Consider the following 55428-nt stretch of genomic DNA (forward strand, 5'->3'; position numbering starts at 1 on the left):
CGGTCGATGCCGGCATCGACGCCACGGCTCATCGCCTTTTTCAGAAACATCCGCACGACCATGTTGATCAGTTGATTGGCGTTCATCGCCCGCTCTCCCGTATGATGTGCCCATGGAATAACAGCAAATCGTGCCAGAATATGGGCGTTCCCGCGGTCAGTCTTCGAAAAGCTCGCTTTGTCCCGCTTCCGCCTCGGGTTCGTCCTCGCCTTCGCCGAATTGCGGCGTGCCGGGCAGCGGCCGGCTCTCCAGCAGGCCCGCCTGGCGCAGTTCCTTGAGCCCCGGCAGGTCGCGCGCGCTTTCCAGCCCGAAATGATCGAGGAATTCCGGCGTGACAACGAAGGTCACCGGCCGCCCCGGCGTCATCTTGCGGCGGCCAAAGCGGATCCACTCCATTTCCAAAAGCTGATCCACCGTACCGCGCGACACGCTCACACCACGAATTTCCTCGATCTCGGCGCGGGTGACCGGCTGGTGATACGCAATGATCGCCAGCGTCTCGATGGCGGCGCGTGACAGCTTGCGGGTCTCGACCGTTTCCTTCTGCATCAGAAAGGCCAGATCGGCGGCGGTGCGCATCGCCCAGGCCTCGCCGACCTTGATGACCTGCACGCCGCGCCCCTCGTACCGCCGGCGCAGATGCACCAGCGCCTCGGCGGCATCGCAGCCATGCGGCATTCGGGCCTCGAGATCCCTGACCGTCACCGGCTCGGCGCTCGCAAAGAGCACGGCTTCGACCATCCGCTCCTGTTCCGCCATGGGCGGGGCTGCGAAGAGGCTTTTCTCTTCGGTGTCAGTCGATTGCACGTCGTCGCTCATCTATTTATCCGTGATCCGGCGAAGCTCGATCGCCTCGAATGTGCCTTGCTGGCGCAATTCCGCCTTGCCCTCCTTGACCAGTTGCAACGAGGCCGCAAAGGTCGCCGCGGTGGCCGAACGGAGCCGCACCGGGTCTGCCGCCCAACCTTCTGGAAGATATAGGGAAATATCGGTCCAGGTGCCGGCGAACCCGATCATGCCCCGCATCCGCTCCAGCGCCTCTTCCATGGTAAAGACCGAGTCGCGGTCCATCACGAAGGGACGGAATTCGTCGCGCGTGCGGATGCGGGCATAGCCCTGCATCAAGTCCAGCAAGGTCGCCGTGTAAGTCACTGACTTCACGCGCTCAACCGTCTCCGGCACCCCGCGCGCGAAAACATCGCGCCCAAGCCGGTTGCGGGCCATGAGCTGGGCGGCGGCGGTGCGCATCGCCTGCAAACGTTCGAGCTGGAACGCCAGATGCGCCGCCAGGTCCTCGCCCGACGGACCTTCTTCCTCGGGATCGGGCGGCAACAGCAGCCGCGATTTGAGAAAGGCCAGCCAGGCCGCCATGACCAGGTAATCCGCCGCCAGCTCGATCCTGAGCGCCTTGGCCTTTTCGACAAAGGCCAGGTATTGCCGCGCCAGTTCCAGCACCGAGATCTTGCGCAGATCGACCTTTTGCGTGCGCGACAGCATCAGAAGCAGGTCGAGCGGACCTTCGAAACCGTCGACATCGACGATCAGCGCCTCGGCCGCCAGCCGGTCAGCAACGCTTTGCGGCTCTTGCGGTGTCTCGTCGAATTCGATTTCGTCCATAGCCTAGCGCCTTGCCAGAAGCGCCTCAAACTGCGCATCCAGAGCCTCGGTGTCAACCTCTCCTGCCGGCTGGCGCAGCGCCAGCGCGGCGCGTCCACGCAGCATCGCGCCCTCACTCATCGGCCCGGCGTTGTCGGCAACGTCGCGCATCTCGTCGAGATAGCCGTTGCAATGCAGCACCAGGTCACAGCCGGCGGCGATCGCCGCTTTGGCGCGGTCGCCCGGCGTGCCGCTCAGCGCCTGCATCGAGATGTCGTCGGTCATCAGCAAACCGGCAAAGCCGATCTCTTCACGGATCAGGTTGATCATCGCACCGGATTGCGTGGCCGGGAAATGTGGATCGACCGCCTCGAAGATCATATGCGCGGTCATGCCCATCGGCACATCGCTCAGCGCGGCAAAGGGCACCCAATCGACCGCCCGCAGCTCATGCACAGAGGCCCGCGTATGCGGCAGCTCGAGATGGCTGTCGACACGGCCCCGGCCATGGCCCGGGATGTGTTTCATCACCGGCAGCACGCCACCATCGAGCAGCCCGCGCACCACCGCGCGGCCGACGTCGGTCACCTGGTCGGGGGTTTCGCCGTAGCAGCGGTTGCGCAGGAACTCATGCGTGCCTTCGCCCGCCACATCCAGCGTCGGGATGCAATTGACGTCGATGCCAAAGCCGCGCAGCTCTTCGGCCATGATCCGGGCGCGCAGGTACATGCCCTCGGGCGCTCTCGCGCCGAGCCGCGCCACATCGGTCAGCGGCGGACGCCAGCGCCGTGCCAGAGGCGGCAGGATGCGCTGCACCCGGCCGCCTTCCTGATCGATCAGGATCGCGGCGTCGCGGCCCACGGTTGCGCGCAGATCTTCGCACAGCGCGCGGAGCTGCGCCGCATCGCCAATGTTGCGGGCGAACAGGATAAAGCCCCAGGGGTCCACATCGCGAAAGAATTGCCGTTCAACGCCGGTCAGCTTCTCCCCGCGCGGGGCGAAAATCGCGGCGGTGGCGGTCATTTCACCACGACCGGAATGCAATCGGCCCGTTCCGCCACCAGCGCGGCACAGAACCGGCGGGCCTCGGCCAGATCGCCAAAGCCATGGGCGCGCAGACGATAGAAGGTGCGGCCGCCGCTCTTGGCTTTCTGGATCACCCGCGCCTTGCCGTCAAAGAAGCTGTCGAACCGGCCCGAAATCCGGCCCCATTCCTGCTCGGCGACCTCGGCGCTCTCATAGGCGCCCAGTTGCACAAGGCGGGTGCCGGTGGCCAGATCCGCGGCGGCCAGCGTCGCCACCTCGGCCACGGCGGGGGTGGCGGCCACCGGGGTGACGGCGGACACCTGGCTGGCGCGGACAAGCTCGGCGGGGCGGTTGCGCGGGCGCGGGCTGCGACGTACGCCGGGCCCGGTGACCACCGGCGCCTGTTCTTCCGCCACCGGTTTCAGCGCGGTCTTGACCGGCTGTCCCGCGGCAGGCGCGTCATCGCCCAGCGGCATGGCATCCGCGACCACCTGATCGACCAGCGCCTGGATCGTGGCATCGCCGTCCGGTTTGGGGGCGGTGCCCCCCTCGACCCGGTTGGTCATGATCGCCAGGGACGCGGGCACCGGCGCGGCCTCATCGGTGTCGGGCAAAGTGGCCAGTTCGGTCTGCGCTGCGGCCTCCTGGCTGCGCAGGCGCGGCGCTTCGCGCGGGACGTCTTCTTCTTCCAGCCCCACCGGTTGCGGCGCCAGCGCCACCCGGTCGACCGGGCCCGAGGCGGTGCCACGGCCGGCCACCTCATTGACGGCCAGGCCCTGGTGATCGGCGGCTTCGCCGCCGGGGTTTTCCGGCGCCACGCGCCAGGGCCCTGAGGTTGCCTTGACCACCGGCACGCCGGACACATCTCGCACCAGTAGCTGGTAGCCCCAGATGCCCACGCCCAGCAATAGCGCCAGCGACACCGCCGCCCCCGCCACATTGGCATAGGTGCCCATGCCGGCGCCCTTGCGACCGGGTTCAGGGGTATGTGTCTGGAATCCGCCTTGCCCACCGTATCCCACCGGGGATCCGGACATCTGGTAATCTGCCATTTTCGCCTCTCCGCTCCCCGCGATACGCGCCGCGGGGTTATGCTACTGACTGCTCTATTGACCGGCGACCAGATGTCTTAGCGCATCTCCTCCACCGGGGTCACGCCAAGGATACCAAGACCGGCGGAAATAACAACCGACACGGCCCGCGCCAATGCGATTTTCGCCAGCGATGTGTCCCGGTCACCCTCTTGCAGGAAACGCAGCTCGGGCAGATCGTTGCCCCGGTTCCAGAGCGTGTGGAATTCGCCAGCAAGTTCATAGAGATAGAAAGCAACGCGATGCGGCTCATGGGTGCGCGCCGCGATCTCGACAAGGCGCGGCCATTCGGCCAGTTTCTTGGCCACCGCCAGTTCCGCCGCATGGTCCAGCTTGGCCAGATCGGCCCGGCTCGGCGCGCCGGCCTCGGGCGCCATGCCTGCGTCGCGGGCCTTGCGCAGCACCGAATGCACCCGGGCATTGGCATATTGCACGTAGAACACCGGGTTTTCGCGGCTCTGTTCCAGCACCTTGTCGAAATCGAAATCCAGCGGCGCATCGTTCTTGCGCGTGAGCATGACAAAGCGGGTCACGTCGGGCCCGACCTGATCGACGACATCGCGCAGGGTGACGAAAGTGCCGGCGCGTTTCGACATCTTGAAAGGCGCGCCGTTCTTGTAGAGCTTGACCAGCTGCGTCAGCTTGATGTCGAGCGGCGTCTTGCCGTCCGACAGCGCCGAAACGGCCGCCTTCATGCGCTTGACATAGCCGCCGTGATCGGCGCCGAAGACATCGATAAGGCCGTCGAAGCCTCTGGATATCTTGTCATAGTGATAGGCGATGTCCGGCGCGAAATAGGTCCAGCTGCCGTCGGATTTCTTGATCGGCCGGTCCACGTCATCGCCATGGGCGGTGGATTTGAACAGGGTCTGCTCCCGCGGTTCCCAATCCTCGGGCTTTTTGCCCTTGGGCGGCTCGAGCGTGCCGCGATAGATCAGCCCCTTGGCGTCGAGGTCCTGGATCGCGGCTTCGATCCGGCCGGTGCCATAAAGCGATTTCTCGGAATAGAAATGATCCATCTGCACGCCCAGCAGGCCCAGATCGGCGCGGATCAGTTCCATCATCGCCTCGGTGGCATAGTCGCGCACCTCGGCCAGCCAGACCTCTTCGCCCTGGTCGACATAGGCGTCGCCGACCTTGTCCTTGAGCGCCTCGCCCACCGGGATCAGGTAATCGCCGGGATAGGTGCCGTCTTCGAAGGCGACTTCCTGACCATGTGCCTCGAGATACCGGAGATAGACCGAGCGGGCCAGCACATCGACCTGTGCGCCGCCGTCATTGATGTAATATTCGCGGGTCACCGTATGGCCGGAATAATCCAGCAGGCTGGCCAGCGCGTCGCCAAAGACCGCGCCCCGGGTGTGGCCCACGTGCAGCGGGCCGGTGGGGTTGGCCGAGACATATTCGACGTTGATCTTCTGGCCCTGCCCCATGTCGGAGCGGCCGAAATCCCTGCCCTGCGTCAGGACCGTGCCGACCACGCCCTGCCAGACGGCGGGCGACAGCCGCATGTTGAGAAAGCCGGGGCCGGCAACATCGGCCTCGGTGATCCGATCGTCGGCGCGCAGCTTATCGGCCAGCGCCTCGGCGATGTCGCGGGGCTTTTTCTGCGCCGGTTTGGCCAGCACCATCGCGGCATTGGTGGCCATGTCGCCGTGCAGCGGATCGCGCGGCGGTTCCACCGCCACATTGGCGAAATCGAGGCCCTCGGGCAGCAAGCCCTCGGCGGTCATCTGGTCGAGCGCGGCAATCACCGTCCCGCGCAGGTCGGAAAAGAGGTTCATCGTCTGGTCCTTCAAGCTTGCCCGGGGTTTATCATGCCGCGCGCGGGCGTCAATCGAAGCCTAGGGCCGAGGCCCGGCCCGCCGGCGGCACGCGCCGGCCTGTCAGCCGTCGCCCGTCGACCCGCCGCAGAGCTGTCGGTTCGATTGCAGGGCGAAGCGATCGGTCATGCCCGCGATGTAATCCGACACGCTGCGCGCGCGTCTGACCATGTCATCGGGCGCCTGTCGCAACTCGGCGTGCCAGGCTTCGGGCAGCAAATCGGGGCTTTTCATGTAGATCGCAAAGAGGTTTTCCACCGCCTGCCCGACCTCGCGGCGCACCTCCATCACACCCGGCGCCCGGTACATGCGCTGGAACAGGAAGCTGCGGATCGCCTGAATGTCCTGCCAGAGCGGCGTCGAAAACCGGACCACCGGGCCGGAATGCTCGCGGATGTCCTGAGCCGAGGTGGCGCCGGTCTCCTGCAAAAGCGCCGCAGACGTGTCGATCACATCTGCAACCATCACACCAAAGACGCGCCGCAAGCCTTCGTGGCGCCTGCGTTTTTCCTCCAATCCGGGATATCTCGCATCAACCTCGGCGAAACAGGCGCCGACAATCGGCAGATCGCAGATATCCGCCTCGGTAAAGAGCCCGGCGCGCAGCCCGTCGTGCAGATCGTGGTTGTTGTAAGCGACGTCATCGGCAATGGCCGCAACCTGTGCCTCGGCGCTGGCGTGGGTGTGCAATTCAAGGTCGTGCCGGGCATCATATGCGGCCAGGGCCCAGGGCAGATCGCCCACCACGGGACCGTTATGTTTGGCAATGCCTTCAAGGGTTTCCCAAGTGAGGTTCAACCCGTCGAACTCGGCGTAGTGCTGCTCGAGCCTGGTGACGATGCGCAACGCCTGGGCGTTGTGGTCAAAGCCGCCGTATGGCGTCATCAAGGCGTCGAGCACATCCTCGCCGGTGTGACCGAACGGCGTATGCCCGAGGTCATGCGCCAGGGCCACCGCCTCGGTCAGTTCCTGGTTGAGCCCCAGCGCGCCCGAGATCGTCCGCGCCACCTGGGCCACCTCGATCGAATGGGTCAGCCGGGTACGGTAATAATCGCCTTCGTGCTCGACAAAAACCTGGGTCTTGTGTTTGAGCCTGCGAAAGGCGCTGGAATGGATGATCCGGTCGCGATCGCGTTGAAAACACGAGCGAAAATGGCTCTCTTCTTCCGGTTTGAGACGTCCGCGCGAAGTTTCGGGTCGGGACGCATAAGGCGCGATCATCGCAGCCTCCTTGTTGACGGCCTGCGCCGCTTCTATATTGCACCATGGAAGACGATAAAACCGCCCGGCAGGGCGTTTGTGCAGGAAAACCGGAGATTTGTCATGCAGTTGCCGCCGAAAGTGACCGAGCGCGCCTTTGAACGCCTGGCCGAGATCGGCGCCAGTGCCGAGGGCAAGGCCCTTCGCGTGGCCGTGGAGGGCGGCGGATGCTCGGGCTTTCAGTACGATATCCGGCTCGACAACCCGTCCGACGATGACCTCGTGCTTGAAAGCAAAGGCGAAAAGGTTGTGGTAGACGCGGTGTCGCTGCCGTTTCTGACCGAGGCGGTCATCGATTTCAGCGAAGAGCTGATCGGCGCGCGTTTCGTGATCGAGAACCCCAATGCCACCAGCGCCTGCGGCTGCGGCACGTCATTTTCGATCTGAGGTTGGATCAGCCCCGTGCCAAGACGGGCTTGCGAAAGCTGACCGGCATCGCATGGTCCGGCGCGGTTTCCGCCTGGGATTGATCGAATACCAGGTAAGCGCCTGAAACCATGACGATAATCGCGCCGATCAGCGTGCTGGCCTGGGGCACTTCGTTGAACACGACCAGCCCGATCAGCACCATCCAGACGAATTGCAGATTCATCAGCGGTGTGACCGCATAGGCGGTGAGATGGCGCAGCGCGATCACCAGAAGCAGCCGCGCCGAAAACAGCACCACCGCGCAGAGCACCGCCATCATCAGATCGAACAGCGGCATCGGCTGCCAGCCCAGAGGCGCCAGAAGCAGCATCGACAGGAAGACCGCGAGCTGCGGATAGAAAACCTGGGCCAGCGGCGTGTTCTCGCGCCGCCCGATGTAGCGCGACAGCACGATCGAACCGGTGCCCGAGACCGCGCCGATGAAGGCCGCGATGTGGCCTGTGGTTATCGTCGACAGGCGAATCTCGACCATGCACAGCACCCCGAGAAAGCCGCATCCCAGCGCGACCCAGGCAGCCGGGCGCACCCGTTCCCCAAGAATCGGCCCCGACATCAGCGCCGAAAGCAGCGGCACCAGCGCGACAAAGAGAAAGACCTGCGCCAGCGCCAAAGTTGCCAGCGCATAAAAGAACATCACCGTCGCCACCACCGTCAGCGCGGCGCGCATCGCCATCACGCCGGGGAAATTGGTGCGCAGGGTCACCTTTTCGCCGCGTACCCGGCTGCTGCCGAGCGACATCAGCGCGATCAGCAGCGCAATGATGCTCAGAAGCTGCGGCGCGCCATAGGATTGCGCCAGGTATTTCGTGATCGCATCGGAAAAGGTGATCAGCAGCGTATAGATCAGCACCAGCCCGGTGCCGAAAGTCGTGATACTGATCCCTGCCGGCCCCACCCGCATCAGGCGCTAACCTTTTGTGCGCGGGCGAATTCTTCGAAAAACGCCTCGAAATGCCCGGTCGAGGCCTCGGCCTGGGCCAGTCGCGCGCGGGCGGTGTCGGTCAGGTTGGCGCCGATCTGGCTGCGCATCGCGGCCCAGGCGTCAGAGCGGTCGTCCATGCGGAACAGCTGAACCGAGATTTCGCGCAGCGCCGCCGATCCGGCGCGCGGCCGGTGAATGGCCAAGGCCCCCGACTGGCCCCTGCGGCGCAACGGCACTTCGCCAAAGGGCGTTTTTCCCTGAACGCCGGCAAGCCAGGACGAGGTCAGATATTCGTGATAGACATCGGCCACGGGCCGCTGCCCCGGCTGGCCTGCATCCAATTCTGAAATCTCAAATTCGCTCATCTTGCAATTGATCCACTCTTCCCAAATCCCCGAGGGGTTGAAACCTGCATAGCGCATTGCCACGCAAATCTCAGCAAGAAGATCCAGGTTTCCGTCAAGAAAAGCCAAAAGCCCTGCATTCTCCAGCGACCGCAGCTCATTCGGCCCCAGATCCGGGTCTTTCCGCCCATACTCCGAGAGGTAGAATACGATGTGCGTCAGCTCGAAGGCAGCCTTTTTGTTGGGCAATGCAAAGCGTTCCGGACGCGCAATGAAGTCACGCAGACGCGCTTCAGCGGCACCCTGGTCGCCAAGTGGATCCATTCCGCGCCGTTGCATCAGCCGAAAAGCCTCGGCACGTTGGATGTCAGAGGTCTCTCCGCCGACCAGATCCTGCCGCAGCGCCCAGGCGCACATCGATTCGGCATGATCACCCGGCATCCCGAGCGCCTCGAGATCGAGGGTCAGCGAGAGGATGAAGCGATAATATTGGGGAAAGAACGCCAGCTTTTCGCGGGCGTTGTCATAGAAGGCGCCATAAGGCTCCAGCAGCGTCGCCGGAACCTCCTGGCCGGTGCATTCGAGGATGTTCAGCAGCTCGGCGTTTTCCTTGAGCCAGAACACATCCTCGGGGCCGCGCCGATGCGCGGCGAATGAGCGGATGAGCGCGCCGGAACGCGCCGCTCGCCGCTCCCTGGGGCCGGGCACATTCAAATAGACAACGTTCGACATGATTGGGTCCTCCGATGAATATCAAATGCGCCCGGTCCGAGCGTGTTCAGTCCTGCGCGCCGCTCAGGACACGCACATCATCGCCTGGACCTGGTCACCGTCGAACATGTCGGTGCCGGTTTCGATCGAGACGCACATCATCGTGTCGACGTGATCGCCGGCCGAGATCTCGGTGGTCTCGATGACCAGTTCTTCGGTTTTGGTTTCGTTAAGGGTTTCTTGAACAAGTGCGAGCATCGTGTGTCTCCGTGTTGAATGTTTTCGACACGGCCAGATTTCTCCACCCTTCCGAGCATTTCAAAACATTTTTCAACTATACCTTGTGGATAAGTCTTTTATCCACACAAGATATGGTATACAGGCATTTGCCAATATTACATAAAACCTAAATCGCACAAATTTATAGCACGGCCGGAAAATCCCAGAAAATCGCGGGTTGCGGCAGTAAATTCCATCGAATCAACTATAGCTTATGCGCATTTCGTCGCTGGACCCGGCGCAATTTTGCGCTTGTCCCCTGACCCTATCGAAAGGATATTGGCCTCCGATCAAGGAGGCCGCGATGAAGATTGCCACTTTCAACATTAATGGCATCAAGGCGCGAATCAATGCGCTGACCGATTGGCTTGGCGATGCCGCGCCGGATGTCGCCGTACTTCAGGAGATCAAGTCGGTCGACGAAGGCTTTCCCCGAGAACATTTCGAGGACATGGGGTACAATGTTGAAACCCATGGTCAAAAAGGCTTCAACGGGGTCGCCCTGCTTTCGCGCCTGCCGCTCGAGGATGTGACCCGTGGCCTGCCCGGCGATGACAGTGACGAACAGGCGCGCTGGATCGAAGCCACTGTAATGGGATCGCAGCACGCAATCCGGATCTGCGGGCTTTACTTACCTAACGGCAACCCGGTCCCCGGCCCCAAGTACGATTATAAACTTGCCTGGATGGAACGGCTGAAAATCCGCGCCGAAACCTTAATGGCAGAAGAGCTCCCCACACTTATAACGGGAGATTTTAATATAATTCCTCAATCAGAAGATGCAGAAACGCCCGCGCAATGGAAAGACGACGCGCTTTTCCTTCCGGCGAGCCGCGCCGCTTTCCGTCGGATCGAGAATCTGGGCTATACCGAGGCCTTTCGCGCGCGGGTTCAGGGGCCCGGGCATTACACCTTCTGGGATTACCAGGCCGGCGCCTGGCAGCGCAACAACGGCATCCGGATCGATCACTTCCTGCTGTCGCCGGAATGCGCGGATCTAATGCAGGATTGCCAGATCGACGCCGCCGTGCGCGGCGGCGAAAAGCCTTCGGATCACGTGCCGGTCTGGGTCGATCTCGCCGCTTGAGACCGGCGGATGCGCGGTGGGTTGAGAACCCACTCTATAAAGCCGCGCATCCCCTCATCGTGCCGTATCGTTCACCCGACAACGCCGCAGTTCAGATCACCCGTTCGACAAACCAATAGGCGCCGACCAGCGCGATCACCGCCGAGGCCGGCACCGCGATGGCGGGCCGATACCAGCTCTTGCGGCCAAACCAGAGCCCGACCGCAAGAAAGGCCATGGCAATCACGGTAAGCTGGCCCAGCTCGACCCCGACGTTGAACCCCAGAAGCGCCGGGATAAATTGCCCCTGCGGAAGACCGAATTCGCTCAGCACCGAGGCAAAACCCAGCCCGTGCAGCAGCCCGAAGCCAAAGACCACAAGCGGCCGCCATGCGTGCATCCGGGGCGAAAAGATGTTCTCGACCGCGACATAGACTATCGAGGCGGCAATGATCGGCTCGACGATACTGCCGGGAATGGTGACGATGCCAAGCGCGCCAAGCGCCAGCGTCACCGTATGGGCGGCGGTGAACGCGGTGACCTGCCACAACAGCGGGCCAAGCCGCGTGCTGAGAAAGAACAGCCCCAACACAAACAGGATGTGATCCAGCCCCTTGGGCAGGATATGGTCAAAGCCGACCGGGATATATTCGGCAAAGACCGCAAACCCGGATTTCGGCGTCTGTCCGGTCGGCAGGATGCTGTCGCTCATGTCGCCGCCCTCGATTATGCCGGTATAGCCCGTCTCGAGCCCCAACTGCCGCAACACCAGGGTGCCGTAGCCGTCGGGCCAGTGCAGCACCAGCGGCGCGGTGCTGTTCGACAGATCCGCGCGCAGCGACAACGTGCTTTCGCGCGCAAACGTCGGATTGCCGATTTCGCCCGGTGCAAAGCCGGTCACCGCCAGCGGCACCGCCGTCCCGCCGCTTTCCAGCCGGATCGCCTCGGCCATGGTGTCGGCCGTCGGTGCCATGCGCTCGGCCAGGTCTTCGGGCGGCAGCGCGCGCAGGGCGTCGTAGACATCGGAGCGGTCGGTGGTGTTGGTGTCTTCGAGCCCGTCAAGATCGATCCCGGCGATGAACGCCTCGGCATTCAGCCGCAGCTCGATCTGCGCCGCACCCTCGGTCACCGTGAGATCGCCAATCGTCGGCATCACCTCATGCGCCCCGGCCGCGCCCGCCCAAAGGCCCAATACACTCAACAAAATCCGCTTCATCACAATCTCACCCTGTTTGCCTGGCGGCAGAATGCCGCGATCCGTCCCAGCTGCAACCCCAAGCTACGGCTTGCGGCGAAAAAAGTTTCGCGCCATGAAGGGCTTCGATGGGGAATGTTCTTTGCATAGGGTCCGTGCTCTGGGACGTGATCGGCCGGTCGGCCTCGGTGATGCGCCAGGGCTCCGACGTGCCCGGCCGGATCACCCAGATCCCCGGCGGCGTGGCGCTCAATATCGCCATGACCCTGGTGCGTTTCGGCATGAAACCGGCGCTTCTGAGCGCGGTGGGCCGCGATGTGCTGGGCGATGTGCTGATCGCCGAATGCGAGGGCATGGGCCTGGATTGCACCTGGCTCTATCGCTCCGAGGATCTGCCGACCGATCGCTATATGGCGATCGAAGGCGCCAATGGTCTGATTGCCGCCATCGCCGATGCGCATTCGCTGGAAGCCGCCGATGACAAGATCCTGCGGCCGCTGAAAGACGGCCGGCTGGGCAGCGCCGAGGCGCCCTATGCCGGACTGATCGCGCTTGACGGCAACCTGACCGAAACCTTGCTGTCGAAGATTTCCCGCGATCCGGCCTTTGCCGCCGCCGATCTGCGTGTCGCCCCCGCCTCGCCCGGCAAGGCCGAGCGGTTGCAGCCCTTTGTCACCCGCCCCGGCGCGGTGCTCTACGTGAACCGCGAAGAGGCCGGCATCCTGTGCCAGAGCGATTTTGCCGACGCCCCCGGCGCCGCCGCGGCGCTGGTTGCCCGTGGGGCGAAACGCGCGGTGGTGACCGATGGCGGCAACGCCTGTGCCGATGCCTCGGCCGAGGGTCTGGTGTCGGAACGCCCGCCCGAGGTGTTGGTGACACGGGTCACCGGCGCGGGCGATACCTTCATGGCGGCGCATATGGCCGCCGAAGCCGCCGGCCAGGACCGCGAGGCCGCACTCAGCCGCGCCCTGACCGCCGCCGCACGATATGTCTCCGGAGAAACACCCCATGATTGAGATCCGCTATTCCGCCGAAGTGAACAAGGCCCGCGCCGAGAACATCCCGCTGGTCGCGCTGGAAAGCACGATCATCACCCATGGCATGCCCTGGCCCAAGAACCTCGAGATGGCGCGCGGGGTCGAACAGGTGATCCGCGACAATGGCGCCATCCCGGCGACGATCGCGGTGATCGAGGGTCAGCTCTGCATCGGGCTCGACGATGCCCAGCTCGAAGGGCTGGCGCAGACCAAGGGCGCGGCCAAACTGTCGCGCGCCGACATGGCGGCCTGCATGGCCACCGGCGGCACCGGCGCCACCACCGTGGCGGCGACGATGATCGGCGCGGCGCAGGCCGGGATCGGCGTCTTTGCCACCGGTGGCATTGGCGGGGTGCATCGCGGCGCCGAACAGAGCTTTGACATCTCGGCCGACCTGCAAGAGCTGTCGCGCACCGCCGTCACCGTGGTGGCGGCCGGCGCCAAGGCGATCCTCGACCTGTCGAAGACGCTGGAGGTGCTGGAAACCCTGGGCGTGCCGGTGATCGCCTATGGCCAACAGGCCTTTCCGGCCTTCTGGTCGGCGACCTCGGCTTACCGTGCGCCGCTGAGAATGGACGATCCCGAAACCATCGCCCGCGCCCACCTGGCGCGCGGCGCGCTGGGCCTCTCGGGTGGCCAGTTGGTGGCCAATCCGATTCCGGCCGAGGCCGAAATCCCGCGCAGCGAGATCGACCCGGTGATCGCCCGCGCCCTGGCCGACGCCCAGACCCACAACATCGGCGGCAAGGATGTGACGCCCTACCTGCTGCAACGGATCTACGAGCTGACCGAAGGCCGGTCGCTCACCGCAAATATCGCGCTGGTCCGCAACAATGCCCGCCTCGGGGCCGAGATCGCCTGCGCTTTGGGCAAAATCGTTACCTGAACAGGTTATTCACGTCCCAAGCCATTGAGGTTGGCATGCAAAATGCATAGCTTGGCCGACGGGGATGACCACGGGATCACGGACCTGAATGACCACGCCATTTGATGAAGATCCACTGCCGCGGCCGCGGTCGGGGTGGATGGCAAGCCGGATGGCCAGTCTGCGCGCCTCTTTCCTGACCGGGATCGTGGTGATTGCGCCCGTCGGCCTGACGGTCTGGCTGATCTGGACGGTAATCGGCTGGGTCGATGGCTTTGTATGGCCGTTCGTGCCGCAGGCCTATCAGCCCGAAGCCCTGCTCAACCGCTTTCTCGGCATCCGCGATGCCTCTGATCCCGATTGGATCAGCGTCAACGTGCGCGGCGTCGGCGTCATCGTCTTTCTGCTCTTTACCCTGTTGGTCGGCTGGATCGCCAAGGGGCTGATCGGACGCTCGCTGGTGCGCTATGCCGAGAGCCTGGTCGAGCGGGTGCCGGTGGTGCGTTCGATCTATTCCGGGGTCAAGCAGATCGCCGAGACGGTGTTCAACCAGGAGGACCGGTCGTTCGAGAAAGCCTGCCTGATCCAGTATCCGCGCAAGGGGATCTGGGCGATCGGCTTCATCTCGACCACCGCCAAGGGCGAGATTTCGCGCCGCGCCGAAACCGGCGGGCGGCTGATGTCGATCTTTGTGCCGACCACGCCGAACCCGACCTCGGGGTTTCTGCTGTTCTTTCCCGAGGAAGACGTGATCGAACTCGACATGACCGTCGAACAGGCGGCCAAACTGGTGATCTCGGCCGGGCTGGTCTATCCCAACGGCGACGACCCGACCAAGCCGCCGCGAAAATGATCCGGCGCCGGGTCGGCGCGCAGCAAGTCCATAAAAAAGGCACACGTCCCGGACGCGATCGGGGCCCCCGGGCTGCACCCCATGCCCCCGAGCAGCTCCGGGGCGGCGGACATTGCGCCGCAGATGCGCGGTGATCTCCGGCGGGATATTGGCGATATGGTTGACCGCGGCGGCGGGTTCGAAAAACGCGAGCTCCGGCTTGGCGACGTCGCATCCCATCTTGGCATGAGGTCGGGTCATGGGGCCTGATCCTGTGATGCAAAGTACGCGTGAACAGCCTCGCGCAACGGAGCAGCTTGCGGGCGTCGGGACGGGATCACGGATAGCGTCCGTATGTGCCGGGCAATTGTCGCGCTCTCGACAGTGGTATCCCGGGTGGGCGTCGCGGTTGGGGCCGAGCCGGAGACGCCAGCCGGAAAAGCCGGCGCGTACCTGGAACTTTGTCACGCAGGTTTTGCAATGATCCGGCACAGTTGCCGACAGGTCTTTCGCCACATGATGCCCTGTACCGCCCGGCGCGGGAGGGCTATGACGAAGACCGTGATTGGCCCGGTTCCGGGCGGCAAAGACAGGCAAGGCATGACCCCGACACCTTCCGAGATGCTCAGCGCCTTCGGGCGGATCGGGCTTTTGTCTTTTGGCGGCCCGGCGGCGCAGATCGCGGTGATGCACCGCGAGCTGGTCGACGACCGCAAGTGGATGACCGAGGCCCAGTTCCTGCGCGCGCTCAGTTTCTGCATGATGTTGCCCGGCCCCGAGGCGATGCAGCTTGCCACCTATGCCGGTTGGCGGTTGCGCGGCACCTTCGGCGGCGTGCTGGCCGGGCTGCTCTTTGTCCTGCCGGGGGCCGTGGTCATCACCGCGCTGGCCGCGATCTACATCAGCTATGGCGAAGTGCCGCTGGTGCAGACGCTGTTTCTGGGCGTCAAGGCAACGGTGATCGTCATCGTCGCCCAGGCGCTGGCGCGGCTATCGGGCAAGGCGCTGAAAGGCGCGGGCGACGTGGCGCTGGCGGTGGCGGCATTCGTGGCGCTCTTTGCCCTGCACCTGCCGTTTCCGCTGATCATCGCGCTGGCGGCGCTGATCGGCGCGCTGCGCGCGCCTGTGGTGCCGGACGAGGCCCTGCCGCCGCGCCGGGGCCGCGCACCCTGGCTGGCGGTTCCGGTCTGGGGCGGGCTCTGGCTGCTGCCGCTGGTGGTCCTCTGGACGCTCAACATGCCCTTCCTGCTCGATCTGGCGCTGTTCTTCGGCAAGCTGGCGCTGGTCACCTTCGGTGGCGCCTATGCGGTGCTGGCTTATATGACCCAGGAGGTGGTGCAGGCCCAGGGCTGGATCACCACCGCCGAGATGATCGACGCGCTGGGCCTGGCCGAGACCACCCCCGGCCCGCTGATCCTGGTGACACAATTCGTCGGCCACCTGGCCGGCTTCAACGAGACCGGCTGGGCCGGGTTTGCCCTGGCCGGGGCGCTGACCCTCTGGATGACCTTCACCCCCTGTTTCCTGTGGATCTTCGCCGGCGCGCCCTATCTCGAACAGATCACCGCCCGGCCGCGGATCGGCGCCGCGCTCTCGGCGGTGACGGCGGCGGTGGTCGGTGTGATCGCCAATCTCTCGGTCTGGTTCGCCATCGGCGTGCTGTTTGCCCAGAGCGTCACATGGGCGGTCGGGCCGGTCCGCCTCACCCTGCCCGCCCCGGCCAGCCTCGATCCGACGGCGCTGCTGCTCACCGCATTTGCCGGCGGTCTGATCTTTGTTCTGCGCCTCGCGGTGCCGCTGACGCTGCTCTGCACGGCCCTGGCGGCGGTGGTGCTGATGTGGATCACCGGAATGTGACAAACGGCGGCCTGAGCCCCTTTTGTTTCGGCTCGAATCCCGTATGATCCAAGGACGAATTCCGGGGACCCTCAATGAAGACCAGTATCGACTACGGCAATCTCATGCACCGCGCCATGCGCGGGCTCATCCGCGAAGTGCTTGAGGATGTGGCAGAACACGGGTTGCCCGGCGATCACCACTTCTTCATCACCTTCGACACCACCCACCCGGATGTCGAGCTCGCGCAGTGGCTGACCGACCGCTACCCCACCGACATGACAGTGGTGATGCAGCATTGGTATGAAAACCTCGATGTCGGCGAAGACGGCTTCTCGGTGACGCTGAATTTCGGCGATGCGCCGGAGCCGCTCTACATCCCCTACGATGCGATCAAGACCTTCGTCGATCCCTCGGTGGAATTCGGCCTGCGGTTCGAGACCCAGGAAGAGGACGAGCAATCTCTCGCCGCGCTGCCGGACGAGGATGACACCCCCGACACCGAAGCCGACGGCGCCGAGGACAAGCACGACGCCGAGGTGGTGAGCCTCGACAGCTTCCGCAAGTGATCCCGCCCCGGACCTGATCCGGGGTCTCCCCCACAGCTGGCCAAGAGGTCCCGGATCAGGTCCGGGGCGCGGCGCTCCCATCGCGGGGTCCGGCCCGCATGTTAACGCCGAAGGTCGCGGTATTCCGTCGTATACATCATTGATCTTGGCCGCGGTTCTTGTATTGAAGGGGCAAACCGTCAAGGAGTGTCCCGATGACCGAAACCCGCACTGAAACCGACAGCTTCGGCCCGCTGGAAGTCCCTTCGGACAAGTATTGGGGCGCCCAGACCCAGCGTTCGATCCAGAACTTCCCGATCGGCTGGGAAAAGCAGCCGGTGGCCATCGTTCGCGCGCTCGGCGTGATCAAGAAGGCCTGTGCCATGGCCAACAAGGATCTGGGCAAGCTCGACGCGCCGATCGCCGATGCGATCATCCAGGCCGCCGGCGAGGTCTATGAGGGCAAGTTCGACGACAATTTCCCGCTGGTGGTCTGGCAGACCGGTTCGGGCACCCAGTCAAACATGAATTCCAACGAGGTGATCGGCAACCGCGCCATCGAGATCCTCGGCGGCCAGCTCGGTTCCAAGGATCCGGTTCACCCCAACGATCACTGCAACATGGGGCAAAGCTCCAACGACACCTTCCCCACCGCCATGCATATCGCCACCGCGATGACCGCGCATGACGTGCTGCTGCCCGGACTGGAGAAGCTCCATGCCGCGATGCAGAAGAAAGTCGAGGAATTCGACGGCATCATCAAGATCGGCCGCACCCACACCCAGGATGCGACACCGCTGACGCTCTCCCAGGAATTCGGCGGCTATACCCATCAGATCGCCATGGGCATCCAGCGGGTCAAGGATGGCCTCGGCCGGATCTACGAGCTGGCGCAGGGCGGCACCGCCGTCGGCACTGGCCTCAACACGCCGGAAGGCTGGGGCGAGAAGGTCGCCGCCAACATGGCCGAGATCACCGGCCTGCCCTTTGTCACCGCGCCCAACAAGTTCGAAGCGCTGGCCGCGCATGACGCCATGGTCGAGATCTCCGGCCAGCTCAAGGTGGTTGCCGCCTCGCTGTTCAAGATCGCCAATGACATCCGCCTGCTGGGCTCCGGCCCGCGCTGCGGTTTGGGCGAGCTGATCCTGCCGGAAAACGAGCCCGGCTCCTCGATCATGCCGGGCAAGGTCAATCCGACGCAATGCGAGGCGCTGACCCAGGTCTGCGCCCATGTCATGGGCAATGACGCGGCCGTCGGGTTTGCCGGTTCGCAGGGGCATTTCGAGCTCAATGTCTACAAGCCGATGATGGCCTATAACGTGCTTCAATCGATGCAACTTCTGGGCGACGCCGCCTCGGCCTTCACCGACAATCTTGTGGTCGGCCTCCAGGCCGATCGCGACCGGATCGAAAAGCTGATGCGCGAGAGCCTGATGCTGGTGACCGCGCTGGCGCCGGAAATCGGCTATGACAATGCCACCACCGTCGCCAAGACCGCGCACAAGAACAAGACCACGTTGAAGGAAGAGGCCATAAAACTGGGCTTCGTCGACGAAGAGACCTTTGAACGGGTGGTCCGCCCGGAAGACATGGTCGGCCCCAGGTAAGCCGGCCCTTCGAGCCCAGGAAACGCCCGGCACGCGCTTGCCGGGCGTTTTTCTTGACCTATGTCCATGCCTAGTTAAGGTTGTTTCGGCAGAACAGGCGAAGAATGGCCAAGATCATCAATCTCAAGACCGCGCGCAAGCAGATAGCGCGCAAGAAAAAAGCCGCACAAGCTTCTGAAAACGCCGCGAAGTTTGGCCGGACATCCGGGCAGAAAGAGGCCGAGACCGCGGCTGCGGAGCGCCAGCGCCGCAGGTTGGATCAGGCCGAGATTGAATCGCCCCCTTCCGGTGCCAATGATGACACGAATTCGCCTTAAAGTTTTGTAGAACTCGAAAAAATTGCGTAGTCTGCGGGCCGCACCAGGTAAGGTTTCTGCCAGAACCTTCTGATAAGCCATGTTTTACAATCTCTGCCTGTACCGGTGGCGAAGCGTTCTGGCCAAAAGAGTCCGGTCCTGGGTGTGGCTTGCTGTTGTGGGGAAGCTTGTCATGAACGGACGGCCCAAAAAACGATCACTGACGCTGCGGGGCCACCGCACGTCGGTCTCGCTCGAAGATGACTTCTGGCGTGCCTTTCGCGATATCGCCGATGAAAAAGGCCGGGCGATCAACGCCCTGGCCGCCGAGATCGACGAAGAGCGCGGCACCGATTGCGGGCTGGCCTCGGCCATCCGCCTGTTTGTGCTGCGCCACTATCGCAACGCCGCCTAAAAGCCCTCTTTCTGCGCCAGCGCCCAGGCGCAGATCGGAAAGTGCTCGTCATTGCTCAGGTCGTCATGGTCACGGTCCAGGACCGGCGGCCATCTGCCCACCAGGTTGCGCAGCCCCGCCGCCCGGTTGCCCCATTGGTCGGCGACCACGTTGTCCTCGGAAAACCCGGCCTCGATCAACAGGTTGGCCAGGCCCCGCGCCGACCAGCGCGAGCAATCCACCGGCGCCGCGTGATACGGCACGAAAAACGGCACGGCGAGCCAGAAATAGCCGCCCGGTCGCAGCATTTCGCGTACATGGCGAATGGCGGCATATGGCCGGTCGAGATGTTCCCAGACCTGATTGGCCAGCACGATATCGCAGGTGATCGCCGCCCCGTCCTCCTGCAACGGCCCCTGACAGATGTCATGCGCGGGATAAAAAAGCGACCGGTAAGTCCTGAAGCCCAGCGGCTTGCCCCAGGTGCCCGAAATCTCGACCGCATCGAGCCCCGCCGGCTCGAGCGTGCGGATCAGAATCCGGCTCTTCTTCTGCATGTAGACGCGGTTCAAGCTCGCCACGAATGTCCCTCTGCTCCTGTCGTCCCGGCCCGGCCTGGCGGGCCTCGGGCGCCTCTCCGCCCGCCACTCGGCCGGATCAGGGCAGGGAAATACGGCATTTCTGTGGCGTCCCGGCCCTCCGCCCGGGGTCAGGCTGGCCAGCGGTGCTCAGGCAAACATCTGGCGCAGCGCCAAGGTCTGTCTTTGCCCCAGATCCGTGCCATGGGCGTCCAGGAATCCTTCGGCCGCCGCGGCCCCGGCGTCATGCAGCTGGCCGATCACCGTCGCGAGCGGCACCAGCTTGGTGGCAACGCTGAGATCGTTCATCAGCGCGTCATCGGCGATCATGTGAATGCGGGCGTTTTTCATGCTGCCGTCTTCGATCTTGCCCTGGCCGATCAGCCGCTGGACAAAATCGATGGCGCGCAGCTCGCGCAGAAGCGAGGAATTGAAGCTGATCTCGTTGATCCGGTTCTGGATATCCTGGGCGCTGCGCGGCACTGCGCGGCGTTCGATCGGATTGATGTTGATGATCACGATGTCATCGGGCAACGCGGGGTCGAACAGCGGAAACAGCGCCGGGTTGCCGGTATAGCCGCCGTCCCAATAGGCCTCGGTGGTGCCGTCGGGCTGGGCGATCTCGACCGCCTGAAACAGCGTCGGCAGGCAGGCCGAGGCCAGGATCACGTCGGTGTTGATCTCGTCACCGGTAAAGACCTGCACCTTTCCGTCGCGCACCCGGGTGGCGCAGATGTGAAGATCCGGGCCCTGCCCCTCGTCACAGACCCGGCCATAGTCGAAATGACCGACCACCTTGGCCAGCGGATTCTGGTAGAACGGCCCATAGGCATAAGGCGAGACCACCCGGCTCAGGGTGTCGACAAAGGCAAAGGCGGGCGAGGCCTCGATCGCACGCGCGACAAAATAGGGATCGGGAACAAAGTTCTCCATCCAGGCCGGGATGCGCATGTCGCCCAGCCCGCTGACCTCGTTCCAGAGCGCGCGCAGGCTCTCGCGGGCGCCCGCGCGGCCATTGGCAACCCAGCCGGATTTCAGCGCGGCGCCATTGAGCGCCCCCGCCGAGGTGCCCGAGATGCCGGCAATCTCGATCCACTCCTCTTCGAGCAGCCGGTCGAGCACCCCCCAGGTAAAGGCGCCATGCGCGCCGCCGCCCTGCAAGGCCAGATTGATCCGCACGGTCTCGGGCAATCACCTATCCACTTCTTCTGTTTGGAAACCCCCTTGGGGGGCAGGCCGGAGGGCCCGGCAGGCCCGCCTTTCTGAACCTACGGGCAAGGCCCGCAGCCGCGCCCTCAGAGCGCGGTCCAGCCGCCGTCGACGCTGATCGTGGTGCCGGTGATCTGTGCCGCCGCGTCGGAACAAAGGAACACCGCGGTGCCGCCGATCTGTTCGGTGGTGGCAAATTCCTTCGAAGGCTGGCGCTCGAGGATGACCTTCTGCTTGGCCTCTTCCTCGGTCATGGCGTATTTCTTCGCGGTGTCGGGGATCTGGCTTTCGACCAGCGGCGTCAGCACATAGCCTGGGCAGATCGCATTGGCGGTGATCTCCTCACGTGCGCATTCCAGCGCCACGGTCTTGGTCATGCCGACAACGCCGTGCTTGGCCGTCACATAGGCCGATTTGTACGGCGAGGCGGTCAGCCCATGGGCGCTGGCGATATTGATCACCCGGCCCCAGCCCGCCTTGCGCATCAACGGCAGCGCCACGGCGGTGGTGTGAAAGGCCGAGGACATGTTGATCGCGATGATCGCGTCCCATTTGTCCTGGGGGAATTCATCGATCGGTGCCACATGCTGGATGCCGGCGTTGTTCACCAGGATGTCGCAGACCCCGGCCTGCTCGATCAGCGCGCGGCACTCCGCGCCCTTGGACATGTCAGCTTTGATATACCTCGCGGTCACGCCGAACTCTTCGCCAAGCGCGCGCGCCAGGGCGTGATCTTCGTCGCGGTCGGTAAAGGAGTTGAGCACCACATCGGCGCCGGCCCTGGCCAACTCGCGCGCCACGCCAAGCCCGATGCCAGAATTCGATCCCGTGATAACAGCCGTCTTGCCCTTGAGCGTCATGATCCGCGTTCCCTTGATGCCGTGATTCTGCACCGCAGCCTAGTCGCTGCATTTGCAAAAGGCCAAGGGGTTGCGCCGGGCGCGCACATCGCTAAGAGGCAGATCTGCTTGGGTTTTGGGCAGAAAAAAACCCCGGCACGAAGCCGGGGTTAAGTTATTGAGGCAGGTTTCATACAGGCAAGAAACCTATCGAGCAGTGCCCCCTTTATAAGCAATCTCGCGCCGGTATCCAAGCTAAAAGTTTGAAAAGGCATAAATCCCCCGTTAAGGTCCGAGGCCAATAATATAAGGCATGCGGGAGATTGTTGCCAAAATGCGTCCAGTTTTTTTCCGTCACCTCGCCGCCGCGGGTGCCGCAGCGGCACTGATGTCCGTCGCCGGATTCGCCTGGGCCGCGCCTCAGCATGGCATAGCTATGTACGGAGACCCGGCCCTTCCCCCAGATTTTGAGCATCTGCCCTATGCCAATCCCGATGCGCCCACCGGCGGGCGTATCGTCACCGGCGAGACCGGCGGCTTCGACAGCCTCAATCCGCATATCGCCAAGGGCTCGGTTCCCTGGCAGTTGCGGTTTCTGGCCTACGAGAGCCTGTTGGGCCGGAGCTGGGATGAACCCTTCTCGCTCTACGGGCTTTTGGCCGAATCGATAGAGGTCGGGCCGAATCGAGGCTGGGCGGAATTCACCCTGCGCGAAGAGGCGCGGTTCTCGGATGGCAGCCCGGTCACTGTCGAAGACGTGATGTGGTCTTACGAGACGCTCGGCACCGAGGGCCACCCGCGCTACCACGGGCTGTGGAACAAGATCGAGACCATGGAGCAGACCGGTCCGCGCAAGATCCGCTTTACCTTCGCTGAAGAGGACCGGGAACTGGCGCTGCTGGTCGGCATGCGGCCGATCCTGAAAAAGGCGCAGTGGCAGGACAAGGATTTCACCCGCTCCGGGCTCGACAATATCCCGGTCTCGACCGCGCCTTACGTGATCGAGGATTTCGAGGCTGGCCGCTTCGTCTCGCTCAAGCGCAACCCCGAGTATTGGGGCAAGGATCTGCCCTTCCGCCGCGGCACCAACGTGATCGACGAGATCCGCATGGAGTTCTACGGCGACGGCTCGGTCGCCTTCGAGGCCTTCAAGGCCGGCGAGGTCACCACCAACCGCGAATTCAACGGCGGCAAATGGGAGACGCAGTATGATTTCCCGGCCTTCGAACGCGGCGATGTGATCAAATCGGTGATCCCGCATCAGCGGCCCTCGGGCATCACCGGTTTCGTGATGAACACCCGCCGCGAGATCTTTCAGGACTGGCGGGTCCGCGACGCGCTGATCCATGCCTTCAACTTCGAATACATCAACGAGACGCTCACCGGCGGCGAACAGCCGCGCATCACCTCGTATTACTCGAATTCGGTGCTGGCGATGCGGGACGGCCCGGCCGAGGGGCTGGTGGCCGAGTTTCTCGAGCCTTTCGAGGACGAGCTGCTGCCCGGCGCGCTCGAGGGATACGCCCTGCCCCAGGCCGATGGCTCGGCCCGCAACCGCAAGAACATCGCCAAGGCAATGGACTTGCTGGAACAGGCTGGCTGGACGGTGCAGGACGGCGTGATGAAGAACGCCGAAGGCCAGCCCTTCCGCTTCGAAATCCTGCTCAGCCAGGGCGCGAACGAAGAGCAATCGATGATCGACCTCTATACCCAGGCGCTCGAACGGCTGGGCATCAGCCCGACGGTCACGGTGGTCGACAGCGCGCAGTACAAGGACCGCACCAACGACTACGACTTCGACATGACCTATTACCGGGTCGGCGTTTCGCTCAGCCCGGGCAACGAGCAGCGCCTCTACTGGGGCAGCGAGGGCGTCGAGGCGCCGGGCACCAAGAACTGGATGGGGATGAATTCGCCGGCGGCCGAGGCGATGATCGACAAGCTGGTCAATTCCGAAAGCCGCGAGCAATTCCTCGCCTCGGTACGGGCGCTTGACCGGGTGCTGACCGCCGGGCGCTATGTGATCCCGATCTATCAGTTCAACATCAGCCGGATTGCACATGTAAAGGAACTCAAGTACCCCGCGCACATCCCGATGTACGGCGACTGGATCGGCTGGCAGCCTGACGTCTGGTGGTATGAAGAGGACTGATCATTGCGTTGCATTCTCCTGATTGTCGCATGCGGCACGCTTGTCGCCTGCGGCCCGGTCAAGGCGGTCATCAAGGCGCCGGTCAACGCCGCCGACGCGGTGGTCGATACCCTGCTCTGACCTACGGAACCATGGCGGTGGCGCCACGCGCCGCCGCCCTTGCCGGTTTATATTCGAATTTTCCGATAATGACGCTTGAGGCGTTGCCGCGACATGCTAAGGTCCGTTCAGCGAGGGGCGATCTTGACATAGGGCGCCATTATGGACTGGAACGATATAAGCACGAACTGGACCGACAGCTTCAAACGGCTGAAGTCCCGCTTTCCGCGCATCGACGAACAGAAGCTCGGCGACGAGCCGGTGCGTCGTGACGTGCTTGCCGCGCATCTGGCGCATCAGCACGACCTGACCGAGCTTGAGGCCGAAGAGGAACTGCGCGACTGGGCCTATGTTCAAAGCCTCGCCCGCCAGGCCAGCGAGCTCGAGGCCGGCTGAGCCCGCGCTCTGACGGCCCGCTCCGGTCTCTGACCTTCCGCTCCGGCCAACCTGTCACGCCAGCGATGTCACCCAGAGGATGGTGGCGTCATCCTGGCTGACGGAGATGACGTTGTGGCCCATGGTGGCATCGTAATAGGCGCTGTCGCCGCGGCGCATCTCAATCGGCTCGTAGAACTCGGTGTACAGCTTGATCGCCCCGGTCAGCACATACAGAAACTCTTCCCCGTCATGGCGCACCCAGCCGTCGAATTCCGCCAGGTCGCGGGCCCGGATGCGGGCGCGATACGGCAGCATCTGTTTCTTGGTCAGCCCTTCGGCCAGCAGCGCATGCTCATAGGTGGTCGTGGCATGTGCCGCACCCTCGCCCGAACGGGTGACCGACATCCGGCCGTTGACCTTTTCGTTCTGCGGCTGGGTAAAGAGCTGCGGCACCGTGATGCCCAGCCCCTGCGCCAGCTTCTTGAGCGCGTCATAGGTGGGCGACATCTGGCCGTTTTCGATCTTGGACAGCGTCGACCGCGCCAGGCCCGCCTTCTTGGCGGCCTGTTCCAGCGTCCAGCCGTGGCCCTTGCGCAGCTCGCGCACACGCTCGCCCAGATCGAGCGGCTCGGTATGGATCGGCTCGCCGGTCTTGTCGCGGGCGACGCGGATCAACTGCGCATTGTCTTCTTTCGTCATGCAAATGCTATAGGCAGGCTTGGCCGCGCTTGCAACTCTGCCTGCGCTTACCTAGGCCTTGCGCCATGATGACGCCCGATGCATCCAGCCTGTTCGATCAGGGCCCGCCGCCGCCCTGCCCCGCGCCCTTCAACCTGGCCGGTTTCGTGCTGCGCCATGCCAGCGCCCAGCCCGACAAGATCGCGCTTGCCCTGCTCGGTCCGTCACGGGCCGAACGCTGGAGCTATGCCCGGCTCGAGGGTGCGGTGCGCGGCATCGCCACCGGGCTCTTGCAGCGCGGGCTGACCCCGGGCGACCGGGTGCTGATGCGGCTGGGCAATACCCCGGATTTCCCGCTGGCCTTCCTCGGCTGCATTGCCGCCGGGCTGATCCCGGTGCCGACCTCGGCCCAGCTCTCCGACCCCGAAACCGCGCGAATCATCGACATCCTTTCTCCGGCGCTCATCCTGCGTGACCCGGCAGTGGCCTGCGCCGAGACCGACGTGCCGCTGCTGCCCGCCGCCGCGCTGCACGAAATGGCCGCCCTGCCGCCGGCGGAATTCGCCCTGGGGGCCCCCGACCGCCCGGCCTATGTCGTCTTTTCCTCCGGCACCTCCGGCGTGCCGCGCGCGGTGGTGCACGCGCATCGCGCGGTCTGGGCGCGGCAGATGATGGTGGCGGGCTGGTACGATCTGCGCGCCAGCGACCGGCTCTGCCACGCCGGTGCCTTCAACTGGACCTTCACCCTCGGCACCGGCCTGCTCGACCCCTGGGCCGCCGGGGCGACCGCGCTGATCCCGGCGCCCGGCACCGATCCGGCGATGCTGCCGCTCCTGCTGAAACGCCACGACGCCACGCTCTTTGCCGCGGCCCCCGGCATCTTCCGCAAGCTGCTTTCGCGCCCGCTGCCGCCGCTGCCCAGGCTGCGGCATGCGCTCTCGGCCGGTGAAAAGCTGCCCGAGACCCTGCGCGGCGCCTGGCGGGCCGAGACCGGGACCGAGATCTACGAGGCCTACGGCATGTCGGAATGTTCGACCTTCATATCCTCCAGCCCGGCCACGCCCGCGCGCCGCGGGCTGCTGGGCAGGCCCCAGCCCGGCCGCCGCATCGCGCTTTGCGACGGGGACGGCCCGGTGCCGCTGGGAGAACCGGGCGAGATCTGCATTGCCGACAGCGATCCCGGGCTGATGCTGGAATACCTCGGCGCCCCCGAGGCCACCGCCGCCCGGCGTCATGGCGGCTGGTTCCATACCGGCGACCTCGGGCGGATGGAGACCGACGGCCAGATCGCCTATCTCGGCCGCGCCGACGACATGATGAACGCCGGCGGTTTCCGCGTCTCGCCGCAGGAGGTGGAACAGGCGCTGCACGATGTGCCCGGCCTGACCGGCCTCGCCGTCACCGATGTCGAGATCAAGGCCGACACCCGCGTCATCGCCGCCTTCTACACCGCCGAAACCGATCTGACCGAAGCGCTGACCCGCCGCGCCGAGGCGCAGCTTGCCCGCTACAAACAGCCCCGGCTGTTCCGTCGGCTGGACCGCCTGCCCACCGGCCCCAACGGCAAGCTGTCGCGCCGCGCACTGCGCCAGTGGTTCACCACCTGACGGGGCCCCGGCGCGGCCCGCGTCCCGGCCCCCGCCGGGACCTCCCCCCTCGCCATTCCGGCAACATCCTGTTACATGCCCGGGAATTCCGCAACAAAGGTGCCTGTTCCATGGTCAAGCTCGATATCCTCTCAGACCCGATCTGTCCGTGGTGCTACATCGGCAAATCCTACCTCGATCGCGCCCTGGCGGCGGCCCCCGATCACCCCTTTACCATCGAATGGCACCCCTTCCAGCTCAACCCCGAGATGCCCGCCGACGGCATGGACCGCCGCGCCTATCTCGAAGGCAAGTTCGGCGGCAAGGAGGCCGCGATCCAGGCCTATCTGCCGGTGCATGAACATGCCGAGACCGCCGGGCTGGAACTCCATCTCGACAAGATCACCCGCACGCCCAATACGCTCGACGCGCACCGGCTGATCCACTGGGCCGGCATCGAGGGCAAGCAGACCGCCGCGGTCTCGGCCCTGTTCAAGGCCTATTTCGTCGAGGGCCGCGACATCGGCGATCATGACACCCTGGCCGATATCGCCGACGGGCTCGAGATCGACGCCTCGGTGATCCTGCGCCTGCTGCAAAGCGACAGCGACGCCCAGGACATCCGCGACCGCGACGCCGCCGCCCGCGACATGGGCGTAACCAGCGTGCCGACCTTCATCGTCGATGGCAAACATGCGGTGCCCGGCGCGCAACCGCCCGAACTTTGGGCAAAGGTGATCGCGGAAATTCGCGAAAAGTCCGCCTGAGCGCCACAGTCGGTATACATTTGCATACAGGGCTTCTTTTGAGACGCGGTTTGCTCTAGCACTATATCCAGTGTTCGAACCGACCTATCAAAAGAGGCCCCGATGACCCGGATCAAGGTAGACACCCCCATCGTCGAGCTCGATGGCGACGAGATGACCCGCATCATGTGGGATTTCATCAAGAAAAAGCTGATCGAGCCCTATCTCGATATCGACCTGCTGTATTACGATCTCGGTATCGAGGAGCGCGACCGCACCGACGACAAGGTGACCTTCGACGCCGCCGAAAAGATCAAGGAGATCGGCGTCGGCGTCAAATGCGCCACCATCACGCCGGATGAAGCGCGGGTCGAGGAATTCGGCCTGAAACGCATGTACCCCTCGCCCAATGGCACCATCCGCAACATTCTGGGCGGCGTGGTGTTCCGGGCGCCGATCATCTGCCGCAACGTGCCGCGCCTGGTACCGGGCTGGACCCAGCCGATCGTCGTCGGCCGCCACGCCTTCGGCGATCAGTACAAGGCCACCGATTTCCACTATCCCGGCCCCGGCAGGATTACCCTGAAATACGAAGGCGCCGATGGCACGGTGATCGAAAAAGAGGTATTTGACGCCCCCGCCGCCGGCGTCGCCATGGGCATGTACAACCTCGACGCGTCGATCCGCGATTTCGCCCGCGCGTCATTGAATTACGGGCTCAACCTCGGCTGGCCGGTCTATCTCTCGACCAAGAACACCATCCTCAAGGTCTATGACGGCCGCTTCAAGGACATCTTCGAAGAGGTCTACGAGGATGAATTCGCCGCCAGGTTCAAGGCCGCCGGCATCTGGTACGAACACCGGCTGATCGACGACATGGTGGCCAGCGCGCTGAAATGGTCGGGCGGCTTCGTCTGGGCCTGCAAGAATTACGACGGCGACGTGCAATCCGACACCGTGGCCCAGGGCTTCGGCTCGCTGGGGCTGATGACCTCGATCCTGATGACGCCCGATGGCAGGACGGTCGAGGCCGAGGCGGCCCATGGCACCGTCACCCGCCACTACCGCCAGCACCAGAAGGGCGAGGCCACCTCGACCAATTCCATCGCCTCGATCTACGCCTGGACCGGCGCGCTGAAACACCGCGCCAAGCTGGATGAAAACGTGGCCCTCCGGGCCTTTGCCGAAACGCTCGAGCGGGTGATCGTCGAAACCGTGGAATCCGGCCATATGACCAAGGATCTGGCACTGCTGGTCGGCCCCGATCAGAAGTGGCTCACCACCATGGGCTTCCTCGAAAAGATCGATCAGAACCTCGACCGCGCGCTCAAGGGGTAGGCTCGGCGAATCGCCGCGCCCGATTTCCGCCGCAATCGGGCGCGGCATTGTTTCGCCGGAGCGCGCAATCCCCCAAGGCCGCGCAGAATGGTTCCGACCAGGCAAAAGAGCCGCTGCAATTTGCTGAAAATGCGTCGTTTTTCGAGATGGAAGTTGTCAAAACAGCGGCTTGGGCTTACTCATGTCCCCATCGAATGAAAGTGGAAGACGCCCCCGGCGCAGGCCCCCACCCGCGGCCGCCCAGAGCTGGAGACGGCGGCCTCTTCCCCCCGGATCACAATTCCGCTGGACGGCTGAGGCCCTCTCAAGCGTTTCGCCCAAAGGCCGGCCCCGCTCTCACATCCGGGCCGGCCTTTCTCGTTCCCGTCTCGGTCCCGCACCACACGGGCGTCGGCCCTCACGCCTCCGGCGCGGCCCTGCCCCCCCGATAGCCCATCGCCACCACGAATTTCTCCGAGGAATCCGATCGCGAGCTCGGCGGTTTGACATGCGCCACCTTGGTGAAATTCTGCTTCAACAGCTTCTGAAGATCGCCCTCGGCCCCGCCGGCCAGCACCTTGGCGACAAAGGTTCCGCCGTCTTCCAGCACGTCAAAGGCAAAATGCGCCGCCGTCTCGCAGAGCATCATGATCCGCAAGTGGTCGGTCTGCTTGTGCCCCGAGGAGGCCGCCGCCATGTCCGACATCACCACATCCGCCGCGCCGCCCAGCCAGGTCTTCACCTTCTCGTCAGCGTCATCCTCGAGGAAATCGAGCTGATGGATCTCGGCCCCGGCAATCGGCTCGACCTCCTGGAGATCGATCCCCAGCACCGACCCCACCGCTTTGCCGCTTTTCTCGCCAAGCGCATTGACCCGTTTTACCGCCACCTGGCACCAGCCGCCCGGTGCACAGCCCAGGTCCACCACCCGCGCCCCCGGCACCAGAAAGCGGAACTTCTCGTCCAGCTCGAGGATCTTGAAGGCCGCGCGGCCGCGATAGCCCTCGGCCTGGGCCCGTTTGACATAGGGATCGTTCAACTGCCGCTGCAACCACCGCGTCGAGGACAGCTTGCGCCCCCGCGCGGTCTTGACCTTGACCTTGAGGTCGCGCTGCCCGCGCCCGGAGGTGTTCTTGCCGCTCGGTGTCTTCGCCATGGTCCAGCACTTCTTTTCTTCACAAATACCGCCGGGGGTTTGGGGGCAGAGCCCCCATTCCGGCCCGAAGGGCTCATTAAGCCTGCGCAGCAGCCATTGTCAAAGCGCCGGCCTCAGAACGGCCCGTCCTCGAGCACCCCGTCGGCCGACATCTGCGCATAAAGCAGTCCCTCGCGCAGCCCCCGGTCCGCCACCGAGAGCCGGTCGGTCGGCCAGCTCCGCAGCAGCGCCTGAAGGATCGCCGCGCCCGACATGATCAGCGCCTGCCGGTCCTGGCCGATCCGCGGATCGCGCCGCCGGCCCTCGGGGCCAAGCTCGAGATAGCGGTTGATCACCTTGTCGATCTGGTCGGAGGTCATCCGCAGCCCGTCCACCTTGGTCCGGTCATAGCGCTTCAGCCCGAGATGCGAGGCCGCCACCGTGGTCACGGTGCCGCTGGTGCCGACGATCTGGAACCCCTCGCGCGCCTGTTCGTCCTTGTAAGGCGCGAAATCGGCCAGGTTCTCCTCGAAGAACCACGACATCAGCGCATACCGCGCGGCATCGTCCTGCACGTCGTTGAACTGGTCGCGCAGCGTCGCCACGCCGAGCGGCACCGAGATCCAGTCCACCACCCGGGCCACCGGAAACGGGCTGTCGGCATTGTGAAAGCCGGCGTGCAGCCGCATGATCGCCCGCGGCCGGTCATGGTTGGGCACGGTCGAGAGATCGATCCAGACCAGCTCGGTCGAGCCGCCGCCGATATCCACCACGAGCAATTGCTCGGTTTTGGTCGAGACCAGGGGCGCGCAGGAGATCACCGCCAGCCGCGCCTCTTCCTCCGGCTCGATGATGTCGAGTTGCAGCCCGGTCTCGCGGCGGACGAATTTCACCAGGTCGCGGGCGTTCTTGGCCCGCCGACAGGCCTCCGTCGCCACCAGCCGCATGCGCGTCACCTTGTGGCGGCGCAGCTTCTGGCCGCAGATTCGCATCGCCTGAACCGTGCGCCCCATCGAGGCGCGGCTCAGCCGCCCGGAGCGTTCCAGCCCCGATCCCAGCTGCACCGACTTGGAGAAGCTGTCCACCACATGAAACTGACTGCCCTTGGGTTGGGCAATCAGCATGCGGCAGCTATTCGTGCCCAGATCCAGGGCGGCATAAAGCTCGTCCGGATTGGGCGGTTTCGGCGCGGGGCTCTCGACCGGTTTCGGGAATGCGCCCGCACCCTTGGGACGCCTGGGCGCCATCTTAACGCCCTCCGAGTATCGTGTTGCTTCCGAGGATAGGCGCGCGCCCGGCTTCGCGCAAGCCACCCTGTCATGCGATCGTCAACAAGGCGGCCTCTCGCCCGGGAAATCGGCATTGAGCCCGGCTCATCATCTGCATGAGTATTATGAGCGGGCTTCAGGGTTTCCCTTGGCGCCTCCTGCCTTTATCCAGAGTTCGGGCGCATCCGGCGTCGCTCGGACGCGGTCAATTGTCGAAATTGAGACGTGGCACCCGGCCCCCCTGATCTATTCAGGGTCCATCGGAGAAGGGGAATCGCATGGTTGATGTGACAGTGGTCTATTGGCGGGATATTCCGGCGCAGGTCATCGTCGGCAAGGGTCGCCGGGCTGCCAAGGTCCAGCTGCCGGAGCGGTTCGAACAAGCCATCGACAGGGCTGCAATGAAGGTTGGCGCCGACGGCACGGATGATTATCTGGCCGAATGGCGCAAGGCCGCCCCCTATCCGGTTGAGGGCGATGCCTCGGAGGTGGCCGCGCAGGAAGCGGCGCGGCTCGAGGCGGAGTATGATCGTGACAGGATCAAGGCTCTCATTGCCAACGACGGATGGGCAACTGCCGGCTAAGGCGGCCCGACCCGATGACGCCACACAAGCTATGGGAGGCCGCGATGGCCCTGCTCAGTTTCAAGAAGCGCGACACAGCGCCAGATCGTCCGGCCGCCGCCGAGGTCGAGGCCTTTCTGCAAGGCTATTCCATCGAGGTGATGCCCCGCACCGCCGAAAAGGTCGAGAGCTTTCGCGACCTGCTGGCACCGGGCACCCGGGTCTATATCGCCCATATCGACGGCACCCTGATCGAGGACATGGTTGCCACCGCCCGCCGGCTGGCCGACGAGGGCTATCCGGTGATGCCGCATTTCCCGGCGCGCATCATCAAGGACCGCGCCACGCTGGAAAACTGGCTGGCCATGTACCGCGGCGAGGCCGGCGTCGACCAGGCGCTGCTGCTGGCCGGGGGCGTCACGACGCCGGTCGGTGACTTCGACAGCTCGATCCAGCTCTTGGAAACCGGTCTCTTCGACAAGGCGGGCTTCAAGCGTCTGCATGTCGCCGGCCACCCCGAGGGCAACCGCGACATCGATCCCGACGGCGGCTCGGCCAATGTCGATGCGGCGCTGCGCTGGAAGAACAAGTTCAACGAGACCACCGACGCCGAAATGGCGCTCGCCACCCAGTTCGCCTTCGAGGCCGGGCCGATCATCGCCTGGGCCGACGCGCTGCGCGAGGCCGGCATCACCCTGCCGATCCACATCGGCATCGCCGGCCCGGCCAAGCTGCAAACCCTGATCAAGTTCGCCATCGCCTGCGGTGTCGGCCCGTCGCTGAAAGTGCTGCAAAAGCGGGCGATGGATGTCTCCAAGCTGCTGCTGCCATATGAGCCCACCGACGTCGTCACCGAGCTGGCGCTGCACAAGGCCCGCCACCCCGAATTCAACATCGAACAGGTGCATTTCTTCCCGCTGGGCGGGATCAAGGCCAATGCCACCTGGGCCATCGACCACGGCGGCGCGGCCACCCGCCCCGCCAGCCAGACCTGAGGACAGACATGCCCGCGCTGCTTTTCGATCTCGACGGAACGATGCTCAATTCGGATCCGATCCATCTTCAGGTCTACAAGGAGATGTGGGCAGCGCGTGGCATGGAGCTGGCGGACGCGGAATACATGACCCATATGCACGGCCGCCTGAACGTCGATATCTATGCCGATTTCCTGCCCGACGAGCCTGACCACCAGGGCCTGTCGGACTGGAAGGAAGCGCAGTTCCGCGCGCGCCTGCCGCGGCCCTATCCGGCCATGCCGGGGGTCGGGGCGCTGGTGGCGCAGGCGGTGGCCGAGGATTGGCCGCGCGCCATCGTCACCAATGCCATGCGGCTCAATGCCGAAGCGATGCTGGACGCGATCGGGCTGCGCCAGCATTTCGAGGTGATCGTGATCGGCGAGGAATGCCCCAGGGGCAAACCCGATCCCTATCCCTATCAGGAGGCCATGCGCCAGCTGGGCGTCACCCCCGATCAGGCGGTGGCCTTCGAAGACAGCCCCTCGGGCACCCGCGCGGCGCGCAGTTCGGGGGCCTATACCGTGGGCATCCGTTCGGGTCTGGACGACCACAGCCTGCGCCAGGCCGGGGCGCATGTCACCCTGCAAGATTTCACCGATCCCGCGCTGTCAGATGTCCTGAAGCGCTTCAAAGGAGTAGCCGCATGACGCGCACCATCGTCGAGTCGAAAACCAAAACCGCCGTCTTGGGCTTTGACGAGCCGTTCTGCGTCATTGGCGAACGGATCAACCCCACCGGCCGCAAGAAGCTGGCCGCCGAGCTGGAGGCCGGCGATTTCTCGACCGTCGAGACCGACGCGCTGGCGCAGGTCGCCGCCGGGGCCAATATCCTCGATATCAACGCCGGGGTGGTCTACAACTCCAACCCCAACCCGAACGAGACCGAGCCGCCGCTGATGACCAAGATCATCGAGCTGGTGCAGGGCCTTGTCGACGTGCCGCTCTGCATCGACAGCTCGGTGCCGGGCGCGCTCGAGGCCGGCCTGGCCGCCGCCGAAGGTCGGCCGCTGCTGAACTCGGTCACCGGCGAGGAGGAGCGGCTGGAGCTGGTGCTGCCGCTGGTCAAGAAATACAACGTGCCGGTGGTGGCGATCTCGAACGACGACACCGGCATTTCCGAGGATCCCGACGTGCGCTTTGCGGTCGCCAGGAAGATCGTCGAACGCGCCGCAGATTTCGGCATTCCGGCGCATGACATCGTGGTCGACCCGCTGGTGATGCCGATCGGCGCCATGGCGACGGCGGGCAAGCAGGTCTTTACCCTGGTGCGCCGGTTGCGCGACGAACTGGGGGTCAACACCACCTGCGGCGCCTCGAACATCTCCTTCGGCCTGCCCAACCGGCATGGCATCAACAACGCCTTCCTGCCGATGGCCATGGGCGCCGGCATGACCAGCGCCATCATGAACCCGGTCCAGATGCCGGTAACCCAGGCCAGGATCGCCGAAAAGAAGGCGGAAGTGGCTGCCGCCGGACTCGTTCTGCCCGAGGGGATGGACGACGAGACCTTCGTGACGCTCTTTGGCCTCGGCTCGACCAAGGTGCGCCCCGGCAAGGAGATGGAGGCCATTCGCGCCGCCAACCTGCTGACCGACAACGACGCCCATGGCGGCGCCTGGATCGCGTTCAACAAGGTGGCGCCGAAAGCCGGCCAGGAAGGCCGCGGCCGGGCCGGCCGCAGCGGCGGCCGCCGGCGCCGGGCCTGAGGGCGGAGCGAGGGGCCAGCCCCTCGCGCTCCCCGAGGTATTTCGAGCAAGAGGAAATCAGGGGCGCTGGCCGAGGTCGGCGCCCCTTTCGGGTTCGGGCGGTCAGCGGCCTTCGTATTGCGCCGGGCGCTTTTCCATGAAGGCCAGAACACCCTCCTTGAAGTCGCGGGTCTGGCCGCATTTGCCTTGCAGCCGGGCCTCGAGCAGGAGCTGGTCGTCGAGCGGATTGTCGAACGAGCTGCGGATCGCGGTCTTGACGTGCCGGTAGGCTTCGGTCGGGCCCTTGGCGAGATGGGCGGCGCGGGCTTTCCAATGGGCGGCAAAGGCGTCATCCTCGACCGCTTCCCAGATCATGCCCCAATCGCTGGCCTGCTGCGCGCTGATCCGGTCGGCGAACAGCGCCGCGCCCATCGCCTTGGCGGCGCCCATCTGACGCGGCAGCCAATAGGTGCCGCCGGCGTCGGGGATCAGGCCGATGCGGGTGAAGGCCTGGAGGAAAAAGGCGCTCTCGGTGGCAATAACCACATCCGCCGCCAGCGCGAGATTGGCGCCGGCCCCGGCGGCCGGGCCGTTGACGGCGCAGATCGTCGGGATCGGGCAATCGAAGATCGCGCGCAGCATCGGCACATATTCATCGCGCAGCACCCGCTCCAGATCGAGCTTGGCGGCAGAGCTGGCATCGCCCAGATCCTGGCCGGAGCAGAAGGAGGGCCCGGCCCCGGTCATCACCAGCACGCGGGCCGTTTCGCCCGCCGCCCGCACGGCATCGGTGATCTCGGCGCGCATCTGGGTGTTGAGCGCGTTCATCACATCGGCGCGGTTCAGCGTGAGTACGGCGATGTCGTCGGAAATCTCGAGGGTGATGGCTTCGTAGTTCATGTCTCGCGGCCCTGGTGTTTGCTGTCGGCGCGAGACTGGCGCAATGGCAGGTCCGAGGCCAGAGCAAACGCGGCGTCACGCCGCCTCTCGGCGCCAGGCCTCAAGCGCCGGGTTGTCACCGGCGCCCGCAGAGGGGTCGGGCGCATCCGGCGCCTGCATGTCGTCAAGCCGGCGCAGATTGTCGACCACCTGCGGCACCTGCGCGACGGTCTGCGCCAGCTCGCGCCGGAACGCCTGGCCCTTGGCCTGGTGGCGGGCGCCGAAATAGAAGCTGACGATGGCCCCGAGCAGCCACCACAAAGGCTCTGGCACCAGGGCGATGCCCTGCATCCGGGCCGCGAACCAGATCGGATCGGCCATCGCCGCCACGAAGAGGCCCAGCGTGCCCATCGCCATCGCCGGCCGCGGCAGCCGGTTCACCGCATCCATCAGCCGGTCGAACCAGCCGCGCCGGTCGCGGCGGAACTCCTTGCCGAATTGCGCCAGCGTCGCCTGGTGCAGCGTCACCTCGCGCGCGGCGCCCTTTTCGGCATTCTCGCGAAACACCTCGACCGTTTCGGCCAGGGCATTGCGGCCGCCGCCAAAGACAAGCGACAGGGCCCGTTCGATCAGCCCCATGCCGCCACCCTCCGGCCGAATTCCGCATCTGTCAGGTGATAGCGCGGCGAGATGAAATCCTCGGCCCGCCGGATCCAGCCTCCCTTGCCGCCGGCCCGCGTGCGGGCATATTTGCGGCTGGCCGGGCGCCGGTCGGCGAGACGGAAATAGTAGTTGCGCCGGGCAATGCCATAGGCGTCGGCGAAATGGCGCGGGCCGGCCCGTTCGGCCCGGGCGGCGGCGGCGGCGGTCTGCGGGCCGATCACGCCGTCGACGGCGATCTTCTGGCCCATGTCGCACAGCAGCCGCTGGAGGATCTTGACCGCATTGGCGCCGGCGTTGACATACATGTCAAAGGCGCTGGCCTGAATGCTTTCGGGCAGTTTCGCGATGCCGGGCCGAATGAAGTAATGGCGGATGAAGATATCCACCGCCTGCTCCTGGGTCAGCCGGCGGACATCGGCCGTTGTCACCGCGCCGTCACCGTCGAGATCGAGCCCGAGCCGGCGCAGGGTGTGAATGGTGACACCGTGCTTGGTAGCGCCGCCGGGATCGTCGGGGTCGTTCACATAGCCGCCCTCGCGGGCGATGATCTCATCGGCAATCTGCCGGACCGAATGTTGCAGCATCTCTGCCTCGCTTGCGCTGTTGACGCGACAAGTCTGGGCAGGACGGGGTTAACGCAGGCTCATGCCAGCGTGCGGTGCAACATCCGGCGGCCGCACACCACGCCGGATGCCGGCGCGGGCAAATCAGCCCTCCGGCTCTTGGTAGACACCTTGCTCCTTGAGCGCGTCCACCACCTCTCGCGGCATGTAGGTCTCATCGTGTTTGGCAAGGATTTCAGAGGCCTCAAAGGTTCCGTTGATGTATTTCCCGGTGCCCACCATGCCCTGATTCTCGGCAAAGAGGTCGGGCAGGATGCCCTGATAGCTGACCGGCACGACGGCGTTGCCATCGGTCACCTTGAAATCGATCCGGTTGTCCTGCCCCTGTTGCAGCGAGCCGGCTTCGACCAGCCCGCCGATGCGGAACACCTCGGTTTCGCGCGGCGGATCGGCAACCACTTGCGACGGCGAGCGGAAGAAGTTGATCCCGTCGCGCATGGCATAGCCGATCAGCCCGGTGGCCAGCACAAGCGCCACCGCTGCCACGGCGATCACCTGAATACGGCGTTGTTTTTTCAGGTTTCTCATCAGCGACCTCCCTATGGAAACAGCGGCGCCATCATCAGCCCGGCGGTTTCTTCCAGCCCAAGCATAAGATTGGCATTCTGAAGCGCTTGTCCAGAGGAGCCCTTGGTCAAATTGTCCAGTGCGACAATAAGGATCGCCCGCCCCGCGATGCGGTCGCCGGTGACACCGACATGCACGAAGTTCGAGCCGCGCACGTGATGGGTGCTCGGGGTCTGGCCAAACGGCAGCACCTCGACAAAGGGCTCATCGGCATAGGCCTTGGCAAAGGTCTCATGCACCTGCGCCGCATCGCCGCTGACATAACCGGTGGCCAGGATGCCGCGATTGGCCGGGATCAGGTGCGGGGTGAACTGAACCTTGACCTCGCGGCCGGCAAGTGCCGCGAATTCCTGATCGAATTCGCCCAGGTGCCGGTGTGTGCCGCCGACCGCATAGGCATTGTACCCCTCGGACAGCTCGGCATGGAGCAGATTTTCCTTGAGACTGCGCCCGGCGCCCGAAACGGCACATTTCATGTCGAGGATGATGTCGTCCAGCCCGATCACCCCGGCGGAAATCAACGGCCGCAGGGCAAACTGGCCGGTCGCGGCATTGCAGCCGGTGCCGGCCACCAGCCGCGCGGCGCGGATGTCGTTGCGGTAGAACTCGGTAAGGCCATAGACCGCCTCGCCCTGCATCTCGACCGCGGCATGGGCGTTGCCGTACCATTTTTCATAGGCCGCCGGATCACGCAGCCGGAAATCGGCGGACAGATCGACGATCTTGAGGTCGCGCGGCAGATCGCGGATCACCTCCTGGCTGGTCTTGTGCGGCAGGGCGCAGAAACACAGGTCGATGCCGGCGAAGTCGATCTCGTCGATCCTGACCAGATCGGGCAGATCGAGATGGCGCAGATGCGGGAAGACATCGGCCATCTTCAGGCCGGCCTTGCGCTCGGCCGCAAGCGCGGCGATTTCCATGTCGGGATGGGTGGCGATCAGCCGGACCAGCTCTGCACCGGTATACCCCGACGCGCCGAGGATTGCGATTTTCTTTGTCATATCAAGGTCTCCCACAAGGGTATGAATGTGTCGCGCGAGGCCTGCGGTCAGGGCCGTCGCCGCGCGTGCATTGGATCACGGTCAGGCTTTGACGAAGTCGATCTTTCGTCGCAGAAACCGCGTGGCGCCATCGCTCACCCGGCGCGGATCGCCGGTGGTCAGAAAACGGGTTTCTCCTGCACTGCCAACCATTTGCGGATGGCGATGCAGGTAATCCGCGAGGCTCTCGGCGACGATATCGGCCTGGCTGAACACCTTGACATCGGGGCCCAGGGACTGCTGAAAAATCTCGGCCAGAAGCGGATAATGGGTGCATCCCAACACCGCCGCCTGCGGCCCCGGCATCTTGCGCCTGAGCGCCTCGACATGGCTGCGCACCAGCGCTTCGGCAAGGATCAGATCGCCTTCTTCGATGGCATCGACCACGCCGCCGCAAGCCTGAGCTTCGACGTCTACCCCTATGGCGCGAAAGGCCAATTCGCGCTGAAAAGCACGGCTCGATACGGTGGCCGGCGTGGCAAAGAGCGCCACGTGCTTGATCGCGACCTCGCGCGGCGGCGACTGGTCGCCCCAGTTTCGCTCGGTCATGGCCTCGATCAGCGGCACAAAGACGCCGAGCACCCGCTTGCCCTGCGGCACGCCGGCCTCTTGCATCCGGCGCAGCGCGGCGGCGCTGGCGGTGTTGCAGGCGAGGATCACCAGATCGCAGCCCTCATCCCAGAGACGGGTCACGCCGGCGCGCGTGAGATCGTGGATGTCATCCACGGTGCGCACGCCATAAGGCGCATGCGCCGAATCCGCATAATAGACAAAGGGCACCTCCGGCAGCCGCCTCGCCACCGCGTCCCAGACCGTCAGCCCCCCGAGGCCGCTATCGAAAATTCCAACTGCCATCAGCGCTTACGACCTGTGCCGCTCCTCGAACTCGAACCCGTAATCATAGGATTCCAAAGGTGTCGGAGACAGCTCATACGTGGCTTTGCGCAGGAAATCCATCATTGCCCGCCCATCCTTGGCGCGGGCCTGCAACTCCGCACGCGGGATCGGCTCGCCGATCGCCACCCGCACCGGGGTGTTGACCCGCCGCCGAAACTCCTGGATCAGCAGCCCCATGCGCAGGGTGTTGTGCAGATGGCTGGCCAGCTGGAACAGCCGCGAGGTGTGGCCATCGAAATAGATCGGCACCACCGCCGCATCGGATTTCGCGATCATCCGCGCGGTAAAGGTGCGCCACCCCGGATCCATCGGCCGCCTGAACGGTTTGACCGCGGTCGAAACCGTACCGCCGGGAAAGATGCCGATGGCGCCGCCCTCGGCCAGATAGGCCAGCGAGGCCTTGCGGGTCTCGATATTGGTGCGCATCGCCTCCTTGGATTCCGAGAAATCGACCGGCAGGATGATCCGGTCGAGCTCGGAGGCCTTGCGGAAAATCTTATGCGCCATGATGCGGAAATCGCCCCGCACCACCGACAGGATATGCCCCAGCATCAGCCCGTCGAGGATGCCGTAGGGATGATTGGCAATGACGATCAGCGGGCCGTCCCTGGGGATATTGTCCAGCGCGCCGCGCGTCACCTCCAGCCCCAGACCGTAACGTTCGACCATGACCTGCCAGAAATCCTCGCCATCGGCGACGGCCAGCTCATAGCCATCGGCCCGCTTGATCAGGCCAAGCCGGCCGGTGGCATTTTCCATCAGCCGGATCATGGCGCGGCCGCCACGGGTCTCGGCGGAATAGGCATAAGAGATGTCTCTGGCGACCTGCCGCTTGCTCTGCATGGCAAGACCTTTGTCAGGGGTTTTCGGCCTGTTTACATCCCTTTCCTGCCCGCTTCAAAGCAAAACCGCGTGGGCTCATTCGGCTGCCTTGAGCAGTTCGGGCCCGCCCGCGCGGATCACCGCCAGAAGCTCTTCGCGGCGCTTGGCCGCCTTGGCTTCATTGGCCGCCTTGACCGGACCAAAGCCGCGGATATCGAGCGGCAGCCGCGCCAGCGCGATGATGGCGTCGCGGGTATTGGCCGTCAGACCGGGCAGAACCTCGTCCAGGTCGCGCTCGTATTGCGTGATCAGGGCGCGTTCCAAGCGGCGATCCTCTGAATAGCCAAAGACATCCAGCGGCGTGCCCCGCAACCCTTTGAGCTTGGCGAGGATCTTCATCGGCCCAAGCAGCCATTCGCCGAACTCGCGCTTTTTCGGGCGGCCGTCAGGGCCCGCCTTGCTCAGGATCGGCGGCGCCATGTGCAGGCGCATCTTGAACTCCCCCTCAAAGGTGCCTTTGGCCTTTTCCCGGCTGTCGATCAGCAGTCGCGCCACTTCATATTCGTCCTTGTAGGCCAGCAGCTTGTGATAGCCGAGCGCCACCGCCTCACGCAGCGCCTCGTCCTCGATTGCATCGACGCGGCCGCGATAGCGCTTGGCCAGCCGCTTGCCCTGATACCGGGTCAGATGATCGGCGCGGAAGGCGATGCGCTCTTCCAGAGATTTGGGCAGCTCGACCACCCTGGGTTTGGCCATCTCGTCGGCCTCTTGCGGGTGCAGCGCAGCCCAGCGCCCGATTTCGAAAGCGCGCTGGTTGCGCTCGACCGCCTGGCCGTTCATCTCGACCGCCTGAAGGATGGACGCATGGCTGAGCGGCACGAGGCCTTTCTGCCAGGCGGCACCAAACAGGATCATGTTGGAATAGATCGAGTCGCCCATCACCGCGCGGGCCAGTTCCGACGCGTCGAACATCGTCAGCCGATCTTTGAGCCGCGCCTCAAGAGCGAGCTGCAACCTGTCGGACGGAATGGAAAATTCCGTATTTCTGGTAAAGTCGCCGGTGATGATTTCATGGCTGTTGACCACGCCGCCGGTGCGCCCGCTGCGCATCAGGCCGATGGTCTTGGCCCCGGCCGAGACCACCAGATCACCGCCGATCAGCGCATCCATCTCGCCGGTTGCGACACGGATTGCGCTGATATCAGATGGTTTTTCCGCCAGCCGACAATGGATCGCCACGGCGCCGCCCTTCTGCGCAAGGCCGGCCATTTCCATCATGCCGGCGCCCTTGCCGTCAAGCTGCGCGGCCTGGGCCATCACCGCGCCGATTGTCACTACGCCGGTGCCGCCGACGCCGGTGATCACCACGTTGTGGGTGCCGTTGATCGCCGGCAATTCGGGTTGCGGCAGGTCCGGCAGGTCAAGCTCGCGCGTGGCACCCTTTTTCACCTTGGCCCCTTCCAACGTGAGGAACGACGGGCAAAACCCTTTCAGACAAGTGAAATCCTTGTTGCAGGCCGATTGGTCGATGGCCCGTTTGCGGCCAAGTTCGGTCTCTTCCGGCACGATGGCGACGCAGTTCGACTGCACGCCGCAATCGCCGCACCCCTCGCAGACGTCGGTGTTGATGAACACCCGCCTGTCGGGATCGGGGAACTTGCCGCGCTTGCGCCGGCGGCGCTTCTCGGCAGCACAGGTCTGGATATAGACGATGGCCGACACGCCTTCGATCTCGCGGCACCGGGTCTGGACGTTCTCCATCTCGTCGCGCTCCTGAATTTCCACGCCCTTGGGAAATTTCTCGAGATCGACGTCTTCTTTCTGGTCGTAAACCACGAAAACCTTGTTCACGCCCATCGCCTGCAATTCGCGCACGATGCGATAGGGGCTGAGGTCGCCCTCGTTGGGCTGGCCGCCGGTCATGGCGACGGCGTCATTGTATAGGATCTTGTAGGTGATATTCGTCCCTGCCGCCAACGCGGCGCGGATCGCCAGCGACCCGGAGTGGTTGTAGGTGCCGTCGCCGAGGTTCTGGAACACGTGGTTGGTGTTGGAAAACGGCGCCTCGCCGATCCAGTTCGCGCCCTCGGCCCCCATATGCGTAAAGCCAGTGGTCTGGCGGTCCATCCATTGCACCATGTAGTGACAGCCGATGCCGGCATAGGCCCGGCTGCCGTCGGGCACCTTGGTCGAGGTGTTGTGCGGACAGCCGGCGCAGTAATAGGGCAGCCGCGCCGCGATCTCCTGGGCGTTGTCGCCGGCGCGGGCCTGGCGCAGCGCGTCGAGCCCGGCGCGGATGCCATCGGTGCCGCGCCCTTCTTCGATCAGGATGTCGCCCAGTTTTTCGGCAATCCAGATCGGATCGAGCGCGCCACGGGTCGGGAAAAGCTCGTCGCGGTGCATGCCGCCGGCCCCGCCCTTGTACCAGCCATAGACGCGGCGGCCCCGCCGGTCGTCGAAGATTGCTTCCTTGACCTGCACCTCGATCAACTTGCGCTTTTCCTCGACGATGACGATCAGGTCGAGCCCCTCGGCCCAGTCGTGGAAGGAATGCATGTCGAGCGGGAAGGTCTGGCCCACCTTGTAGGTGGTGATACCCAGCCGGTCGGCCTCACCCTCGTGGATGTTGAGCAGGCTCATTGCATGTTGCAGATCGAGCCAGTTCTTGCCCGCGGCGACAAAGCCGATCTTGGCGCCGGGCTTGCCCCAGACGCGCTTGTCCATCCGGTTGGCGCGGGAAAAGGCCTCGGCGGCAAACCGCTTGTAATCGATCATCCGCGCTTCCTGGGCATGCGGCGTGTCGCCTAGCCGGATGTTGAGACCGCCTTCGGGCATGTCGAAGTCAGGCAAGCGGAAGCTCAGACGGTGCGGGTCGCCATTGACCACGGCGGTGGTCTCGATGGTGTCCTTCATCGTCTTGAGGCCGACCCAGAGCCCGGCAAACCGCGACAGGGCAAAGCCGTAGAGGCCGTAATCAAGGATCTCCTGCACCCCGGCCGGCGAAACCACCGGCATATAGGCATCGACAAGCGCCCATTCCGACTGGTGCAGCACGGTCGAGCTTTCGCCGGTGTGGTCGTCGCCCATCGCCATCAGCACGCCCCCCAGCGCCGAGGTGCCCGCCATATTGGCATGGCGCATCACGTCGCCGGAGCGGTCCACCCCCGGCCCCTTGCCGTACCAGAGGCCGAAGACGCCGTCATATTTGCCCTCGCCGCGCAGCTCGGCCTGTTGCGAGCCCCAGAGCGCGGTGGCGGCCAGGTCTTCGTTCAGCCCGGGATTGAAGGTGACATCGGAGGCCCGCAGCAGCTTTTCCGCCTTGCTCATCTGAAGATCGACCGCGCCCAGAGGCGAACCGCGATAGCCGGTGACATAGCCTGCGGTATTGTGCCCGGCCGCTGCATCGCGCGCCTTTTGCGCCAGCATCAGCCGGACAAGCGCCTGGGTGCCGTTCAACAGGACAGGCGATTTCGTCAGATCGAACCGGTCGTTCAGGGAAATTTTCTGCTGGCTCATGGACCCCTCCCAAGGTGCTGCGCGTGCTAGAGTATAGCGCCATATTAGGTCATAATTGCTGACCTTACGAGGAAAATTTTTCGTGACATTGCCATGTTAGCGTTATCTAGGCGTCATAAAGGTTTTTCTTGCAAAATCAGGCGACAGGCATCACGAAAGAAACGACTATGGATTGGGATAAACTCAGAATATTTCATGCGGTTGCCGACGCCGGCAGCCTGACGCATGCGGGCGATGTGCTTCACCTGTCGCAATCGGCGGTGAGCCGGCAGATCCGTGCGCTCGAAGAAAGCCTGAACACGACGCTGTTTCACCGCCACGCGCGGGGGCTGATTCTCACCGAACAAGGCGAGCTGCTGTTCGACGCCACCTCGTCGATGAACAAACGGCTCGAAGCGGCCGCCGCGCGCATCCGTGACAGCGAGGAAGAGGTCTTTGGCAGCCTGCGGGTGACCACCACCACCGGCTTCGGCTCGCTCTGGCTGGCGCCACGTCTGGCCAAGCTTTATGAAAAATACCCCGACCTCAACATCGACCTGATGCTCGAGGAGCGCGTGCTCGACCTGCCGATGCGCGAGGCCGACGTCGCCATCCGCATGAAAGAGCCGAGCCAGGCTGATCTCGTGCGCAAGCGGCTGATGTCGGTCTGGATGCGGCTCTATGCGTCGCCGGAATATCTCGAACAGCATGGCACCCCCCAATCGCTGGATGATCTGGAAAACCACAGGTTGATCTGTCAAAGGACCGATTCTACCCAGGTAGGTGCCGGTCAAGTCTTTGTTCAGCGTTTGCTGACCTATGACGTGAAATCGACGCTCAACGTGAACAACTATTTCGGTGTGCTTCAGGCGGTGATCAACAATCTCGGCATCGGCGTTCTGCCGCATTACGTGATCGAGGATTTCCCCCGGGCCGTGCGGGTTCTGCCCGATGAAGAGAGCGGCGAAATCCCTGTTTTCCTTGCCTATCCCGAAGAGTTGCGGCAATCTCGCCGTATCGCTGCTTTCAGGGATTTCGTTCAGGAGGAAATCATCGCGCATCGCCGCCAGCTGCGTGAGAACGTCTGAGCCACAGCCAACAACCCGCCCCGACGCCCACGAATTGATCACTCGCGAGGTGAGGTATGCCTGCAACGCATACCCACTATGCTGCACATGCGGCATTAATTCCCTTGATCGACTCAGCCCTGCGACTTATTTCAGCTTCATGAAGTTTGATTGCGCATCGCGCCAGACTTCATACCTCCCTGTTGGACTTCGGCCGAGCTTAGTGCTCGGCCTTTTTTTTGGCTGCCCGGAGTTTGAGCATCCGGCGCAACAGGTTTGAGCGCGCGCGAAACCCGGATTGTACCCGTCACGCCCATGTCGTAAACGGAGCCCAAACCGGAGCCTGGGGATTTTACGGATATGCAAGAGCCTTCCATCACGCCCGATCTGATCGCCGCACACGGGCTGAGCCCCGATGAATACGATCGGATCCTCGAAATCATCGGGCGTGAGCCAAGCTTTACCGAGCTTGGCATCTTCTCCGCCATGTGGAACGAACATTGTTCCTACAAATCCTCCAAGAAGTGGCTGCGCACCCTGCCGACCGACGGCCCGCAGGTGATCTGCGGCCCCGGCGAAAACGCCGGCATCGTCGATATCGGTGACGGCCAATGCGTGGTCTTCAAGATGGAGAGCCACAACCACCCGTCTTATATCGAGCCCTACCAGGGCGCGGCCACCGGCGTCGGCGGCATCCTGCGCGATGTCTTTACCATGGGCGCCCGGCCGATCGCGGCGATGAACTCGCTCAGCTTTGGCGAGGTGGCGCACCCCAAGACCAAACAGCTGGTCAACGGTGTGGTCGAAGGTGTCGGCGGCTATGGCAATTGCTTCGGCGTGCCCACCGTCGGCGGCGAGCTGCGCTTTGACCCGGCCTACAATGGCAACTGTCTGGTCAACGCCTTTGCCGCAGGCCTGGCCGAGACCGACAGTATCTTCTACTCTGCCGCCTCGGGCGTCGGCATGCCGGTGGTCTATCTCGGCGCCAAGACCGGCCGCGACGGTGTGGGTGGCGCGACCATGGCTTCGGCCGAGTTCGACGACACCATCGAGGAAAAGCGCCCCACCGTTCAGGTCGGCGATCCGTTTACCGAAAAGCGCCTGATGGAGGCGACGCTCGAGCTGATGCAGACCGGCGCCGTGATCTCGATCCAGGACATGGGCGCCGCCGGCCTCACCTGCTCGGCAGTGGAAATGGGCGACAAAGGCAAGCTGGGCATTCGGCTCGACCTCGAGAATGTGCCGGTGCGCGAAGAGAACATGAGCGCCTACGAGATGATGCTCTCGGAAAGCCAGGAGCGCATGTTGATGGTGCTGCGCCCGGAAAAGGAGGCCGAGGCCAAGGCGGTCTTTGACAAATGGGACCTCGATTTCGCCATCGTTGGCGAGACCATTGCCGAGGACCGTTTCCTCATCATGCACAACAACGAGGCCAAGGCCGATCTGCCACTGTCGCAGCTCGCCTCGACCGCGCCGGAATACGACCGGCCCTGGGTCGAGACGCCCGCCGCAGAAGCCCTGGCCGATGTGCCCGAGATCGACGGTGTCGACGGGCTCAGGGCGCTTCTGGCCTCGCCCAACTATGCCGCGCGCAATTGGGTCTACGAACAATATGACAGCCAAGTCATGGCCGACACCATCCGCACGCCGGGCTTTGGCGCCGGGCTGATCCGGGTGCATGGCACCGCCAAGGCGCTGGCCTTCACCTCGGACGTGACGCCGCGCTATGTGCAGGCCAACCCGGTCGAAGGCGGCAAGCAGGCGGTGGCCGAAGCCTATCGCAACCTCACCGCCGTGGGTGCCAAGCCCCTGGCCACAACCGACAATCTCAACTTCGGAAACCCCGAAAAGCCCGAGATCATGGGCCAGTTCGTCGGCGCCATCAAGGGCATCGGTGCGGCCGTCGCCGCGCTCGACATGCCGATCGTCTCGGGCAATGTCTCGCTCTACAACGAAACCGACGGTGCCGCGATCCTGCCGACGCCCACCATTGGCGCGGTCGGGTTGATCGACGACGCCGAACACGCCATCACCGGCGTGCCGCGCGAGGGCCATGTGCTCTTGATGCTGGGCGCGGCCGAGGGGCATCTGGGCCGCTCGGCGCTGCTGGCAGAGGTGTTCAACCGCACCGATGGCGACGCGCCGCATGTGGATCTCGAGGCCGAGAAGGCGGCCGGCGATTTCATCCGCGACAACCGCGACTGGATCACCGCCTGCACCGATATCTCGGACGGTGGCCTGGCGCTGGCGACCTATGAGATGGCCGAGGCCGGCGACGTCGGCGCGGTACTCTCTGTCACCGACACGCCCGGGTTGTTCGGCGAGGATCAGGGCCGCTATCTGATCGCCTGCAACTTCGATCAGGCCGAGGCGCTGATGGGGGCGGCGGCCAAGGCCGATCTGCCGCTGGTCACGGTCGGCAAATTCACCGGCGGCGATCTGGTCATCGGCACTTCCAGCGCCGCTGTCGCGGAATTGCGGGAAACCTCTCGCGCCACCCTGCCCGCGCTCTTCGGCTGAGCCGATGCGGCGCCGGCTGACCTTTCTGATCGGCGCGCACAAGACCGCCTCGACCCATTTGCAACGCGCGCTGGTGGCGCAGCGCGCGGCGCTGGCCCCGGCCGGCGTCGGCGTGATCGGCCCGATGCCGATCGGCGGCACCTTGCTGCCGCTGTCCGAACTGCTGCGCGGCCGGGCCGAGCCCGACCTGCTGGCGCTGGCCTCGGAGGGGTTTCTGCACAAACATGCGGGAGACGCCGAAACCGTGGTGCTGATGAACGAGAACATCCTCAGCGCCTCTCTGGCCCCCGACATGGCCTTCAAGGACGGCCAGCTCTACAAATTCGGGCCGCAGCGGGTGAAACGGGTGCTCGACCTCTTTCCCGGCCATGACATTCAGGTCGGCATGGCCGTGCGCAACCCGGCCGGCTTTCTGGTCTCGTCCTGGCAGGAACACATGAAAGGCCATGCCTTCCGCCCCTTCCGCGATTACCTCGGCACCGCCGAGGGGGCGGAAATCGGCTGGCTCAAACTGGTCAGGCGCTTGCGCCAAGCCCTTGGCGACACGTCGATTTTCCTCTGGCGCTACGAGGATTACCCCACCATCGCATCCAAGGTTCTGCTTCAGTGCATGGGCGAGGCCAGCGCCCGCATCACCTTGCCCGAGAGCGCCGCCAATCCCGGCTTTTCGGCCCGGGCGCTCGACTATCTGGCCGAGGTGGGCCAGGTCACGCCGGAGACCACCGCCGAAGCGCTGCGCCGCTTTCCCAAGGGGCCGGAGTATCCCGCCTTTCAGCCCTGGACGCAGAGGGAAAAGACGGCAATGTCAGAGCGTTACGACCAGGATTTGCAGCGCATCGCCAGCCGCGGGCTGGCCCGGGTGCTGCATCCCTGATGCTGCGGCGGCCACTTGCCATCCCAACGCGCCACACTTACCTTTCGACCAAAGGACCAAAGGACACTCAATGCCGATCAATGCCACCGAAATCGAACAGCTGATCCGCCAGAGCTTTCCCGACGCCCAGATCATCGTTCAGGGCGATGACGGCCAGCATTTTGCGGCCGAAGTGGTGGACGAGAGCTTTCGCGGCATGAACCGCGTGCAGCAGCAACGCGCGGTCAACGCCGCCATCCGTGCCAAGCTCGACAGTGGCGAGCTGCATGCGCTGGCACTGACCACCCGCGCCCCGGACTAGGGGATGGATCTCCTCGGCATCATCGTGCTGGTTCTGGCCATCATCGGAGTGACCCTCCTGCTGGCCCGGCGCGCGATCCGCGAGGACAAGAAACAGACCGGCCGCGGCTCCGAGCCCGGCAGCGGATACCACACCCTGCATTCGCATTATTCCTCGGGCCTGGGCGGGCAAGATAGCTCTTACAAGGTGCCGCGCGATCCGCAGGAATACGCCAAACGCTTCATTCCGAAGGGAAAAGACAAATGACTGAAGTCAAAGAGAACATCCAGCAAACCGTGACCGAAAACGACGTCGTGCTGTTCATGAAGGGCACCAAGGAAATGCCGCAATGCGGCTTTTCCAGCCGGGTCGCCGGTGTGCTGAACTACATGGGCGTCAACTTCAAGGACGTGAACGTCCTGGCCGACGACGGGCTGCGTCAGGGCATCAAGGAGTTTTCCGACTGGCCGACCATCCCGCAGCTCTACGTCAAGGGCGAGTTTGTCGGCGGCTGCGACATCATCACCGAGATGACGCTGTCGGGCGAACTTGACACCATGTTCGAGCAGAACGGCGTCGCCTTCGACAAGGACGCCGCCGAGAAGATCCGCGAAGCCAACGGCTAAGCGCCGCCCGCCCTGGCCCCGCGCCGGGGCCTCCGGGCCAGCGAAAGCCCCCGGCAGGGCAAGGAGCAAGGGAGAGGTCCCGGCGCAAGGCCGGGACGCGTGGCTTGCCGACCGCCCTGTCCCGCTAGCCCGACTGACCGGCCGCGTCCGACCGGCCTTTGGCCTCGACCTGCTCGGCCACGGCCTCGGCTCGCGCGGCCAGTTCAGCCAGGGTGTCGACAACCGCGCCGGGCACCACCGGCACCTCGATGCGCTCGGGCTCCGGCGCTGGCTTGTTGCGCAGGCCCTCGGCCTCGGCCCCCAGATCGGTGATCTTGTCCTCGAGCTCGCGCACCTTGTCCTCGAGGCCGGCGGTCTTGTCGGCCAGCATCAGCCCGGCCATCAACAGCATCCGCGATTCCGGCAGGCGGCCGATCTGATCCGACAGTACCCGCGCCTCGCCGTCGAGCATACCGGCGGCGGCATGCAGGAAATGCTCTTCGCCGGGCTGGCAAGCGACGTCGAAACTGCGGCCGCCGATGGTGATCGTGACTTCGGGCATCAGGCGTCCTCCCTTGGGGAATCGTCGGGCAACAGCTGTTTGAAGGCCGCGGCGATCGCCTCAGCCTCGGCGGTTTCGGCCGAACGGGCGGCATTGAGCGCCTCGAGCTCGGCAATCATGCCGGTGTTGATCAGATGCGGATCGGCCAGCCCGGCCTTGTTGGCCTCGCGCAGGGCCTTGTTGTTGGCGCGCAGCTGCTCATTGGCCTTGCGCAGCCTTTGCAATTCGAGATCGACCTGTGCCGTGGCCTCGGATTGCGCGTCCATCCGCGCCTTCATCGTGGCTTGGGCATCTTCGAGCTTGGCATGCAGCGTCTTGATCCGTTCCTCGCGCTGCTGCCCGGCGATGCGCTCTTCCTCCAGCGCCGCCTCGGACGCGCCGAGCCTGGCCTGCAAATCCTCGATATCCACCGGATCCTCGGGCGGTTCGCTGGCCGCGTCCAGCCGCTCCACCCCTTTTCCGATCCGGTCGATCGCAGCCGTCAATCTGCGCTGCAACTCCTCGATGTCGGCCATACCGCCTGCCTTTCCTTTCTGCCACAACCGTATCGCGGTTTGCGTATCACCTGTGGCGCCTGTTGCCGGCCCCGCAGCGAATCATCGCGCAGGGTCTTTCCGGGCGAGTTTAGCCAACCCTGTGGAAAATTGCGCCCCGATTGACATCAAGCACTTACACGACACTGTTCACGCCGCCTTGAACTCTGCGGCCCGACTGCTATTCAGCTGGCAACCACAGCTCAAGAAGGAACGCTCCCTTGGACATCGACGCGCTGAAATCTGCCCATCCCGACCATTGGAAGAAAGCGGCAGCGATCCGTGCCCTGACGCTCGACGCGGTACATGCGGCCAATTCCGGGCATTCCGGCATGCCGATGGGCATGGCCGACGTGGCCACCGTGCTGTTTGAAAAGCACCTGAAATTCGACGCCGCCAACCCCGAGTGGCCCGACCGCGACCGCTTTATCCTTTCGGCCGGCCATGGTTCGATGCTGCTCTATTCGCTGCTCTACCTGACCGGCGATGCGGAAATCACCCTCGACCAGATCAAGAACTTCCGCCAGCTGGGCGCCAAGACCGCCGGCCACCCCGAGAACTTCCTCGCCAAGGCGATCGAGACCACAACCGGCCCGCTGGGTCAGGGCATCGCCAATTCCGTCGGCTTCGCCATGGCCGAAGAGATCCAGCGTGCCCGTTTCGGCGCCAAGCTGGTTGACCACCACACCTATGTCATCGCCGGCGACGGCTGCCTGATGGAAGGCGTCAGCCACGAGGCCATCGGCCTTGCCGGGCGGCAGAAGCTGTCCAAGCTCACCGTTTTCTGGGATGACAACAACATCACCATCGACGGCAAGGTCGCGCTGTCGGACCGCACCGATCAGAAAGCGCGCTTCGAGGCCGCCGGCTGGCATGTGCAGGAAATCGACGGCCACAACCCCGAGGAAATCGACGCCGCCATCACCGCCGCGAAGAAATCCGATCTGCCGTCGATGATCGCCTGCAAGACCCATATCGCCCTGGGCCATGCCGCGCAGGACACCTCCAAGGGCCATGGCGCGCTGACCGATCCCGAGCAGTTGACGGCCGCCAAGGAGGCCTATGACTGGCCTTACGGCCCCTTCGAAGTGCCGGCCGAGATCAAATCCGCCTGGGAAGCGATCGGCCAGCGCGGCGCGGCGGCGCGTGGCGACTGGGAGACGCGGTTCAGCGCGGCCTCCGGCGCCAAGCAGAAAGAGTTTGAGCGCCAGCAAAACGGCGAGGCGCCCAAGAAGCTCTCGGCCACGATCAAGGCGCTGAAGAAACAGGTCAGCGAAGAAAAGCCCAAGGCGGCGACCCGCAAGAGCTCGGAAATGGTGCTCGAGGTGATCAACCCGATCATGCCCGAGACCCTTGGCGGCTCGGCCGACCTGACCGGTTCGAACAACACCAAGACCGGCGATCTCGGGGTTTTCGACGTGGACAACCGCGCCGGGCGCTATGTCTATTTCGGCATCCGCGAACACGGCATGGCCTCGGCGATGAACGGCATGGCGCTGCATGGCGGCGTGCGGCCCTATGGCGGCACCTTCATGTGCTTTACCGATTACGCCCGCCCCGCCATGCGTCTCTCGGCGCTGATGCAGCAACCGGTGGTCTATGTCATGACCCATGACAGCATCGGCCTCGGCGAAGACGGCCCGACGCACCAGCCGGTCGAGCATCTGGCGATTTCGCGCGCCACCCCCAACACGCTGGTGTTTCGCCCGGCCGACACGGTGGAAACCGCCGAGGCCTGGGAAATCGCGCTGACCCAGCAGAAGACACCGTCGGTGCTGTCGCTGACCCGCCAGGGCCTGCCCACCGTGCGCACCGAGCACAAGACCAAGAACATGGTCGCGCAGGGCGGCTATGTGCTGGCCGATGCCGAGGGCAAGCGCGAGGTCATCCTGATCGCCACCGGTTCCGAGGTCGAGATCGCCATGCAGGCGCGCGAAACCCTTCAGGCTGAGGGGATCGGCGTGCGCGTGGTGTCGATGCCCTGCATGGAGCTTTTCGCCCAGCAGGACGACGCCTATCGCAAACGTGTCCTGCCCGGCGGCCCGGTGCGTGTCGGCATCGAGGCCGGCATGCGGGCCGGCGGCTGGGATCGCTGGCTTCTGGGCGAGCGCGGCCGCGAGGCCAAGGCCGGGTTCATCGGCATGGACAGCTTTGGCGCCTCGGCCCCGGCCGGCGAGCTTTTCGAGCATTTCGGCATCACCGCCGAGGCGGTTGTCGCCAAGGTCAAGGATCTGCTGGGCTGATCGCCCGCACCTCCTCCGGCCCGCGACCCGGGCCGGTACATCTTTTGACGGGCCGGGCGCGCAGGGAACTGCCTGCGCATCCGGCCCGTTCCTTTTCCGACGGCGGCCCCGCCCGCCCGGAGCCCGCCCCGGCGCGTAACACGAGGATCGACCGATGAGCGACAGTGCCTTTTTCGGCCTCGATGGCTATCATTTTCTGCTGACCGCGCTTGGCGGTGTGATCATCCTCGCCCATTGGCTGCCCCGCTGGGTGAGCCGGCGCGAGCCGGCGGCGCCGGGGCTGATGATCCTGCTGGGGATGCTGGCCTATGCGGTGGTGCCGGGCCTGCCCGCACTGCCCGATCCGCGCATCCAGCCCCAGCCTTGGGAAATTGTCGCCGAGCTGACGGTGATCATTGCGCTCTTTGCCACCGGCATCCGGATCGACAACCTGTCGTCGTTCCGCCGCTGGGCGCCGACGATCCGCCTGCTGGCGCTGGCGATGCCTCTGACCATTCTTGCCGTGGTGGTGATGGGCCATGTCTTTGCCGGCATGACGGTCGCCGCCGCGATCCTGCTGGGCGCGGTGCTGGCGCCCACCGATCCGGTGCTGGCCGGCGGCGTCCAGGTCGGCCCGCCGCTCGAGGGCGGCGAGCATCCGGTGCGCTTTGCGCTGACCACCGAGGCGGCGATGAACGACGGGCTGGCCTTTCCCTTTGTCTATCTCGGACTGGCGGTGGCGGCACAGGGCACGCTGTTTGGCGACTGGGGGCCGCAATGGCTGGCTCAGGACGTGGCCTGGCGGATTGCGGCCGGGGTGGCCATGGGCACCGCCGGCGGCTGGGCACTGGGACAGGTGCTTTTCGTGCTGCCCCGCGGCGCGACGCTGGCCGACACCGCGTCGGGTGTCGTGGCGCTGGCCGGGGTACTCTTGTGTTACGGCAGCACCGAGCTGGTCGAGGGCTACGGCTTTATCGCCGTCGCCGTCATGGGGCTGACCCTGCGGCGGATCGAGGCCGAGCACGAGTTTCACCGCCGGCTGCACAATTTCACCCAGGCGCTGGAACATGCGCTGACGGCGGTGCTGCTGGTGGCGCTGGGGGCGGTTTTGCCGGCGCTGCTCCAGGGGCTGAGCTGGACCGATGCCGGCATCGCCCTGGCGCTGATCCTTCTGGTACGGCCGATTGCAGGCTGGCTGTCGCTGATCGGCACCGATGTGCGCGGTCGCGACCGGTGGGTGGTGGCGATCTATGGTGTCCGCGGTATCGGCTCGATCTATTACCTCGCCTATGCCGCCGGCAAGATCGAGTTTCTCAACGAAGACCGGCTTTGGGCGCTGGTCGGTTTCACCATCCTGATTTCCACCCTGCTGCACGGCTTCACCTCGGCCATGGCGATCGAGGATCTGTCGCAGGAAGCCGAAGGCCCCGAGGCCTGAGCCTCAGCCTCGGGCAAAGACCCGCGCCCAGAGCGGCGCGATCAGCCTGGTGCCGATCGGGATCAGCACGATCCCCAGCGCCAGCCCCAACAGCCCGTCAATCGCCGCCTTGCCGGTCCATTCCAGCGCGCCGCGCCAGCTTTCCGCACCAAGATCGGCGACGGCCACGGCGTAGTGCTTGATCGCCTCTTCCGGCCCGTGCCAGCCCATCTCGGCCAGCCCGTGCACAATGATCGACCCGCCGACCCAGAGCATCGCGGCGGTGCCGACCACCATCAGAAGCTTCATGAAGCCGGGCATGGCGGTCACGATCCCCCGGCCCAGCGCCCGGGTCAGGCCCAGCCGGCCCTTCGCCGCCATCCACAGCCCGAGGTCGTCGGCCTTCACGATCAGCGCCACCGCGCCATAGACCGCGAGCGTGATGCCCACCGCCACGGTCGCCAGCGTCGCCGCCTCGAGCCAGAAGGTGCTGGCCGGAATGGCCGCCAGGGCAATGGTCATGATCTCGGCCGACAGGATGAAATCGGTCTTGATCGCGCCCTTGATTTTCTCTTCTTCGAGATGCGCCGGATCCCGGTTGAGATGGCTGCCGTCCGGCCCGCCGTGATGGGCGCCAAAACCCAGCGCATGGGCCACCTTCTCGGCGCCCTCGAAACAGAGGTAGGCGCCGCCCAGCATCAACAGCGGCGCGATCAGCCAGGGCGCGAAGGCCGAAAGCGCCAGCCCCGCCGGCAGCAGGAACACCAGCTTGTTGATCAGCGAGCCCCGGGCGATGCGCCAGACGATGGGCAGTTCGCGCGCCGGCTCGAAACCGGTAAGATACTTCGGCGTCACCGCCGCATCGTCGATCACCGCGCCGGCCGCCTTGGCGCCCGCCTTGGCCGCCTGGCCGGCAATATCGTCGACCGACGCCGCCGCCACCTTGGCAATCCCCGCCACATCGTCCAGCAGCGCCAGCAAACCGCTCATGTCATTCTCCCCAGGCTGTCCGTGGGCAATGTAGAGGTCAGCTCTCCGGCTGCAAGGCCCATCGCCCCGGTCCATGCGCGGCCAGGACCAGGCACCCACCGGCAATCGCCCAGTTCTTGACAAAGATCGTCATCTGCCAGGGATCGTCGGGCAGGAAATGGAACACCGAGGTCACGCCGCAATAGAGCGCCAGCAGGACCGCCACCGCCCGCACCTGCACCCCGAACACCAACGCAAGGCCGGCCAGGGCGTTGAACCCGAACGCCGGCCAGATCAGCCAAAGCGGAAGCTGCCAATCGGCCAGCAGGCCGGTCGTGCCGCCGGGGCTCAGCGCTTTCTGCACCGCACCACCGAGGAAGAGGGCGGCAATCAGAAGGCGGCCGGTGAATACCGCGAGATCATCAAGTCGAGTCTTCATCGACGTCTACCTAGCGCGCCCGGCGCAAAGTCCCGCCGCCGCCGTTAACGCCACCATGCGAGGATAGCGCAAACAGGTTAGCGCCACCATGCGCTCCCGCGCCACGGTTAACGCTATCACATTGGAAAACAAGGCATTTCCCTTTGACATGCTGCGCCTGCTCGGTATCACCACGGCCAAGGAAACGCGCAGGAGAAATCGGATGACTGTCACTGTCGGGATCAACGGATTTGGCCGGATCGGCCGCTGCACGCTGGCGCATATCGCCGAGGCGGCGCGCAACGATGTGCAGGTGGTCAAGATCAACGCCACCGGCCCGCTCGAGACCTCGGCGCATCTCCTGCGCTATGACAGCGTACATGGCCGCTTTCCCGGCGAGGTCAAAGTCGCCAATGGCACCATGGATCTCGGACGCGGCCCGATGGAGATGTTCTCGACCTACGATCCGTCAGAGCTCGACTGGTCGGGCTGCGACGTCGTGCTGGAATGCACCGGCCAGTTCAACGACGGCAAGAAGGCCGGCGTACACCTGGAACGTGGCGCCAAATC

57 protein-coding genes (2 of these 57 only partly in view) are annotated in these 55428 nt (G+C 64.7%); 28 read left to right on the plus strand and 29 right to left on the minus strand.

All coding sequences use genetic code 11. From position 1 onward, the window contains the following. The 7 genes from BMW90_RS06805 to BMW90_RS06835 all read right to left on the minus strand — a co-directional run. Positions 1-86 carry the 5' portion of a hypothetical protein gene (locus BMW90_RS06805; protein ID WP_074835726.1) on the minus strand. The gene continues 109 nt to the left of window position 1, outside the view, so only the first 86 of its 195 coding nucleotides appear in the window; the start codon lies at positions 84-86; its stop codon lies off the left edge, out of view. Between the two features lie 70 nt (positions 87-156). After that, entirely contained in the window at positions 157-819 is a 663-nt protein-coding gene (gene scpB, locus BMW90_RS06810; protein ID WP_048531896.1) for an SMC-Scp complex subunit ScpB, read from the minus strand. Further along, on the minus strand, positions 820-1617 hold the full coding sequence (locus BMW90_RS06815; protein WP_048531897.1) for a segregation and condensation protein A: 798 nt from the start codon (positions 1615-1617) through the stop codon (positions 820-822). 3 nt (positions 1618-1620) lie between these two features. Further along, positions 1621-2619 (minus strand): glycoside hydrolase family 3 N-terminal domain-containing protein, encoded by a 999-nt coding sequence (locus BMW90_RS06820; RefSeq protein ID WP_074835728.1) that lies wholly within the window; start codon positions 2617-2619, stop codon positions 1621-1623. Beyond that, positions 2616-3674: an SPOR domain-containing protein gene (locus tag BMW90_RS06825; protein WP_074835729.1), complete on the minus strand. Its 1059-nt coding sequence runs from the start codon at positions 3672-3674 to the stop codon at positions 2616-2618. The genes BMW90_RS06820 and BMW90_RS06825 overlap by 4 nt, the downstream gene beginning before the upstream one ends. A 77-nt stretch (positions 3675-3751) precedes the next feature. Continuing rightward, positions 3752-5497: an arginine--tRNA ligase gene (gene argS / locus BMW90_RS06830; protein ID WP_074835731.1), complete on the minus strand. Its 1746-nt coding sequence runs from the start codon at positions 5495-5497 to the stop codon at positions 3752-3754. A gap of 102 nt (positions 5498-5599) precedes the next feature. Further along, positions 5600-6757 (minus strand): deoxyguanosinetriphosphate triphosphohydrolase, encoded by a 1158-nt coding sequence (locus tag BMW90_RS06835; protein WP_074835732.1) that lies wholly within the window; start codon positions 6755-6757, stop codon positions 5600-5602. A gap of 102 nt (positions 6758-6859) precedes the next feature. Between BMW90_RS06835 and BMW90_RS06840 the strand changes: the two genes are divergently transcribed. Next, complete coding sequence (locus BMW90_RS06840; protein ID WP_048531902.1) at positions 6860-7183, plus strand: HesB/IscA family protein; 324 nt, start codon at positions 6860-6862, stop codon at positions 7181-7183. A 7-nt stretch (positions 7184-7190) separates the two neighbouring features. Here the strand turns inward: BMW90_RS06840 and BMW90_RS06845 are convergent, their stop codons facing one another. The 3 genes from BMW90_RS06845 to BMW90_RS26645 all read right to left on the minus strand — a co-directional run bounded on the left by BMW90_RS06845 (position 7191) and on the right by BMW90_RS26645 (position 9460). Continuing rightward, positions 7191-8126 carry a DMT family transporter gene (locus BMW90_RS06845; protein WP_074835734.1) on the minus strand — a complete coding sequence of 312 codons (936 nt, stop codon included), beginning with the start codon at positions 8124-8126 and terminating at the stop codon, positions 7191-7193. Then, complete coding sequence (locus BMW90_RS06850) at positions 8126-9223, minus strand: DUF6902 family protein (RefSeq protein WP_074835735.1); 1098 nt, start codon at positions 9221-9223, stop codon at positions 8126-8128. Before BMW90_RS06850 ends, BMW90_RS06845 begins: the two co-directional genes overlap by 1 nt. Before the next feature lie 63 nt (positions 9224-9286). Continuing rightward, positions 9287-9460, minus strand: coding sequence for a hypothetical protein (locus BMW90_RS26645; RefSeq protein ID WP_158499031.1), 174 nt, complete (start codon positions 9458-9460; stop codon positions 9287-9289). Positions 9461-9785: 325 nt separating this feature from the next. On the opposite strand from BMW90_RS26645, the gene xth reads away from it, so the two are divergent. Continuing rightward, a complete protein-coding gene (gene xth, locus BMW90_RS06855) occupies positions 9786-10568 on the plus strand; it encodes an exodeoxyribonuclease III (protein ID WP_170850517.1) in 783 nt (260 codons plus the stop codon). Positions 10569-10659: 91 nt separating this feature from the next. Here the strand turns inward: xth and BMW90_RS06860 are convergent, their stop codons facing one another. Further along, positions 10660-11763, minus strand: a complete 1104-nt coding sequence (locus BMW90_RS06860; RefSeq protein ID WP_074835737.1) for a HupE/UreJ family protein — start codon at positions 11761-11763, stop codon at positions 10660-10662. A 107-nt stretch (positions 11764-11870) separates the two neighbouring features. Between BMW90_RS06860 and BMW90_RS06865 the strand changes: the two genes are divergently transcribed. The 8 genes from BMW90_RS06865 to BMW90_RS06900 all read left to right on the plus strand — a co-directional run bounded on the left by BMW90_RS06865 (position 11871) and on the right by BMW90_RS06900 (position 19178). Continuing rightward, positions 11871-12758 (plus strand): PfkB family carbohydrate kinase, encoded by an 888-nt coding sequence (locus BMW90_RS06865; RefSeq protein WP_048531906.1) that lies wholly within the window; start codon positions 11871-11873, stop codon positions 12756-12758. Continuing rightward, positions 12751-13665 carry a pseudouridine-5'-phosphate glycosidase gene (locus tag BMW90_RS06870; protein ID WP_048531907.1) on the plus strand — a complete coding sequence of 305 codons (915 nt, stop codon included), beginning with the start codon at positions 12751-12753 and terminating at the stop codon, positions 13663-13665. The genes BMW90_RS06865 and BMW90_RS06870 overlap by 8 nt, the downstream gene beginning before the upstream one ends. 88 nt (positions 13666-13753) lie before the next feature. Further along, complete coding sequence (locus BMW90_RS06875; RefSeq protein ID WP_048531908.1) at positions 13754-14497, plus strand: DUF502 domain-containing protein; 744 nt, start codon at positions 13754-13756, stop codon at positions 14495-14497. A gap of 579 nt (positions 14498-15076) precedes the next feature. After that, positions 15077-16333: a chromate efflux transporter gene (chrA, locus tag BMW90_RS06880; RefSeq protein WP_074835816.1), complete on the plus strand. Its 1257-nt coding sequence runs from the start codon at positions 15077-15079 to the stop codon at positions 16331-16333. A gap of 74 nt (positions 16334-16407) precedes the next feature. Next, positions 16408-16881 carry an SspB family protein gene (locus BMW90_RS06885; protein WP_074835739.1) on the plus strand — a complete coding sequence of 158 codons (474 nt, stop codon included), beginning with the start codon at positions 16408-16410 and terminating at the stop codon, positions 16879-16881. A 194-nt stretch (positions 16882-17075) separates the two neighbouring features. Continuing rightward, complete coding sequence (fumC, locus tag BMW90_RS06890) at positions 17076-18467, plus strand: class II fumarate hydratase (RefSeq protein WP_048531910.1); 1392 nt, start codon at positions 17076-17078, stop codon at positions 18465-18467. A gap of 104 nt (positions 18468-18571) precedes the next feature. Further along, positions 18572-18784 carry a DUF4169 family protein gene (locus BMW90_RS06895; protein ID WP_074835740.1) on the plus strand — a complete coding sequence of 71 codons (213 nt, stop codon included), beginning with the start codon at positions 18572-18574 and terminating at the stop codon, positions 18782-18784. Between the two features lie 172 nt (positions 18785-18956). Further along, on the plus strand, positions 18957-19178 hold the full coding sequence (locus tag BMW90_RS06900; RefSeq protein ID WP_048531912.1) for a ribbon-helix-helix domain-containing protein: 222 nt from the start codon (positions 18957-18959) through the stop codon (positions 19176-19178). Here BMW90_RS06900 and BMW90_RS06905 read toward each other — a convergent pair. From BMW90_RS06905 to BMW90_RS06915, 3 genes are all read right to left on the minus strand, one after another. Beyond that, positions 19175-19738, minus strand: coding sequence for a methyltransferase domain-containing protein (locus BMW90_RS06905; protein ID WP_074835742.1), 564 nt, complete (start codon positions 19736-19738; stop codon positions 19175-19177). The genes BMW90_RS06900 and BMW90_RS06905 overlap by 4 nt on opposite strands. Positions 19739-19885: 147 nt before the next feature. Beyond that, positions 19886-20926, minus strand: a complete 1041-nt coding sequence (locus BMW90_RS06910) for a patatin-like phospholipase family protein (protein WP_074835743.1) — start codon at positions 20924-20926, stop codon at positions 19886-19888. Between the two features lie 104 nt (positions 20927-21030). Next, positions 21031-21804: a 3-hydroxybutyrate dehydrogenase gene (locus tag BMW90_RS06915; RefSeq protein WP_074835745.1), complete on the minus strand. Its 774-nt coding sequence runs from the start codon at positions 21802-21804 to the stop codon at positions 21031-21033. A 313-nt stretch (positions 21805-22117) separates the two neighbouring features. On the opposite strand from BMW90_RS06915, the gene BMW90_RS06920 reads away from it, so the two are divergent. Both BMW90_RS06920 and BMW90_RS06925 read left to right on the plus strand, forming a co-directional pair. Next, positions 22118-23935 carry an extracellular solute-binding protein gene (locus BMW90_RS06920; protein ID WP_074835818.1) on the plus strand — a complete coding sequence of 606 codons (1818 nt, stop codon included), beginning with the start codon at positions 22118-22120 and terminating at the stop codon, positions 23933-23935. Positions 23936-24196: 261 nt separating this feature from the next. Continuing rightward, on the plus strand, positions 24197-24430 hold the full coding sequence (locus BMW90_RS06925) for a hypothetical protein (protein WP_244526444.1): 234 nt from the start codon (positions 24197-24199) through the stop codon (positions 24428-24430). A gap of 54 nt (positions 24431-24484) precedes the next feature. Here BMW90_RS06925 and BMW90_RS06930 read toward each other — a convergent pair whose 3' ends face one another. Further along, complete coding sequence (locus tag BMW90_RS06930; RefSeq protein WP_048531916.1) at positions 24485-25111, minus strand: helix-turn-helix domain-containing protein; 627 nt, start codon at positions 25109-25111, stop codon at positions 24485-24487. Positions 25112-25176: 65 nt separating this feature from the next. Here BMW90_RS06930 and BMW90_RS06935 point away from each other — a divergent pair, with 65 nt between their 5' ends. From BMW90_RS06935 to BMW90_RS06945, 3 genes are all read left to right on the plus strand, one after another. After that, positions 25177-26697 (plus strand): class I adenylate-forming enzyme family protein, encoded by a 1521-nt coding sequence (locus tag BMW90_RS06935; RefSeq protein ID WP_244526445.1) that lies wholly within the window; start codon positions 25177-25179, stop codon positions 26695-26697. A 110-nt stretch (positions 26698-26807) separates the two neighbouring features. Further along, positions 26808-27443 (plus strand): DsbA family oxidoreductase, encoded by a 636-nt coding sequence (locus tag BMW90_RS06940; protein ID WP_048531917.1) that lies wholly within the window; start codon positions 26808-26810, stop codon positions 27441-27443. A gap of 102 nt (positions 27444-27545) precedes the next feature. After that, the gene (locus BMW90_RS06945) at positions 27546-28760 is read left to right on the plus strand and encodes an NADP-dependent isocitrate dehydrogenase (RefSeq protein WP_074835748.1); all 1215 of its coding nucleotides are present in this window, start codon (positions 27546-27548) and stop codon (positions 28758-28760) included. Between the two features lie 397 nt (positions 28761-29157). On the opposite strand, the gene BMW90_RS06950 is transcribed toward BMW90_RS06945, so the two are convergent. Continuing rightward, positions 29158-29895, minus strand: a complete 738-nt coding sequence (locus BMW90_RS06950; RefSeq protein WP_048531919.1) for an RlmE family RNA methyltransferase — start codon at positions 29893-29895, stop codon at positions 29158-29160. Positions 29896-30008: 113 nt separating this feature from the next. Further along, entirely contained in the window at positions 30009-31121 is a 1113-nt protein-coding gene (locus BMW90_RS06955; protein WP_048531920.1) for a Ppx/GppA phosphatase family protein, read from the minus strand. A gap of 299 nt (positions 31122-31420) precedes the next feature. On the opposite strand from BMW90_RS06955, the gene BMW90_RS06960 reads away from it, so the two are divergent. Genes BMW90_RS06960 through BMW90_RS06975 form a run of 4 tightly spaced genes read left to right on the plus strand, consistent with a single transcriptional unit; the run spans position 31421 to position 34426 of the window. Then, on the plus strand, positions 31421-31726 hold the full coding sequence (locus BMW90_RS06960; RefSeq protein ID WP_048531921.1) for a virulence factor: 306 nt from the start codon (positions 31421-31423) through the stop codon (positions 31724-31726). Positions 31727-31770: 44 nt separating this feature from the next. Next, complete coding sequence (locus tag BMW90_RS06965; protein WP_074835750.1) at positions 31771-32700, plus strand: methylenetetrahydrofolate reductase; 930 nt, start codon at positions 31771-31773, stop codon at positions 32698-32700. An 8-nt stretch (positions 32701-32708) separates the two neighbouring features. Then, positions 32709-33368 (plus strand): HAD family hydrolase, encoded by a 660-nt coding sequence (locus BMW90_RS06970; protein WP_048531923.1) that lies wholly within the window; start codon positions 32709-32711, stop codon positions 33366-33368. Next, complete coding sequence (locus BMW90_RS06975) at positions 33365-34426, plus strand: dihydropteroate synthase (protein ID WP_074835751.1); 1062 nt, start codon at positions 33365-33367, stop codon at positions 34424-34426. Before BMW90_RS06970 ends, BMW90_RS06975 begins: the two co-directional genes overlap by 4 nt. A gap of 102 nt (positions 34427-34528) precedes the next feature. Here BMW90_RS06975 and BMW90_RS06980 read toward each other — a convergent pair whose 3' ends face one another. The 8 genes from BMW90_RS06980 to BMW90_RS07015 form a co-directional block, all read right to left on the minus strand. Then, the gene (locus BMW90_RS06980; protein ID WP_074835753.1) at positions 34529-35305 is read right to left on the minus strand and encodes an enoyl-CoA hydratase-related protein; all 777 of its coding nucleotides are present in this window, start codon (positions 35303-35305) and stop codon (positions 34529-34531) included. A gap of 75 nt (positions 35306-35380) precedes the next feature. Next, positions 35381-35923 (minus strand): holin family protein, encoded by a 543-nt coding sequence (locus BMW90_RS06985; RefSeq protein WP_074835754.1) that lies wholly within the window; start codon positions 35921-35923, stop codon positions 35381-35383. After that, the gene (locus BMW90_RS06990; protein ID WP_048531927.1) at positions 35914-36531 is read right to left on the minus strand and encodes a holin-associated N-acetylmuramidase; all 618 of its coding nucleotides are present in this window, start codon (positions 36529-36531) and stop codon (positions 35914-35916) included. Before BMW90_RS06990 ends, BMW90_RS06985 begins: the two co-directional genes overlap by 10 nt. A gap of 123 nt (positions 36532-36654) precedes the next feature. Further along, positions 36655-37098: a cytochrome c maturation protein CcmE gene (gene ccmE / locus BMW90_RS06995; RefSeq protein WP_048531928.1), complete on the minus strand. Its 444-nt coding sequence runs from the start codon at positions 37096-37098 to the stop codon at positions 36655-36657. Positions 37099-37109: 11 nt separating this feature from the next. Continuing rightward, complete coding sequence (gene argC, locus BMW90_RS07000) at positions 37110-38138, minus strand: N-acetyl-gamma-glutamyl-phosphate reductase (RefSeq protein ID WP_074835756.1); 1029 nt, start codon at positions 38136-38138, stop codon at positions 37110-37112. An 81-nt stretch (positions 38139-38219) separates the two neighbouring features. Continuing rightward, positions 38220-39032, minus strand: a complete 813-nt coding sequence (locus tag BMW90_RS07005; RefSeq protein ID WP_074835757.1) for a glutamate racemase — start codon at positions 39030-39032, stop codon at positions 38220-38222. 6 nt (positions 39033-39038) lie between these two features. After that, entirely contained in the window at positions 39039-39917 is an 879-nt protein-coding gene (locus tag BMW90_RS07010) for a lysophospholipid acyltransferase family protein (protein ID WP_074835759.1), read from the minus strand. A gap of 75 nt (positions 39918-39992) precedes the next feature. Continuing rightward, positions 39993-43412, minus strand: a complete 3420-nt coding sequence (locus BMW90_RS07015; protein WP_074835761.1) for an indolepyruvate ferredoxin oxidoreductase family protein — start codon at positions 43410-43412, stop codon at positions 39993-39995. A gap of 167 nt (positions 43413-43579) precedes the next feature. Here BMW90_RS07015 and BMW90_RS07020 point away from each other — a divergent pair, with 167 nt between their 5' ends. From BMW90_RS07020 to grxD, 6 genes are all read left to right on the plus strand, one after another. Further along, positions 43580-44479: a LysR family transcriptional regulator gene (locus BMW90_RS07020; protein WP_074835762.1), complete on the plus strand. Its 900-nt coding sequence runs from the start codon at positions 43580-43582 to the stop codon at positions 44477-44479. A gap of 339 nt (positions 44480-44818) precedes the next feature. Beyond that, positions 44819-46978: a phosphoribosylformylglycinamidine synthase subunit PurL gene (gene purL, locus BMW90_RS07025; RefSeq protein ID WP_074835764.1), complete on the plus strand. Its 2160-nt coding sequence runs from the start codon at positions 44819-44821 to the stop codon at positions 46976-46978. A gap of 4 nt (positions 46979-46982) precedes the next feature. Next, the gene (locus tag BMW90_RS07030; RefSeq protein WP_074835765.1) at positions 46983-47852 is read left to right on the plus strand and encodes a hypothetical protein; all 870 of its coding nucleotides are present in this window, start codon (positions 46983-46985) and stop codon (positions 47850-47852) included. A 70-nt stretch (positions 47853-47922) separates the two neighbouring features. Next, positions 47923-48153, plus strand: a complete 231-nt coding sequence (locus BMW90_RS07035; protein WP_048531936.1) for a BolA/IbaG family iron-sulfur metabolism protein — start codon at positions 47923-47925, stop codon at positions 48151-48153. Positions 48154-48156: 3 nt separating this feature from the next. Further along, positions 48157-48399, plus strand: coding sequence for a hypothetical protein (locus BMW90_RS07040; protein ID WP_048531937.1), 243 nt, complete (start codon positions 48157-48159; stop codon positions 48397-48399). Then, positions 48396-48758: a Grx4 family monothiol glutaredoxin gene (gene grxD / locus BMW90_RS07045; RefSeq protein WP_048531938.1), complete on the plus strand. Its 363-nt coding sequence runs from the start codon at positions 48396-48398 to the stop codon at positions 48756-48758. The genes BMW90_RS07040 and grxD overlap by 4 nt, the downstream gene beginning before the upstream one ends. A 124-nt stretch (positions 48759-48882) precedes the next feature. Here grxD and BMW90_RS07050 read toward each other — a convergent pair whose 3' ends face one another. Both BMW90_RS07050 and BMW90_RS07055 read right to left on the minus strand, forming a co-directional pair. Then, positions 48883-49299 carry a cell division protein ZapA gene (locus BMW90_RS07050; RefSeq protein ID WP_074835767.1) on the minus strand — a complete coding sequence of 139 codons (417 nt, stop codon included), beginning with the start codon at positions 49297-49299 and terminating at the stop codon, positions 48883-48885. Continuing rightward, on the minus strand, positions 49299-49814 hold the full coding sequence (locus BMW90_RS07055) for a hypothetical protein (protein ID WP_048531940.1): 516 nt from the start codon (positions 49812-49814) through the stop codon (positions 49299-49301). Before BMW90_RS07055 ends, BMW90_RS07050 begins: the two co-directional genes overlap by 1 nt. A gap of 239 nt (positions 49815-50053) precedes the next feature. Here BMW90_RS07055 and tkt point away from each other — a divergent pair, with 239 nt between their 5' ends. Together tkt and BMW90_RS07065 are read left to right on the plus strand one after the other, a co-directional pair. Beyond that, positions 50054-52075 (plus strand): transketolase, encoded by a 2022-nt coding sequence (gene tkt, locus BMW90_RS07060; protein ID WP_074835768.1) that lies wholly within the window; start codon positions 50054-50056, stop codon positions 52073-52075. 154 nt (positions 52076-52229) lie between these two features. Next, positions 52230-53492, plus strand: coding sequence for a cation:proton antiporter (locus tag BMW90_RS07065; protein ID WP_074835770.1), 1263 nt, complete (start codon positions 52230-52232; stop codon positions 53490-53492). A 3-nt stretch (positions 53493-53495) separates the two neighbouring features. Here BMW90_RS07065 and BMW90_RS07070 read toward each other — a convergent pair whose 3' ends face one another. Both BMW90_RS07070 and BMW90_RS07075 read right to left on the minus strand, forming a co-directional pair. Continuing rightward, a complete protein-coding gene (locus tag BMW90_RS07070; RefSeq protein WP_048531943.1) occupies positions 53496-54461 on the minus strand; it encodes a DUF808 domain-containing protein in 966 nt (321 codons plus the stop codon). Between the two features lie 37 nt (positions 54462-54498). Continuing rightward, positions 54499-54879, minus strand: a complete 381-nt coding sequence (locus BMW90_RS07075) for a DoxX family protein (RefSeq protein WP_074835771.1) — start codon at positions 54877-54879, stop codon at positions 54499-54501. Positions 54880-55081: 202 nt separating this feature from the next. On the opposite strand from BMW90_RS07075, the gene gap reads away from it, so the two are divergent. Next, positions 55082-55428 carry the 5' portion of a type I glyceraldehyde-3-phosphate dehydrogenase gene (gap, locus tag BMW90_RS07080; protein WP_074835773.1) on the plus strand. Its footprint extends 658 nt past the window's final position, so the window shows 347 of its 1005 coding nt (coding positions 1-347); its start codon is at positions 55082-55084; the stop codon falls past the right edge of the window.

It is taken from the genome of Marinovum algicola (assembly GCF_900109145.1).
Classification (GTDB): Bacteria; Pseudomonadota; Alphaproteobacteria; order Rhodobacterales; family Rhodobacteraceae; genus Marinovum; species Marinovum algicola.

Coding starts and splice junctions, on each gene's coding strand:
- scpB (WP_048531896.1), bottom strand. CDS start 819: ATGAGCGACGACGTGCAATCGACTGACACCGAAGAGAAAAGCCTCTTC.
- BMW90_RS06815 (WP_048531897.1), bottom strand. CDS start 1,617: ATGGACGAAATCGAATTCGACGAGACACCGCAAGAGCCGCAAAGCGTT.
- BMW90_RS06820 (WP_074835728.1), bottom strand. CDS start 2,619: ATGACCGCCACCGCCGCGATTTTCGCCCCGCGCGGGGAGAAGCTGACC.
- BMW90_RS06825 (WP_074835729.1), bottom strand. CDS start 3,674: ATGGCAGATTACCAGATGTCCGGATCCCCGGTGGGATACGGTGGGCAA.
- argS (WP_074835731.1), bottom strand. CDS start 5,497: ATGAACCTCTTTTCCGACCTGCGCGGGACGGTGATTGCCGCGCTCGAC.
- BMW90_RS06835 (WP_074835732.1), bottom strand. CDS start 6,757: ATGATCGCGCCTTATGCGTCCCGACCCGAAACTTCGCGCGGACGTCTC.
- BMW90_RS06840 (WP_048531902.1), top strand. CDS start 6,860: ATGCAGTTGCCGCCGAAAGTGACCGAGCGCGCCTTTGAACGCCTGGCC.
- BMW90_RS06845 (WP_074835734.1), bottom strand. CDS start 8,126: ATGCGGGTGGGGCCGGCAGGGATCAGTATCACGACTTTCGGCACCGGG.
- BMW90_RS06850 (WP_074835735.1), bottom strand. CDS start 9,223: ATGTCGAACGTTGTCTATTTGAATGTGCCCGGCCCCAGGGAGCGGCGA.
- BMW90_RS26645 (WP_158499031.1), bottom strand. CDS start 9,460: ATGCTCGCACTTGTTCAAGAAACCCTTAACGAAACCAAAACCGAAGAA.
- xth (WP_170850517.1), top strand. CDS start 9,786: ATGAAGATTGCCACTTTCAACATTAATGGCATCAAGGCGCGAATCAAT.
- BMW90_RS06860 (WP_074835737.1), bottom strand. CDS start 11,763: ATGAAGCGGATTTTGTTGAGTGTATTGGGCCTTTGGGCGGGCGCGGCC.
- BMW90_RS06865 (WP_048531906.1), top strand. CDS start 11,871: ATGGGGAATGTTCTTTGCATAGGGTCCGTGCTCTGGGACGTGATCGGC.
- BMW90_RS06870 (WP_048531907.1), top strand. CDS start 12,751: ATGATTGAGATCCGCTATTCCGCCGAAGTGAACAAGGCCCGCGCCGAG.
- BMW90_RS06875 (WP_048531908.1), top strand. CDS start 13,754: ATGACCACGCCATTTGATGAAGATCCACTGCCGCGGCCGCGGTCGGGG.
- chrA (WP_074835816.1), top strand. CDS start 15,077: ATGACCCCGACACCTTCCGAGATGCTCAGCGCCTTCGGGCGGATCGGG.
- BMW90_RS06885 (WP_074835739.1), top strand. CDS start 16,408: ATGAAGACCAGTATCGACTACGGCAATCTCATGCACCGCGCCATGCGC.
- fumC (WP_048531910.1), top strand. CDS start 17,076: ATGACCGAAACCCGCACTGAAACCGACAGCTTCGGCCCGCTGGAAGTC.
- BMW90_RS06895 (WP_074835740.1), top strand. CDS start 18,572: ATGGCCAAGATCATCAATCTCAAGACCGCGCGCAAGCAGATAGCGCGC.
- BMW90_RS06900 (WP_048531912.1), top strand. CDS start 18,957: ATGAACGGACGGCCCAAAAAACGATCACTGACGCTGCGGGGCCACCGC.
- BMW90_RS06915 (WP_074835745.1), bottom strand. CDS start 21,804: ATGACGCTCAAGGGCAAGACGGCTGTTATCACGGGATCGAATTCTGGC.
- BMW90_RS06920 (WP_074835818.1), top strand. CDS start 22,118: ATGCGTCCAGTTTTTTTCCGTCACCTCGCCGCCGCGGGTGCCGCAGCG.
- BMW90_RS06925 (WP_244526444.1), top strand. CDS start 24,197: ATGGACTGGAACGATATAAGCACGAACTGGACCGACAGCTTCAAACGG.
- BMW90_RS06930 (WP_048531916.1), bottom strand. CDS start 25,111: ATGACGAAAGAAGACAATGCGCAGTTGATCCGCGTCGCCCGCGACAAG.
- BMW90_RS06935 (WP_244526445.1), top strand. CDS start 25,177: ATGATGACGCCCGATGCATCCAGCCTGTTCGATCAGGGCCCGCCGCCG.
- BMW90_RS06940 (WP_048531917.1), top strand. CDS start 26,808: ATGGTCAAGCTCGATATCCTCTCAGACCCGATCTGTCCGTGGTGCTAC.
- BMW90_RS06945 (WP_074835748.1), top strand. CDS start 27,546: ATGACCCGGATCAAGGTAGACACCCCCATCGTCGAGCTCGATGGCGAC.
- BMW90_RS06950 (WP_048531919.1), bottom strand. CDS start 29,895: ATGGCGAAGACACCGAGCGGCAAGAACACCTCCGGGCGCGGGCAGCGC.
- BMW90_RS06955 (WP_048531920.1), bottom strand. CDS start 31,121: ATGGCGCCCAGGCGTCCCAAGGGTGCGGGCGCATTCCCGAAACCGGTC.
- BMW90_RS06960 (WP_048531921.1), top strand. CDS start 31,421: ATGGTTGATGTGACAGTGGTCTATTGGCGGGATATTCCGGCGCAGGTC.
- BMW90_RS06965 (WP_074835750.1), top strand. CDS start 31,771: ATGGCCCTGCTCAGTTTCAAGAAGCGCGACACAGCGCCAGATCGTCCG.
- BMW90_RS06970 (WP_048531923.1), top strand. CDS start 32,709: ATGCCCGCGCTGCTTTTCGATCTCGACGGAACGATGCTCAATTCGGAT.
- BMW90_RS06975 (WP_074835751.1), top strand. CDS start 33,365: ATGACGCGCACCATCGTCGAGTCGAAAACCAAAACCGCCGTCTTGGGC.
- BMW90_RS06980 (WP_074835753.1), bottom strand. CDS start 35,305: ATGAACTACGAAGCCATCACCCTCGAGATTTCCGACGACATCGCCGTA.
- BMW90_RS06985 (WP_074835754.1), bottom strand. CDS start 35,923: ATGGGGCTGATCGAACGGGCCCTGTCGCTTGTCTTTGGCGGCGGCCGC.
- BMW90_RS06990 (WP_048531927.1), bottom strand. CDS start 36,531: ATGCTGCAACATTCGGTCCGGCAGATTGCCGATGAGATCATCGCCCGC.
- ccmE (WP_048531928.1), bottom strand. CDS start 37,098: ATGAGAAACCTGAAAAAACAACGCCGTATTCAGGTGATCGCCGTGGCA.
- argC (WP_074835756.1), bottom strand. CDS start 38,138: ATGACAAAGAAAATCGCAATCCTCGGCGCGTCGGGGTATACCGGTGCA.
- BMW90_RS07005 (WP_074835757.1), bottom strand. CDS start 39,032: ATGGCAGTTGGAATTTTCGATAGCGGCCTCGGGGGGCTGACGGTCTGG.
- BMW90_RS07010 (WP_074835759.1), bottom strand. CDS start 39,917: ATGCAGAGCAAGCGGCAGGTCGCCAGAGACATCTCTTATGCCTATTCC.
- BMW90_RS07015 (WP_074835761.1), bottom strand. CDS start 43,412: ATGAGCCAGCAGAAAATTTCCCTGAACGACCGGTTCGATCTGACGAAA.
- BMW90_RS07020 (WP_074835762.1), top strand. CDS start 43,580: ATGGATTGGGATAAACTCAGAATATTTCATGCGGTTGCCGACGCCGGC.
- purL (WP_074835764.1), top strand. CDS start 44,819: ATGCAAGAGCCTTCCATCACGCCCGATCTGATCGCCGCACACGGGCTG.
- BMW90_RS07030 (WP_074835765.1), top strand. CDS start 46,983: ATGCGGCGCCGGCTGACCTTTCTGATCGGCGCGCACAAGACCGCCTCG.
- BMW90_RS07035 (WP_048531936.1), top strand. CDS start 47,923: ATGCCGATCAATGCCACCGAAATCGAACAGCTGATCCGCCAGAGCTTT.
- BMW90_RS07040 (WP_048531937.1), top strand. CDS start 48,157: ATGGATCTCCTCGGCATCATCGTGCTGGTTCTGGCCATCATCGGAGTG.
- grxD (WP_048531938.1), top strand. CDS start 48,396: ATGACTGAAGTCAAAGAGAACATCCAGCAAACCGTGACCGAAAACGAC.
- BMW90_RS07050 (WP_074835767.1), bottom strand. CDS start 49,299: ATGCCCGAAGTCACGATCACCATCGGCGGCCGCAGTTTCGACGTCGCT.
- BMW90_RS07055 (WP_048531940.1), bottom strand. CDS start 49,814: ATGGCCGACATCGAGGAGTTGCAGCGCAGATTGACGGCTGCGATCGAC.
- BMW90_RS07065 (WP_074835770.1), top strand. CDS start 52,230: ATGAGCGACAGTGCCTTTTTCGGCCTCGATGGCTATCATTTTCTGCTG.
- BMW90_RS07070 (WP_048531943.1), bottom strand. CDS start 54,461: ATGAGCGGTTTGCTGGCGCTGCTGGACGATGTGGCGGGGATTGCCAAG.
- BMW90_RS07075 (WP_074835771.1), bottom strand. CDS start 54,879: ATGAAGACTCGACTTGATGATCTCGCGGTATTCACCGGCCGCCTTCTG.